This is a genomic window from Micromonospora sp. NPDC050187 (genome assembly GCF_044459745.1).
Lineage (GTDB): Bacteria > Actinomycetota > Actinomycetes > Mycobacteriales > Micromonosporaceae > Micromonospora.
Genome location: NZ_JBITJH010000008.1, coordinates 169,109 through 225,757, shown reverse-complemented (window position 1 = coordinate 225,757; position 56,649 = coordinate 169,109). Strand labels below are relative to the sequence as shown.

General features: G+C 72.3%; 51 protein-coding genes and 2 pseudogenes (2 of these 53 only partly in view). 21 read left to right on the top strand and 32 right to left on the bottom strand.

The window, feature by feature from the left end:
- Positions 1–322, bottom strand: the 5' end (the start) of a protein-coding gene (gene sucC, locus ACIBJE_RS15615) for an ADP-forming succinate--CoA ligase subunit beta (RefSeq protein WP_396748548.1). Its footprint begins 857 nt before the window's first position; the window shows 322 of its 1,179 coding nt (coding positions 1–322); the start codon lies at positions 320–322; the stop codon falls past the left edge of the window.
- A gap of 525 nt (positions 323–847) precedes the next feature.
- Positions 848–1,252, bottom strand: coding sequence for a cobalamin B12-binding domain-containing protein (locus tag ACIBJE_RS15610; RefSeq protein WP_396748546.1), 405 nt, complete (start codon positions 1,250–1,252; stop codon positions 848–850).
- Positions 1,253–1,657: 405 nt separating this feature from the next.
- Here ACIBJE_RS15610 and ACIBJE_RS15605 point away from each other — a divergent pair, with 405 nt between their 5' ends.
- Positions 1,658–2,374 (top strand): M23 family metallopeptidase, encoded by a 717-nt coding sequence (locus ACIBJE_RS15605; RefSeq protein WP_396748544.1) that lies wholly within the window; start codon positions 1,658–1,660, stop codon positions 2,372–2,374.
- Positions 2,375–2,635: 261 nt separating this feature from the next.
- Entirely contained in the window at positions 2,636–3,445 is an 810-nt protein-coding gene (locus ACIBJE_RS15600) for a M23 family metallopeptidase (RefSeq protein ID WP_396748542.1), read from the top strand.
- 371 nt (positions 3,446–3,816) lie between these two features.
- Here ACIBJE_RS15600 and pcrA read toward each other — a convergent pair whose 3' ends face one another.
- Positions 3,817–6,234: a DNA helicase PcrA gene (pcrA, locus tag ACIBJE_RS15595; protein WP_396748541.1), complete on the bottom strand. Its 2,418-nt coding sequence runs from the start codon at positions 6,232–6,234 to the stop codon at positions 3,817–3,819.
- 316 nt (positions 6,235–6,550) lie between these two features.
- On the opposite strand from pcrA, the gene ACIBJE_RS15590 reads away from it, so the two are divergent.
- Positions 6,551–6,898 (top strand): chorismate mutase, encoded by a 348-nt coding sequence (locus tag ACIBJE_RS15590; protein ID WP_396748539.1) that lies wholly within the window; start codon positions 6,551–6,553, stop codon positions 6,896–6,898.
- Positions 6,899–7,084: 186 nt separating this feature from the next.
- On the opposite strand, the gene ACIBJE_RS15585 is transcribed toward ACIBJE_RS15590, so the two are convergent.
- The 7 genes from ACIBJE_RS15585 to ACIBJE_RS15555 form a co-directional block, all read right to left on the bottom strand.
- Positions 7,085–8,095 carry an ABC transporter ATP-binding protein gene (locus ACIBJE_RS15585; RefSeq protein ID WP_396748537.1) on the bottom strand — a complete coding sequence of 337 codons (1,011 nt, stop codon included), beginning with the start codon at positions 8,093–8,095 and terminating at the stop codon, positions 7,085–7,087.
- Complete coding sequence (locus tag ACIBJE_RS15580; protein WP_396748535.1) at positions 8,088–9,125, bottom strand: ABC transporter ATP-binding protein; 1,038 nt, start codon at positions 9,123–9,125, stop codon at positions 8,088–8,090. Before ACIBJE_RS15580 ends, ACIBJE_RS15585 begins: the two co-directional genes overlap by 8 nt.
- Before the next feature lie 5 nt (positions 9,126–9,130).
- Positions 9,131–10,075, bottom strand: a complete 945-nt coding sequence (locus ACIBJE_RS15575; RefSeq protein ID WP_396748533.1) for an ABC transporter permease — start codon at positions 10,073–10,075, stop codon at positions 9,131–9,133.
- 71 nt (positions 10,076–10,146) lie between these two features.
- Complete coding sequence (locus tag ACIBJE_RS15570) at positions 10,147–11,157, bottom strand: ABC transporter permease (RefSeq protein WP_396748531.1); 1,011 nt, start codon at positions 11,155–11,157, stop codon at positions 10,147–10,149.
- A gap of 100 nt (positions 11,158–11,257) precedes the next feature.
- Positions 11,258–12,892, bottom strand: coding sequence for an ABC transporter substrate-binding protein (locus ACIBJE_RS15565; RefSeq protein ID WP_396748529.1), 1,635 nt, complete (start codon positions 12,890–12,892; stop codon positions 11,258–11,260).
- A gap of 458 nt (positions 12,893–13,350) precedes the next feature.
- Positions 13,351–14,025, bottom strand: coding sequence for a response regulator (locus ACIBJE_RS15560; protein ID WP_396748527.1), 675 nt, complete (start codon positions 14,023–14,025; stop codon positions 13,351–13,353).
- A 2-nt stretch (positions 14,026–14,027) separates the two neighbouring features.
- Positions 14,028–15,269 carry a PspC domain-containing protein gene (locus tag ACIBJE_RS15555; RefSeq protein WP_396748525.1) on the bottom strand — a complete coding sequence of 414 codons (1,242 nt, stop codon included), beginning with the start codon at positions 15,267–15,269 and terminating at the stop codon, positions 14,028–14,030.
- A gap of 196 nt (positions 15,270–15,465) precedes the next feature.
- Between ACIBJE_RS15555 and ACIBJE_RS15550 the strand changes: the two genes are divergently transcribed.
- From ACIBJE_RS15550 to ACIBJE_RS15540, 3 genes are all read left to right on the top strand, one after another.
- Complete coding sequence (locus tag ACIBJE_RS15550; protein WP_396748523.1) at positions 15,466–17,001, top strand: PspC domain-containing protein; 1,536 nt, start codon at positions 15,466–15,468, stop codon at positions 16,999–17,001.
- Entirely contained in the window at positions 16,998–17,306 is a 309-nt protein-coding gene (locus ACIBJE_RS15545) for a hypothetical protein (RefSeq protein WP_396748521.1), read from the top strand. The genes ACIBJE_RS15550 and ACIBJE_RS15545 overlap by 4 nt, the downstream gene beginning before the upstream one ends.
- Before the next feature lie 166 nt (positions 17,307–17,472).
- Entirely contained in the window at positions 17,473–18,726 is a 1,254-nt protein-coding gene (locus ACIBJE_RS15540; protein WP_396748519.1) for a phosphatidylserine decarboxylase, read from the top strand.
- A 53-nt stretch (positions 18,727–18,779) separates the two neighbouring features.
- On the opposite strand, the gene ACIBJE_RS15535 is transcribed toward ACIBJE_RS15540, so the two are convergent.
- The 3 genes from ACIBJE_RS15535 to ACIBJE_RS15525 all read right to left on the bottom strand — a co-directional run bounded on the left by ACIBJE_RS15535 (position 18,780) and on the right by ACIBJE_RS15525 (position 22,025).
- The gene (locus ACIBJE_RS15535; protein ID WP_396748517.1) at positions 18,780–19,700 is read right to left on the bottom strand and encodes a CDP-alcohol phosphatidyltransferase family protein; all 921 of its coding nucleotides are present in this window, start codon (positions 19,698–19,700) and stop codon (positions 18,780–18,782) included.
- 345 nt (positions 19,701–20,045) lie between these two features.
- Complete coding sequence (locus ACIBJE_RS15530) at positions 20,046–20,957, bottom strand: NUDIX hydrolase (RefSeq protein WP_396748692.1); 912 nt, start codon at positions 20,955–20,957, stop codon at positions 20,046–20,048.
- Between the two features lie 120 nt (positions 20,958–21,077).
- Entirely contained in the window at positions 21,078–22,025 is a 948-nt protein-coding gene (locus ACIBJE_RS15525; RefSeq protein ID WP_396748515.1) for an NUDIX hydrolase, read from the bottom strand.
- 144 nt (positions 22,026–22,169) lie between these two features.
- On the opposite strand from ACIBJE_RS15525, the gene ACIBJE_RS15520 reads away from it, so the two are divergent.
- A complete protein-coding gene (locus tag ACIBJE_RS15520) occupies positions 22,170–22,436 on the top strand; it encodes a PspC domain-containing protein (protein WP_396748513.1) in 267 nt (88 codons plus the stop codon).
- Between the two features lie 55 nt (positions 22,437–22,491).
- On the opposite strand, the gene guaA is transcribed toward ACIBJE_RS15520, so the two are convergent.
- Positions 22,492–24,045 (bottom strand): glutamine-hydrolyzing GMP synthase, encoded by a 1,554-nt coding sequence (guaA, locus tag ACIBJE_RS15515; protein ID WP_396748511.1) that lies wholly within the window; start codon positions 24,043–24,045, stop codon positions 22,492–22,494.
- Between the two features lie 285 nt (positions 24,046–24,330).
- On the opposite strand from guaA, the gene ACIBJE_RS15510 reads away from it, so the two are divergent.
- A complete protein-coding gene (locus tag ACIBJE_RS15510; protein ID WP_396748509.1) occupies positions 24,331–25,029 on the top strand; it encodes a bacteriorhodopsin in 699 nt (232 codons plus the stop codon).
- Positions 25,007–26,107: a Brp/Blh family beta-carotene 15,15'-dioxygenase gene (locus ACIBJE_RS15505; RefSeq protein ID WP_396748507.1), complete on the top strand. Its 1,101-nt coding sequence runs from the start codon at positions 25,007–25,009 to the stop codon at positions 26,105–26,107. The genes ACIBJE_RS15510 and ACIBJE_RS15505 overlap by 23 nt, the downstream gene beginning before the upstream one ends.
- Positions 26,108–26,134: 27 nt before the next feature.
- Here the strand turns inward: ACIBJE_RS15505 and ACIBJE_RS15500 are convergent, their stop codons facing one another.
- The 6 genes from ACIBJE_RS15500 to guaB all read right to left on the bottom strand — a co-directional run bounded on the left by ACIBJE_RS15500 (position 26,135) and on the right by guaB (position 34,014).
- The gene (locus tag ACIBJE_RS15500; protein WP_396748505.1) at positions 26,135–27,832 is read right to left on the bottom strand and encodes an FAD-dependent oxidoreductase; all 1,698 of its coding nucleotides are present in this window, start codon (positions 27,830–27,832) and stop codon (positions 26,135–26,137) included.
- Positions 27,833–27,919: 87 nt separating this feature from the next.
- On the bottom strand, positions 27,920–29,377 hold the full coding sequence (locus ACIBJE_RS15495) for a M1 family metallopeptidase (protein ID WP_396748503.1): 1,458 nt from the start codon (positions 29,375–29,377) through the stop codon (positions 27,920–27,922).
- A 114-nt stretch (positions 29,378–29,491) separates the two neighbouring features.
- Complete coding sequence (locus ACIBJE_RS15490; protein WP_396748501.1) at positions 29,492–30,913, bottom strand: M1 family metallopeptidase; 1,422 nt, start codon at positions 30,911–30,913, stop codon at positions 29,492–29,494.
- 14 nt (positions 30,914–30,927) lie between these two features.
- Positions 30,928–31,266: a hypothetical protein gene (locus ACIBJE_RS15485; protein ID WP_396748708.1), complete on the bottom strand. Its 339-nt coding sequence runs from the start codon at positions 31,264–31,266 to the stop codon at positions 30,928–30,930.
- A 38-nt stretch (positions 31,267–31,304) separates the two neighbouring features.
- Positions 31,305–32,423: a GuaB3 family IMP dehydrogenase-related protein gene (locus tag ACIBJE_RS15480; RefSeq protein WP_396748499.1), complete on the bottom strand. Its 1,119-nt coding sequence runs from the start codon at positions 32,421–32,423 to the stop codon at positions 31,305–31,307.
- A gap of 28 nt (positions 32,424–32,451) precedes the next feature.
- A complete protein-coding gene (gene guaB / locus ACIBJE_RS15475) occupies positions 32,452–34,014 on the bottom strand; it encodes an IMP dehydrogenase (RefSeq protein WP_396748497.1) in 1,563 nt (520 codons plus the stop codon).
- Positions 34,015–34,197: 183 nt separating this feature from the next.
- Between guaB and ACIBJE_RS15470 the strand changes: the two genes are divergently transcribed.
- Positions 34,198–34,611 carry a DUF5319 domain-containing protein gene (locus ACIBJE_RS15470; protein WP_396748495.1) on the top strand — a complete coding sequence of 138 codons (414 nt, stop codon included), beginning with the start codon at positions 34,198–34,200 and terminating at the stop codon, positions 34,609–34,611.
- A 25-nt stretch (positions 34,612–34,636) separates the two neighbouring features.
- On the opposite strand, the pseudogene ACIBJE_RS15465 reads toward ACIBJE_RS15470, so the two are convergent.
- Positions 34,637–34,831 (bottom strand): annotated as a pseudogene (locus ACIBJE_RS15465) (response regulator transcription factor); the annotation flags it as partial.
- Positions 34,832–34,908: 77 nt separating this feature from the next.
- Positions 34,909–35,452: pseudogene (locus ACIBJE_RS15460) on the bottom strand (helix-turn-helix transcriptional regulator); the annotation flags it as partial.
- A gap of 256 nt (positions 35,453–35,708) precedes the next feature.
- Here ACIBJE_RS15460 and ACIBJE_RS15455 point away from each other — a divergent pair.
- Together ACIBJE_RS15455 and ACIBJE_RS15450 are read left to right on the top strand one after the other, a co-directional pair.
- Positions 35,709–36,092, top strand: a complete 384-nt coding sequence (locus ACIBJE_RS15455; RefSeq protein ID WP_396748493.1) for a WhiB family transcriptional regulator — start codon at positions 35,709–35,711, stop codon at positions 36,090–36,092.
- A 73-nt stretch (positions 36,093–36,165) separates the two neighbouring features.
- Positions 36,166–37,389, top strand: a complete 1,224-nt coding sequence (locus ACIBJE_RS15450; protein ID WP_396748491.1) for a hypothetical protein — start codon at positions 36,166–36,168, stop codon at positions 37,387–37,389.
- Positions 37,390–37,503: 114 nt separating this feature from the next.
- On the opposite strand, the gene groL is transcribed toward ACIBJE_RS15450, so the two are convergent.
- Together groL and groES are read right to left on the bottom strand one after the other, a co-directional pair.
- Complete coding sequence (gene groL / locus ACIBJE_RS15445) at positions 37,504–39,153, bottom strand: chaperonin GroEL (RefSeq protein ID WP_396748489.1); 1,650 nt, start codon at positions 39,151–39,153, stop codon at positions 37,504–37,506.
- A 70-nt stretch (positions 39,154–39,223) separates the two neighbouring features.
- Positions 39,224–39,538: a co-chaperone GroES gene (gene groES, locus ACIBJE_RS15440; protein ID WP_088976050.1), complete on the bottom strand. Its 315-nt coding sequence runs from the start codon at positions 39,536–39,538 to the stop codon at positions 39,224–39,226.
- Between the two features lie 392 nt (positions 39,539–39,930).
- Between groES and ACIBJE_RS15435 the strand changes: the two genes are divergently transcribed.
- From ACIBJE_RS15435 to ACIBJE_RS15400, 8 genes are all read left to right on the top strand, one after another.
- Positions 39,931–41,493, top strand: a complete 1,563-nt coding sequence (locus ACIBJE_RS15435) for a chitinase (protein ID WP_396748487.1) — start codon at positions 39,931–39,933, stop codon at positions 41,491–41,493.
- 156 nt (positions 41,494–41,649) lie between these two features.
- Positions 41,650–42,834, top strand: a complete 1,185-nt coding sequence (locus ACIBJE_RS15430) for a methyltransferase domain-containing protein (RefSeq protein WP_396748485.1) — start codon at positions 41,650–41,652, stop codon at positions 42,832–42,834.
- Positions 42,835–42,843: 9 nt separating this feature from the next.
- Entirely contained in the window at positions 42,844–43,323 is a 480-nt protein-coding gene (ybaK, locus tag ACIBJE_RS15425) for a Cys-tRNA(Pro) deacylase (protein ID WP_396748483.1), read from the top strand.
- A gap of 254 nt (positions 43,324–43,577) precedes the next feature.
- On the top strand, positions 43,578–44,675 hold the full coding sequence (locus ACIBJE_RS15420; RefSeq protein ID WP_396748481.1) for a sugar ABC transporter substrate-binding protein: 1,098 nt from the start codon (positions 43,578–43,580) through the stop codon (positions 44,673–44,675).
- Positions 44,676–44,776: 101 nt separating this feature from the next.
- Positions 44,777–45,598, top strand: coding sequence for an ATP-binding cassette domain-containing protein (locus tag ACIBJE_RS15415; protein WP_396748479.1), 822 nt, complete (start codon positions 44,777–44,779; stop codon positions 45,596–45,598).
- Complete coding sequence (locus tag ACIBJE_RS15410; protein ID WP_396748477.1) at positions 45,595–46,854, top strand: sugar ABC transporter permease; 1,260 nt, start codon at positions 45,595–45,597, stop codon at positions 46,852–46,854. Before ACIBJE_RS15415 ends, ACIBJE_RS15410 begins: the two co-directional genes overlap by 4 nt.
- A gap of 29 nt (positions 46,855–46,883) precedes the next feature.
- Positions 46,884–48,062, top strand: a complete 1,179-nt coding sequence (locus ACIBJE_RS15405; RefSeq protein ID WP_396748475.1) for an ROK family protein — start codon at positions 46,884–46,886, stop codon at positions 48,060–48,062.
- 226 nt (positions 48,063–48,288) lie between these two features.
- Positions 48,289–48,666, top strand: a complete 378-nt coding sequence (locus tag ACIBJE_RS15400; protein WP_396748473.1) for a hypothetical protein — start codon at positions 48,289–48,291, stop codon at positions 48,664–48,666.
- A gap of 157 nt (positions 48,667–48,823) precedes the next feature.
- Here ACIBJE_RS15400 and ACIBJE_RS15395 read toward each other — a convergent pair whose 3' ends face one another.
- Complete coding sequence (locus tag ACIBJE_RS15395) at positions 48,824–49,444, bottom strand: CGNR zinc finger domain-containing protein (protein ID WP_396748471.1); 621 nt, start codon at positions 49,442–49,444, stop codon at positions 48,824–48,826.
- Between the two features lie 89 nt (positions 49,445–49,533).
- Between ACIBJE_RS15395 and ACIBJE_RS15390 the strand changes: the two genes are divergently transcribed.
- Positions 49,534–50,088, top strand: a complete 555-nt coding sequence (locus ACIBJE_RS15390; protein WP_396748469.1) for a hypothetical protein — start codon at positions 49,534–49,536, stop codon at positions 50,086–50,088.
- Between the two features lie 53 nt (positions 50,089–50,141).
- On the opposite strand, the gene ACIBJE_RS15385 is transcribed toward ACIBJE_RS15390, so the two are convergent.
- The 7 genes from ACIBJE_RS15385 to ung all read right to left on the bottom strand — a co-directional run.
- Positions 50,142–51,989 (bottom strand): ABC transporter ATP-binding protein, encoded by a 1,848-nt coding sequence (locus ACIBJE_RS15385; protein ID WP_396748467.1) that lies wholly within the window; start codon positions 51,987–51,989, stop codon positions 50,142–50,144.
- Positions 51,989–53,692, bottom strand: coding sequence for an ABC transporter transmembrane domain-containing protein (locus ACIBJE_RS15380; protein WP_396748465.1), 1,704 nt, complete (start codon positions 53,690–53,692; stop codon positions 51,989–51,991). The genes ACIBJE_RS15385 and ACIBJE_RS15380 overlap by 1 nt, the downstream gene beginning before the upstream one ends.
- A gap of 67 nt (positions 53,693–53,759) precedes the next feature.
- The gene (locus ACIBJE_RS15375; RefSeq protein ID WP_396748463.1) at positions 53,760–54,014 is read right to left on the bottom strand and encodes a hypothetical protein; all 255 of its coding nucleotides are present in this window, start codon (positions 54,012–54,014) and stop codon (positions 53,760–53,762) included.
- 66 nt (positions 54,015–54,080) lie between these two features.
- Positions 54,081–55,127, bottom strand: a complete 1,047-nt coding sequence (tsaD, locus tag ACIBJE_RS15370) for a tRNA (adenosine(37)-N6)-threonylcarbamoyltransferase complex transferase subunit TsaD (protein WP_396748461.1) — start codon at positions 55,125–55,127, stop codon at positions 54,081–54,083.
- Between the two features lie 26 nt (positions 55,128–55,153).
- Positions 55,154–55,687, bottom strand: coding sequence for a GNAT family N-acetyltransferase (locus ACIBJE_RS15365; protein ID WP_396748459.1), 534 nt, complete (start codon positions 55,685–55,687; stop codon positions 55,154–55,156).
- The gene (gene tsaB / locus ACIBJE_RS15360) at positions 55,684–56,361 is read right to left on the bottom strand and encodes a tRNA (adenosine(37)-N6)-threonylcarbamoyltransferase complex dimerization subunit type 1 TsaB (RefSeq protein ID WP_396748457.1); all 678 of its coding nucleotides are present in this window, start codon (positions 56,359–56,361) and stop codon (positions 55,684–55,686) included. The genes ACIBJE_RS15365 and tsaB overlap by 4 nt, the downstream gene beginning before the upstream one ends.
- A gap of 119 nt (positions 56,362–56,480) precedes the next feature.
- Positions 56,481–56,649 carry the final stretch of a uracil-DNA glycosylase gene (gene ung / locus ACIBJE_RS15355; RefSeq protein ID WP_396748455.1) on the bottom strand. Its footprint extends 533 nt past the window's final position, so only the last 169 of its 702 coding nucleotides appear in the window; the start codon falls outside the window, past its right edge — the gene reads right to left on this strand; its stop codon occupies positions 56,481–56,483.

Sequence of the window (56,649 nt, the reverse complement as noted above, 5' to 3'; positions counted from 1 at the left end):
GGTCGAGCAGGTACGAGAAGTAGTACTCCTCGGCGATGTCCGCGGTCACCGTGATCATGACCTTGTGGACCGTGTGACCCTTGATGTCCATGCCGAGGATGTCGGTGGCCCGGGCCACTGTCTCGTCCGTGCCCTCGGCCAGCTTGACGCCGCCGGCCTTGCCTCGGCCACCGACCTTCACCTGGGCCTTGACGACCACCCGGCCGCCAAGGCGCTCGGCGATCGCGCGTGCCTCCTCCGGGGTCGTGGCGACGCCGCCGGCGAGCACGGGCAGTCCGTGCCGCTCGAACAGGTCCCGCCCCTGGTACTCGTACAGGTCCACGATTGCGCGTCCCGTCCCGTCTCCGCGGCGCGCCGTCGCGCCGCCACCAGCGTTGGAAAAAGCTTGACGCCTGCCGTCACAGATGACAGGCCGTTTGCGGCAGCCTAACGAGAAGGCCACCGCCGGCAACCGAGCGGGTGCGTGGTGTGCGGAAACGCACAGCGACGTACAGAACGCGGGGCTCCGCCGGTGGGGACGCGGAGTCGGCGAAAAGTTGTCGGGACGGGGCGTAACCCCTGGTGCGGAGGGGTCGTTGAGAGAAGTGTCGGAGCGCTGGTCAGCGCGATGACGGGAGACGGCCGATGCCCTGTCGGTCGAGGGGTGGCGGCGGGGCATCGTGCATAGAGGGGCCGGACGTGTGAGGGGTGCGTCCGGTCCCTCCCCCCGTTTCCGACCGTTCGCCCCGGTGCGTTCACCGCCCGGGGCGCTCACCGGTGGGGTTCTCCCACCGGTCCGGCCTTTGCCTGGCCTTTGTCCGGTCTCCCGCCGGTGTTCCGCGCGGGCCGCCTGTCCTCGCCCGGGTGGTCAGCCGACCGGCTGGGCGACGTTGTCCCGGACCCACTCGACGATCGCCTGGGTGGTGGCTCCCGGAGTGAAGATCTTCGCCACGCCGAGCTTCTCCAGTTCGGGAAGGTCGGCCTCGGGGATGATCCCCCCGCCGAAGACGACGATGTCCCGGGCGTCCCGTTCGGCGAGCAGTTCCAGCACCCGACGGAAGAGCGTCATGTGCGCGCCGGAGAGTACGGAGAGCCCGACCGCGTCGGCGTCCTCCTGGATCGCCGTCTCCACGATCTGCTCGGGCGTCTGGTGCAGCCCGGTGTAGATGACCTCCATGCCGGCGTCGCGCAGGGCCCGCGCGACCACCTTGGCGCCCCGGTCGTGCCCGTCCAGGCCCGGCTTGGCGACGACGACCCGAATACGAGAGCTCATCAGCGCACACCTCTCACAGGCTCAGCGGTTCCACCGGCTCGACGGCAGATCACCTGAACGAACGGTAACCGACGCGCCCCGGCCGGGAAATCCGGCCGACGATCCATCGATGGGTGGCATGCCTCACGTCAGTCGGACATGCGCAGCGTAGTGATGACGCAGAGCTACGAAAAGGCGGTAACGAGGGCGAATAGCAAAGGTAACGAATCCGTTCAACTCACCACTCAACCGGACAAAATAAAACCCCAACTTGGCGCTCCGGCTTGTGGGGTGTCCGGGCGTTGGCTACCGTGTCCACGGTTGTCATCAGGTCCACGGACGGGTGACGACGCGGCCAGTCGGAGTTCGTCTGAGCGTCACGAACCCGACGAAGCCGCATCGGAAACCCGACAACGGAGGGTGTGCGTGCGCCAGCAGCTGTTGGATGAGCCCGATAGATATCGCGGCCGCCGCCGTGTGCCGACCCCGCCCCGCAGCCGCTACGCCGCCGTCGTCACCACCGCCTTCGTCGGCGCGGGCGTCGTCGCCCTCGGCGCCAGCGCGATGCCCGACGCCAAGGGCGTCAGCCCCTCGGTCCTCGACGAGCTGCGGCAGGCGTCGGTCACCAGCCAGGAGCTCGCCGACCGGACCGTCGCCGACGAGCGCGCCAGCCGTGACACCACCCGCCTGGCCTCTGACGAGGCCGCCGAGCCCGAGGTCTGGCTGCTGCCCCTTCAGGGCTACGAGTTCACCGCCCCGTACGGCATGCGCTGGGGCGAGCTGCACACCGGCATCGACCTGGTCGCCCCGGAGGGCACCCCGTACGTCTCCATCCACGACGGCACGGTCACCAAGGCCGGCTGGTTCGGCGGGTACGGCTACACGGTGATCGTCCGGCACGCCGACGGCAGCGAGGCGATCTACGGCCACTCCTCCCAGCTCAGCGTCCAGGAGGGCCAGCAGGTCAAGGCGGGCGACCAGCTCGGCCTGGTCGGCAACACCGGCCACTCCTACGGCTCCCACCTGCATCTCGAGGTCCACGTCAAGGGCGAGCCGCTCGACCCGGTGCCGTGGCTCCAGGACCGCGGAGTGGACATCAAGCTACAAGTCGAGGCAATCTACAGCGACGTAACCGCGTCCTGACGTACCGCAACGACCGATCACCGCCCGGATCGAACGATCCGGGCGGTTTTCTGTGTCCTCGCGGCGGCGAAAGTGTGCTGCGTCACTCGACCAGCTGTGACCGTTCGCACTCTCCAGCATGATCATTTTTCTGGACGTAAGACGCCGTACCAGGGCATAGCCGGGCACCGACCCTGTTCGCTCCCCGGGTCGCGGTCGAACCCCGGACCACCTGCGTCGGCGGGCCGGCCGACGATTTCCGGGTCCCGTAGCCCCTCGACTGTGAAGGTCACCGTGCAGGAAGACAGCTTCAGCCAGAACCAGAACACCCGCGACGAGGCCACGGAACCCGGTGCCGGACGCCCCTGGTGGCACCGGCTTCGGACCCGGTACCTCGTGGCGGGGGCGGCGGCCCTGGTCGGTCTCGGTCTGACCGGCGCCACCGTGATCGCCACCGGCTCCGACGACGCCCCCGCCCCCGCCCCGGTCGCCCTGGACGCCGAGGCCCGTGCCGAGGCCGCCGCCCGGGCCGACCGCGCCGACCGCCCGCCGGTCACCCCCTCGGCGACCGCGACGACCCCGACGCCCGCCCCGACCTCGGCCAGCCCCAGCCGCAGTACGACCCCGAAGCCCACCCGGAAGGCCACCAGCGCCCCCAAGCCCACCCGGAAGGCCACCGCCAAGCCGAAGGCCGCCTGGGTCAACCCGATGCCCGGCGCGGCGGTCACGTCCTGCTACGGGCCGCGCTGGGGCACCCTGCACGCCGGCATCGACCTGGCCCTCCCGGCCGGCACGCCGGTCCGGGCCGTCGCCGCCGGCACGGTGACCAAGGCCGGCGACGCCGGTGACGGGTACGGCATCTCGGTCTTCGTCGACCACGGCAACGGCTACCTGACCCACTACGCCCACCTGAACTCGACGGCGGTCTCCGTCGGAACGAAGGTCGGCGCCGGCACCACCATCGGCCGCGAGGGCTCCACCGGCGACTCCACCGGGCCGCACCTGCACTTCGAGGTGCACCAGGGTGGCATGTGGAACCAGATCGATCCGGCCCCGTTCATGCGGGCCCGCGGCGTCGACCTGGGCTGCTGACCCAGGGGCTGAGGCCCGCCGGAGCACCACTGCCCCTCGACGACGTGCCCGCGTCCCGCAGAGACGAGTCGCGGCCAGCAGCGCGGTGGTGGTGGGCGACCGACGGCGCGTACCCGGACCCCCGGATGCCGCCCGGCCCCGGCTCGGCACGAGAGTGTGCGGAGCCGGGGCCGGGACGCGCCGGGAGATCCCGGCCGGATGGTTCAGGCTGCCGGGACGGGCTTCGCCCGGCCCAGCGCCGGCGGGCTCACGCGGTACGCCGACGATCCGATCCGTTTCCGCAGGCCACGGGACCGGCCGACGGCGGTGACAACCTCGCTGGCGCGCGGTACGGGTACTCGATCAGCGCCGTGATCGGTGCCCCGCGCCGGTCAGAGCTTCTCGATCGGGGCGTGCCGGAGCACCAGCCACAGTTTCTGGTCGCCGAAGTCGATCTGCGCCCGCGCGCCCGGCCCGTGCCCCTCGACCGCCGTCACCCGGCCCAACCCGTAGCGCTGGTGGTTGATCCGGTCACCGACCGCCACCTTCGGAGCCTGGGGCAGCTCGCTGGCGGTGGCGAGGCGACTGCCGTCCACGCCGAGCCGCTTGGCGAGCTGCGCCGCCCGTGGCGTACCGCCGGTGAACCCGCCGCCCCGGCCAGTGCCGGGCCGGTCGCCGCCGCCCGCCCGACCGCCGACACCGCCGCCCCCGCCGGCCCAGGAGGTGTACGAGCCCTCGGTCCGCTCCCAGCGGACCAGTTCGGTCGGCAGCTCCTCCATGAACCGCGACGGCGGGTTGTAGGCCGGCTGCCCCCAGGCCGTGCGGGTAACCGCCCGGGAGAGGTAGAGGCGCTGCCGGGCCCGGGTGATGCCGACGTACGCGAGCCGCCGCTCCTCCTCCAGCTCACGGGTGTCGCCGAGCGAACGCAGGTGGGGGAAGACGCCGTCCTCCAGGCCGGTGAGGAAGACCACCGGGAACTCGAGGCCCTTGGCGGTGTGCAGGGTCATCAGGGTGACCACGCCCTGGTGGTCGGGGTCGTCGCTGGGGATCTGGTCGGCGTCGGCGACCAGCGCGACCTGCTCCAGGAAGCCGGCCACGGTGGCCCGCTCCCCGTCCGCGCCGAGCGCCTCGACCCGCTCGGTGTACTCCCGGGCGACGCTGACCAACTCCTGGAGGTTGTCCACCCGGCCGGCGTCCTGCGGGTCCAGGCTCTCCTCCAGCTCGGCCAGGTAGCCCGAGCGGGTCAGCAGCGCCTCCAGCACCTCCTCCGGGGTGCCGGTGTCGGCCAGCTCGCGGACCCCGTCGAGCAGGGCGACGAACTCGGTGATCGCGTTCGCCGCCCGGGTCGAGATCCCCGGGGCATCCTTCGCCTTCCGCAGCGCGGCCCCGAAGGAGATCCGGTCCCGGCCGGCCAACGCCTCCAGGCACGCCTCGGCCCGGTCGCCGATGCCCCGGCGCGGGGTGTTCAGGATCCGGCGGACGCTGACCGTGTCGTCGGCGTTCACCACCGCACGCAGGTAGGCCAGTGCGTCGCGGACCTCCTTGCGCTCGTAGAAGCGCACTCCGCCGACGACCTTGTACGGCAGGCCGACCCGGATGAAGACCTCCTCGAAGACCCGCGACTGGGCGTTGGTGCGGTAGAAGACCGCCACGTCACCGGGGCGGGTCTCCCCCGCGTCGACCAGCCGGTCGATCTCGCGGGCCACCCAGTCCGCTTCGGCGTGCTCGGTGTCGGCGACGTACCCGACGATCTGCTCACCGGCCCCGGCGTCGCTCCAGAGCCGCTTCGGCTTGCGGGAGGTGTTCCGGTCGATGACCGCGTTGGCCGCGCTCAGGATGGTCTGGGTGGAGCGGTAGTTCTGCTCCAGCAGGATCGTCCGGGCGTCGGTGAAGTCCCGCTCGAACTCCAGGATGTTACGGATCGTCGCGCCCCGGAACGCGTAGATCGACTGGTCGGCGTCGCCGACCACGCAGAGCTCGGCCGGCTCGATGCCCTCGGTGCCGGAGACCAGCTCCTTGATCAGCACGTACTGGGCGTGGTTGGTGTCCTGGTACTCGTCGACCAGCACGTGCCGGAACCGGCGGCGGTAGCTCTCCGCGACGTGCGGGTGCGACTGGAGCAGGTGCACCGTCGTCATGATCAGGTCGTCGAAGTCCAGCGCGTGCGCCTCCCGCAGCCGCCGCTGGTAGAGCGTGTACGCCTCGGCGAGCGCCCGCTCGTTGGGCCCCTTGGCCCGGTCGGCGAACGCCTCCGGGTCGACCAGTTCGTTCTTCAGGTTGGAGACCTGGGCGGCCAGCCCCCGGGCCGGGTAACGCTTCGGGTCGAGGTCGAGCTCGCGGGCGACGAGCTGCATCAACCGGCGGGAGTCGTCGGCGTCGTAGATGGAGAAGGTCGACTTCAGCCCGGCGTGCTCGTGCTCGGCGCGCAGGATCCGCACGCAGGCGGAGTGGAACGTCGACACCCACATCAGCCGCGCACGTGGGCCGACCAGGGCGGTCACCCGCTCCTTCATCTCGCCGGCGGCCTTGTTGGTGAAGGTGATCGCGATGATCTCGCCGGGGTGCACGTCCCGCGCGGCGAGCAGGTAGGCGATCCGGTTGGTCAGCACCCGGGTCTTGCCCGAGCCGGCGCCGGCCACGATCAGCAGCGGTGACCCGGCGTGGGTGACCGCCTCCCGCTGCGGGCCGTTCAACCCGGCGAGCAGGCTCTCCGGATCGGACCGGGCCGGTCCGGAGCCCGCGCGGGAGGGCACGGCGGACGGGGACTCCGGCGCGGACTGGGACGGCGGGATTTCGAAGAGAGCATGCATCGCACGGCGAGTCTATGCCGCCCGACCGACACTTCCGCCCGCGGTGCGTCCCCGGCCCGCCGCGCGCCTCCCCCGCGACGTCCCGGTCCTGGTGGCGGTACGGCCGAATTGCGGAACGCTTGCGCCCCGGGCCACCGGATGGGCATACTCGACGGCGTGTTCGGTCAGCGCTTCTCCTTTTACTACGGCTCCGGGAGTCCGGCAGCCGCAGGTCGCGCCTGATCGATCAGACCTACGAATGCCCCGGGCTCCTGGAGTCCGGGGCTTTTCCGTCCCGGGATCCGGGCACCGGGCACCACTGTGCGAGAGGTACCCGATGATGACAGACGTGGTGGAGCAGAACGGCGAGTCGGCCGGGACGACGCGTCCGGGCGGCCAGGAGGGCCCGGTCGAGGCGCAGACCGGTACGCAGGAGCCGGACGCGGCGGCCCGGATCGTCGCCATCCGGGAACGGATCGACGAGATCGACCAACGGTTGATCGAGCTCTGGCAGGAGCGGGCCGGTCTGTCCCAGCAGGTCGGCAGGACCCGGATCGCCTCCGGCGGAACCCGGCTGGTGCTCTCCCGGGAGCAGGCGATCCTGGAGCGGTTCCGGACGGCGCTGGGGGCCGACGGCGTCCAGCTCGCCCTCCTGCTGCTGCGCGCCGGCCGCGGACCGCTCTGACCTCCCGCGCGGCGTTTGCCGTCGGCACGCCGGTCGGCTTCGGCGCGGGTCGTCACGCCGCTGGCCGGCACGCCGGTCGACACAGATCCGGGGCGCCGGCCGGATGACCGACGCCCCGGATACTGAGGAGGCACTTCCTTTCACCACTGGCCCGGTACGGGTGGCCGGATCAGCGGCGTCTTTGTGCTACTCGACCGCGTGCACCACGTCGCGGGGCTCCGCGAAGTGGCAGGCGCTCGGGTGAGCGGAGTGTTCCCGTGCCTCCAGGGCCGGCACCTGCTCGGCGCAGATGTCCTGCGCCTTCCAGCACCGGGTGCGGAACCGGCAGCCCGACGGGGGGTTGGCCGGCGACGGCACGTCGCCGGTCAGGACGATCTGGTCCCGCAGCCCACGGAGCTTCGGGTCGGGGACCGGCACCGCCGAGAGCAGCGCCTGGGTGTACGGGTGGGTCGGGTTCTCGTAGATCTCGTCCTCGGTGCCGATCTCGACGATCTTGCCGAGGTACATCACCGCGACCCGGTCGGCGATGTGCCGGACCACCGACAGGTCGTGCGCGATGAAGATGTACGACAGCCCCAGTTCGTCCTGGAGCTTCTCCAGCAGGTTGACCACCTGGGCCTGGATCGAGACGTCCAGGGCCGAGACCGGCTCATCGCAGAGGATGATCTCCGGGTTGAGCGCCAGCGCCCGCGCGATGCCGATACGCTGCCGCTGGCCGCCGGAGAACTGGTGCGGGTACCGGTTGATGTGGTCGGGGTTGAGACCGACCAGGTCGATCAGCTCCTGGACCCGCGTCCGCCGCTTCGCCTTCGGCACCACGTCCGGGTGCACCTCGAACGGCTCCCCGACGATGTCCCCGACGGTCATCCGGGGGTTCAGCGAGGTGTACGGGTCCTGCATGACGAGCTGGATGTTCCGCCGGCCACGCCGCCGCTCCGACGCGCCCACCTTGGACATGTTCCGACCCTGGACGAACAGGTCGCCCGAGGTGGGCGTCTCCAGACCGACCAGGAGCCGGGCCAGCGTCGACTTGCCGCAGCCGGACTCGCCGACGATGCCCAGGGTCTCGCCCCGACGCAGCTCGATGTTGATCCCGTCGACCGCGCGGACCGCGCCGATCTGCTTCTTGAAGACGATGCCCTTGGTCAGCGGGAAGTGCTTCACCAGGTCGCGGGTCTCGAGCACGAGGTCACCCATCGCCCTTGACCTCCTTCCAGAAGTGGCAGGCCGCCGTCCGGTCCGACGACACCGTGTACAGCGGCGGCGCGGGATCCTTGCGGCAGACGTCCTGTGCGTACCGGCACCGCGGGTTGAACGAGCAGCCCGGCGGGATGTTCGTCAGGACCGGCGGAAGCCCCTTGATCGCGCTGAGCTCCTGGCCCTTGAGGTCGAGCCGGGGGATCGACTCCAGCAGACCCTTGGTGTACGGGTGGGCCGGGTTGGCGTAGATGTCGTCGACCCCGGCTTCCTCGATCACCCGGCCGGCGTACATGACCGAGATCCGGTCCGCCACGTCGGCCACCACGCCCATGTCGTGCGTGATGAGCACCAGGCCCATGTTCCGCTCCTGCTGGAGCTCGGCCAGCAGCGCCATGATCTGGGCCTGCACGGTCACGTCCAGCGCCGTGGTCGGCTCGTCGGCGATCAGCACCTCGGGGTCGAGGGCCAGCGCCATGGCGATCATGACCCGCTGCCGCATGCCGCCGGAGAACTGGTGCGGGTAGTCGTTCACCCGCTGGTTCGCCGCCGGGATCTTGACCAGGTCGAGCAGTTCCACCGCGCGCGCCTTGGCGTCCTTGCGGGACATGCCCCGGTGCTTGCGGTACAGCTCGCCGAGCTGGAACCCGACGGTGAAGACCGGGTTCAGCGCGGAGAGCGCGTCCTGGAAGATCATCGCGATTTTGTTGGCCCGGACCCTGCGGCGCTGCTCCTCCGGGAGCTTGAGCAGGTCCACGCCCCGGTAGAGGATCTCGCCGCCGGTGATGAACCCGGGCGGGCTGTCCAGGATGCCCATGATCGCCTGGGCGGTGACGCTCTTGCCGCAGCCGGACTCACCGAGGATCGCCCGGGTCTCGCCCGGGGCCACGTCGAAGCTGACCCCGTTGACCGCCTTGGCGATGCCGTTGCGGGTGCGGAACTCGACCTGGAGGTTCTTGACCTGCAATGGCAGCGCGTTCGGGTCGAGGCCGGGCAGAGCGTCCATCTTGACGTTGACGTCAGAACTCATGCTGCTCACCGGAACTTCGGGTCGAGGGCGTCACGCAGGGCGTCACCCATGAGGATGAAGGACAGCACCGTGCCGACCAGCAGCCCGCAGGGGAAGAGCAGCAACCACGGGTCCTCCAGGAAGTAGACCTGGTGGGCGCTGATCATGATGCCCCAGGACTGCGCGGGCGGCTGGAGGCCGACACCGAGGAAGGTCAGGGTGGCCTCGGCGGCGACGAACGAGCCGAGCACGATCGTGGCGTAGACCAGCATCGGCGCGATGGCGTTCGGCAGGATGTGCCGGAACATCAGTCGGCCGTTGTTGGCGCCCACCGCCTTCGCCGCGTGCACGTAGTCCAGGTCCTTGGAGGAGATCACGCTGCCCCGGATGATCCGGGCGATGGTGGGCCAGCCGAGCACCACCAACACCATGGTCAACGTCCACTCGTTCTGCCGCTTGATGACCGTGAGGAACACGATCGCGCCGAGCAGGAACGGCAGCGAGAAGAAGATGTCCATCACCCGGGAGATGATCGCGTCGGTCCAGCCGCCGTAGTAGCCGGCGAGCAGGCCGAAGAAACCACCGATCAGCACGATGCCGAGGGTGGCGAGCACCGCGATCAGCATCGAGGGCCGGGCCCCGTAGATGGCGTGCGAGTAGTAGTCGCAGCCGAGGATGTCGAAGCCGAACGGGTGGTCACCGCTCGGGGGGATCCGGGACCGGCCGGTGTTGCAGTCCCGCGGGTCCTGGCTCGTCCACAGCTTGGGGAAGAGTGCCATGGAGCCGACGACGAGAATGTAGATCGCCGCGATCACGAAGATCGGGTCGCGGACCAGTTGCCGGCCGGCGTCCGCCCAGAGACTCGCGCTACGCGCCTTGCCGCCCTTGTCCGGGCTGGGCGCGCCGGCCACCGCGGTGGCGGCTGAGGAGTCACCGCTCATTGCGGTGCCGGCGCTGCTCAAGTCACTCATGTCCCACCTCGTTTCGCTTCGACCTGCCGACCCGCGGAACCCCGACGGCCCGCTGTGTGAGCTGTCGTCGTTCACTCATAACGGATCCTCGGGTCGAGGACGGCGTAGAGAATGTCGACCAGCAGGTTGGCGACCAGGAAGACCAGGGCGAGCATGGTCACCACGCCGACCACCACCGACGACTCACCGGTCCGGGCGGCCTGGGTGACCAGCCGGCCGATGCCCGGCACGTTGAAGATGGTCTCGGTGACCACCGCACCGCCGAGCAGGCCGCCGATGTCGACACCGATCAGGGTGACCACGGGGATGAGCGAGTTACGCAGCGTGTGCACGCCGATGACCCGCTTGTTCTTCAGGCCCTTGGCCTTGGCGGTCCGGACGAAGTCGGCCCGGATGTTCTCCATGATGCTGGTCCGGGTCAGGCGGGCGGTGGTGGCCAGCGCGGTGGCACCGAGGACCAGGCCGGGGACGACCAGGCTGGCCCAGGGGTAGTCCGGCTTGAAGACCGGGCTGAACACGCCCTCCGCGATCACGTCGGGCACCCAGTCCTGGTCCCGCACGACGTTGCCGAACTTGACCCCGATGAACTCCCGAACCAGGACGCCGAGCACGAAGATCGGCACCGAGATCATGAAGACCGTGGAGATCTTGACGAGGTAGTCGGTGAAGCTGCCGCTGCGCAGACCGGCCAGCACACCGGCGATGATGCCGACGACGACCTCGAAGAGGATCGCGATGACGACGAGCTTCAGGGTGTACGGGATGGCATCGGCCACGAGGTCCGTCACCGAGCGGAAGCGGAGGTTAACGCCGAAGTCGAAGTGGAGGAAGATGTCCTCCAGCCGGTTGCCGAACATCTTGATGCACCAGTTGCCCCGTTGGTCCAGACACGGGTCGTCATAGCCAAGTCGTTCCTTCATGGCGTTCAGGACCGACTCCGGCGGCGTCCGGTCGCCGAAGAGCGCCCGGACCGGGTTCCCGCTGAACTGGACCGCCAGCGAGGTGAGGTAGTGCAGCAGGAACATGGTGCCCAGCACGGTGGGTATGAACTGGAGCAACCGTCGGAGGACGTAGCGCCCCATGTCTGTTTCTCCTCTCGGCGCTGACGTGGCGGCAACGCCCTCCCTCGTAGGGAGATCGTTGCCGCCACGTCGTCATACGGCTAGATCAGGGAAGTGAAGCTCAGTTCTGCTTCATCGTCATCTGGCCGTAGTCAGCGTCCGCGACGGCGTTCCAGACGAACTTTTCGACGTTCTCGCCGTAGACCGCGCCCACCTTGCCCCACCACATCGGGATGACCGGCAGGTCCTCCAGGATCAGGTCCTCCGCCTTCTGGTAGAAGGGGATCGCCTCCTGGATGGAGTTGGCAGCGTCACCCTGCTTCAGCAGGGCGTCGAACTCGGGGTTCGAGTAGGTGGAGTTGTTGCTGTCCGCGCCGGTGCTGTACAGCGGAGCGAGGTAGCTCTCCAGGAACGGGTAGTCCGCACTCCAGCCGAGACGGAACGGGCCGGTGAACTTCCGGTTGTCCGCAGTCTCCAGGTACTCGGCGAACTGCAGGTTGACCTTCAGCTCGTAGTCGATGCCGAGAGCAGCCTTGACCTGGTCACCAACGGCCTGGAGCCAGGCGTCGTGGCCGGCGCCGGCGTTGGCCCAGAGCTGGAGCTTGCCGCCCTTCCAGCCACCCGCCTCGGCGAGGAGCTGCTTGGCCTTCTCGATGTCCTTCTTGCAGTACTGGCAGGCGTTCTCACGAGCACCCTCGAAGGACGGCGCGACGTAGCCGCTGGCCGGGGTGAACCGGCCGTTGAAGACGGCGTCGATGATCGACTGGCGGTCGATGACCATCGAGATGGCCTGGCGGACCCGCTTGTCCTTGAAGTTCTCGTTGTAGATCGGCATGCCGACGTAGGTGAAGCTGTCGCTCGGCTGCTCGTAGAGGCGGTCGCCGTAGGTGGCCTTGGCCTCCTTGTACCGCGCCGGCGGCAGGGTGTACAGCACGTCCAGCTCACCGGCCTGGAAGGCGGCGTAGCCGGCGTCGACGTCGGCGAAGATCCGGTAGTTGATCTTGTCCGGCTTGCCCGGGTCGCCCTTCCAGCTGTCGCTGCGGACGACGGTGATGCCGACGTTGTGCTGCCAGCTGCCCTCGATCTTGTAAGGGCCGTTGCCGATCGGCGTCTCGTTGCACTTGTCCTTGTCCGCGATGCACGCCTCGGCCATCGGGGAGAAGCCCGGGTAGCCGATCGTGGTCGGGAAGCCGGAGAAGGGCTCGGTCAGCTCGACGGTGAAGGTCAGTTCGTCGACCTTCTTCAGGCCGGAGAGCTCCTTGGCCTTCGGCTCCGGGGCCTTCTTGGGGCCGTCGCCGTCCGGGTCCTCGGACGAGACGTCCTTGATCCCGGCGATCCGCTTCATGAAGTACGCGTTGTTCTGGGCGTTCGGCCCGTACGCCGCGAAGTTCCACGACCGGATGAAGGCGTCGGCGTTGACCTTCTCACCGTTGTCGAAGGTGTAGCCGTCCTTGATCTTGATCGTCCAGAGCTTCTGGTCCTGGGACTCGATCGACTCGGCCAGGTCGTTCTCCGGGGCACCGGTCTCGGCGTTGTACTTGACCAGACCACGGTAGATCTGACGGATCACGTACAGCGACGGCTCGTCGTCCGCAGCGGACGGCAGCAGGAACGCCGGCTCCGACGCGTAGACGCGGAGTTCGCCACCGCTCTTGCCCGAATCCGACGTATTTTCGTCGCCACCACCGCTGCATGCGGTGGCCAACATGGCGGTGGCGGTCGCAGCGACCGCCACCTTCAGGAATTTCCCGCGCATGGGAGTGCCTCCTCAGGGCGCTCGGCTCACGAGGGGGTTGTGAGGTGGTTGCCACTGTGACACCAGATGCGCCGCAGCGGAAAGCGGTGTTATCAAGCCGATACCCGGCCGGGACGGTGCCGACATCGGCCCACACCGAGCCGTGATCCGCACCGATCGTCGCTCGCTGACCGGTTCCGCAGCGCTGGTCAGCGGGCATCACCACAGACGGCACCGCCAGCAGGGAGCTTCGCCGCGTGAGCATCGTCACGCTCCGCAGCGCCACGGAAGCTCGCTGTTTTCCACCCGTCCAGATGATGGCGGATTCGGCTGTGCGGGCACTTTCCACCCCTGCTCGGACGAGGGTGCCGAGGTGACGTGACGTACCGGCACGCGCCGCGAATTGTCCGGCACGCCGACCCGTTCGTCACCCGATTATCGGCGTTCGCCCCGGTGACCGCACCGGGTGGCCGAGCCGGTCACACCAGCCGGCGGTCGGCCGCCCAGCGGGACAGCTCGTACCGGTTGGACATCTGGAGCTTGCGCAACACGTTCGATACGTGCGTCTCCACCGTCTTGATGGAGATGTACAGCTCCTTGGCGATCTCCTTGTACGCGTACCCCCGGGCCAGCAGCCGCAGCACCTCGCGTTCCCGGTTGGTCAGCTGGTCCAGCTCCGGGTCGGCGACCGGGGTGTCCGGCCGGGCCGCGAAGGCGTCCAGCACGAACCCGGCCAGCCGGGGGGAGAAGACCGCGTCGCCGTCGGCCACCCGGCGGATCGCCGCGGCCAGTTCGTCCGGGGAGATCGTCTTGGTCACGTAGCCCCGGGCCCCGGCCCGGATCAGGCCGATCACGTCCTCGGCGGCGTCCGACACGCTCAACGCGAGGAACCGCACCTGCGGGTGGGAACGTCGCACCGCCTCCAGCACGGCCCGGCCGCCGCCGTCCGGCATGTGCACGTCCAGCAGCACGACGTCGGGACGGGCCGCCGCGATCCGGGCGACCGCCTCGGCGACGGTGCTCGCCTCCCCCACGACCTCGACGTGCGCGCCCAGCTCGGCCCGGACGCCGGCGCGGAACATCGCGTGGTCGTCGACGAGAAACACCCGCAGCCGCTCGTCGCGACCGCCTACCTGTTCGACCTGCTCGGACATGGTCACCTGTCCCTTTCCGCCGTGGCACCGTTCCCGTTCCCGGAGACCGGCAGAATCAACCGGACCTCGGTCCCCTCTCCGGGTCCGGAACGGATCTCCGCCCGCCCGCCGTGCCGTTTCATCCGCCCGATGATGGAACCTCGTACCCCGTGTCGGTGATCATCCACCGTCTCCTGGTCGAACCCGACACCCCGGTCCCGGACGAAGACGCTGACCTGGTCCGGCTCCACCTCGGCGTAGAGCGAGACAGTCTGCACCCGGGCGTGCTTGGCCGCGTTCACCATCGCCTCGCGGGCGGCGGCGACCAGCGCGCCCACCCGCTCGTCGGTCTCCCGGTCGCCCACCACCACCGCCTCCACGGTGATCGCGAAGGTGTCCTCCACCTCGGCCGCCGCCTGTTCGAGCGCGGCGGCGAAGCGCTCGGTGGCTGAGGCGGCCGGCTTGTAGAGCCAGCTGCGCAGCGTCCGCTCCTGCCCCCGGGCGAGTCGCTGCACCGTCTTGACGTCGGCGGCGTTGCGCTGGATCAGGGCAAGGGTGTGCAGGACCTGGTCGTGGATCATGGCGGCCAGCTCGGCGCGTTCCTGTTCCCGGATCCGCCCCTCCCGTTCCGAGCGGAGCTGGTTGAACGTCCGCCAGAGCAGGGGCGCGGCCACCACCCCGACCCCGGCCAGCCCGACCAGCGCGAAGATCACCCCGTTGATCACGGCGTCGACGTTCTGCACCGGCGAGTAGACCGCCGCGACGCCGATGATGCCGACCGCGACCAACACCCCACCGCCGACGAATCGGAGCACGAAGGCCCGCCGGTCGGTCTCCTCGACCACCGCGCTCAGCCAGGGCAGCGGCAGGGAACCGTTGGCCTGGCCTCGGCGTTCCGGGGACTGGTGCCAGATCACGCCCGCGCCGACCGCGATGATGGCGACCAGCCAGCCGGCGGTGCCGGCGACACCGACCGAGTCGAAGAGCCGCATCTGCACCAGCAGCACGGCCAGACCGATCACCACGAACGGCAGCAGCTGGGCGATGTCCCGTCGGGGCGGGGTGGCGGTGTCCCCCGGCCGTACCGGGACCACCGCCCAGAACGCGGCGTAGAGGAGCAGACCGAGTCCGCTGAGGCCGAGCAGCACCATGAAGGCGATCCGCACCCGTACCACCGAGACACCGATGTGCTCGGCGATGCCGGCGGCCACGCCCACGGCCATCCGGTGCTCGCGGGCCCGGTAGAGCCGGGGCGGCTGGGTCACGGTACTGATCGCGGGCTCCCTGGTCGCGACGGCCGACGCCGAATCGGTTCACCATGGCGTCGTCACCGATCGTCACACGGGCCACGGTCGCGGGGCCACGGGGACGCCCCCGAGTTTCCCGAGCGTCGGATCTCAGGGTGCGCTCAGGGTGGGTCCCGACGACGACCCGTCCCGACACCTAGCAGGATCTACCGGTATGACCGAGGAATCCGCCCGGTCGCCCCGCCCGGAGGCGACCCAGCCGGGCGTACCACCGTCGCCACCGGCCGGGAGTGCGATCGCGACGTCCCCGACGTGGGACGCCGGGCCATCGCCCGCAGGGCCGGAAGCCGTCCCCGGCGGAGTCGGCTTCACCTCACGGTACGGCCTGGTCCGCCCCCGGGAGGGGCGTTACCTGGCCGGGGTCTGCGCGGCGGTCGGGCGGGCCACCAACACCGACCCGGTGCTGTGGCGGGTGCTCCTCGCCGTGCTCGGTTTCTTCGGTGGCGTCGGGATCCTGATCTACGTGTCGGCGTGGCTGATCATCCCCGGCGAGGGGGACAGCGCCTCCCCGGTCGAGTCGATGCTGGGCCGGGGTCGGTCGAGCATGTCGCCGATCACGGTGATCGTGCTGAGCATCCTGGTCGCGGTGAGCTTCGGCTACATCGTGACGGACGCCTTCCGGGCCGTACTGCTCGGTGCGGCGATCCTGATCGGCGGGGCGCTGCTGCTCAACCGGGACCACCCCGCCTGGGACCGCTCCGGCCGCACCCCGTCGCCCGCCGGGCCGCCGACCACGCCACTGCCGGGTCCGGTGCCCCCGGTGGCCTACCCCGCCCCGGGTCCGGTACCGCCCACGGCAACGCGGCCGGAGGTACCGGTGTCCGCGTCGGCCCCCGCCACGCCATGGTCGCCGGCCCCCGGAGCGGTGTTCCCCGAGGTGCCCCGTTGGCCGGCCCAGGAGCCGGTGGCCGCCCCGACCCCACCGGTGCCACTGCCCCCGGCCGGGTCGCTGCCACCGGTCGCCCTCGTGTCCACCCCGCCCGGCTACCGCCCGCCCTTCGCCCCGCACGGCCCGTACGCCCGCTCCAGTCCCCCATCGCCCGCACCGCCCCCGCCCCGGCCGGCACCGAAGCGTCCCCGGGAGCGCTCACCGCTCGGTCCGGCGACGTTCTCGCTGGTCTTCCTCGCCTGCGGGGTGGTCGCCGTCCTCAACCTGGTCGGGGTGGTCCGGGTCAGCGCGTCGGCGTACTTCGCGGCGGCGCTGGCCACCATCGGTCTCGGGCTGCTGGTGGGTGCCTGGTTCGGCCGGGCCCGCTGGTTGATCGCGCTGGGGCTGGTCACCTCGGCGGCGCTCGGCTTCGTCACCGCGGTCGAGTCGTTCGAGGAGTGGCGCAGGGATAACGGGAACCTGACCTGGGCCCCGGCGAGCTACGAGGACATCGCCCCCCGGTACGAGAACACCTTCGGCGACGCGGTGCTGGATCTGCGGGCGATGGACTTCGACCAGCGGGACACCCAGACCACCATCGTCGTCTCCTTCGGGCACAGCACCGTGCTGCTGCCGCCGAACGTCGACGTGATCACCCACGCCGAGGTGAACGCCAGTGACGCCGTCATCTTCGGGGTTCGCACCGGCGGCCCGGGCCGCCAGGTGCGCCAGTCCACCGACCTGGGCGCCGACGGTACGGGCGGCGGCACACTGCGGCTGTTCATCCAGGTCAACGCCGGAGCGTTGGAGGTGACCCGGTGAGAGCGCACCGCACCGACCTGCTGTCCCTGACCTTCGGGCTGCTCTTCCTAGCTGCCGCGGCCTGGTGGCTGCTGGCGCAACTGCTCGGCCTGGTGGTGCCGATCGGCTGGTTCCTGGCCGGCGCGCTCGTCGTGGTCGGCACGCTGGGTCTGCTGGGCGCACTGCGCGCGGCCCGCACGCCGGCGGTCGAGGACCGGACGGCCGGCACGCGCGACGAGCCCGGCACGCGCGACAACCCGGACCGGACGCCGGACGGCCGGGCAGACCGCGATGACCGTGCCCGCCGGGAAGACGGGGACGGTTGACCGTGCGCGGAAGACCGGAGCTCTGCCCGCGCCGGTGCGGCCGCTGGCTCGTGCCGCCTATGCTGGCTGGTGGAGACTTCGCTCCCGCCGCCGGCACGCCTCGTCCGCGCCGTCGCGGCCCCTCCGCTGCGATTTCCGTCCCGATGCTGCTAGGAGCCCGTCCGACATGACTCAGTCCCCCGCCGTGCGCAGCCTTGGCCGGTTCGGTGAGGTTCGCATCGGCGAGCGCGCCGCGCGTACCCTCGCCGCCGAGCTCGCCCGGTGCGACGACCGCAAGGCCGCCCTGCTGGTCGGCGTGACCCCGGACGCCCCGGTCCTCGCCGTGGCGATCGAGGCGCTGCTGCCCGGGGACCGCCTCACCGTGGTGCCGGCCGGGTCGACCAGCGCCGCCGAGCTGCGCCGGCACGTCGCGACGCTGGGCAGCTGGGTCGCCGACCGGGTCCGGGTCGTCGACACCCTGGCCGAGGCCGACGCCGCCGATGTCATGATCGTCGCTGAGGCGCTCGCCGGCACCGCCGAGGAGGCCCGTGCGACGCTGGACGGCCTCACCAAGTACCTGACCGAGGGCGGTGTGCTGAGCGTGGCGACGCCGGCCGGACCGGGCCGGACCGCAGGCGCGGCGGCCGAACTCGACCGGCAGGGTGCGCTGCACGGCGTCGGGGTGGACCTGGTACTGCGCAACCAGCCGCCGGTCCGGGTGCACCGGCTCCGGTTCACCCCGGTCAGCGCGGCGACGGCGGCCCGACTCGCTCCGGCGTACCGGCCGTCGAGCGTGCCGCTGACCCGCGACATGCACATCGACTCCAACGGCGTGGCTGCCGCCGGCATCGCCCTCGGGCTGGCCGCGCTGGCCCGGGTGGCCCGGCCGAAGTCGAAGCTGTGGCTGGTGCCGGCGCTCGCCGCCGCCCCGGTGGCGGCATTCTTCCGCGACCCCGAGCGGGACGTCCCGGAGGACCCGTCGGCGGTGGTCGCCGCCGCCGACGGCCGGGTGCTCTCCGTCCAGCGGCTGCACGACGAGCGGTTCGGCGCGGGCGAGTGGCTGCGGGTCGCGGTCTTCCTATCGGTACTCGACGTGCACGTCAACCGGTCCCCGGTGGCCGGCAAGGTGGTCGACTACTTCGTCGCCGACGGCGGTTTCGCCAACGCGATGAAGCCGGAGGCCGAGCACAACGTCGCGGCGTACACGGTGCTGGACACCGAGCACGGCCCGGTGGTGGTCGCGCAGCGTACCGGCCTGATCGCCCGGCGCATCGTGCAGCGTGCCCCGGTCGGTTCGCTGCTCGCCCGGGGTGAGCGCTTCGGCCTGATCCGGTTCGGTTCGCGGACCGACGTCTACCTGCCGGCCGACGCGGCGGACCCGCTGGTGGGGCCGGGCGACAAGGTGATCGGCGGTTCCTCGGTCATCGCCCGCTGGCGCTGAGGACGCGAGAGGGGGTGCCGCGACGTCGCGGCACCCCCTCGTCGTCGGTGACGTCAGGCGGTCCGGCGCTGGTGCAGCCAGAGCAGTGGTCCGCTGGCCAGGTAGGCGACCACGACCAGGGCAAAGGTGAGTCGTGGGTCGACCAGGGCGCCGACCACCGGAGCCAGCCACAGCCACGCCGGCAGCCTGATCAGCCGGGCCAGCTTGGCGTACGGGAAGCTGGAGACCATGGCGAAGGCGAGCAGGGCGACCCCGGCGACCTGGACCACCGGAGGCACCGGAAGGTCGATGACCACGGCGAGCGCCAGCACCATCGCGGCCATGGTGGTCGGCACCCCGCAGAAGAACCGGCCGTCCTTCGGCGAGACGTTGAACCGGGCCAGCCGGATCGCGGCGCAGGCGGCGACGAGTGCGCAGGCCAGCGCGGCGGCGGCGGTCGGCAGGGTGCCGGCCAGCGAGGCGTAGACCACCACCGGGGCGGCGAGGCCGAACGAGCACATGTCGGCCAGCGAGTCCATCTGCGCGCCGAACGGGCTGGCCACGTTGAGCTTGCGGGCCAGCGCGCCGTCGAGCCCGTCGAAGGCGACGCAGGCGATCAGGAGCACCCCCGCGAGGCGCACCTCGCCCTGCATGGCCAGGAAGATCGCGGTGACGCCGAGCATCAGGCTGGCCAGTGTGCACCCGTTGACCAGGGCGAACTTCGCCCGCCGAGCGACCGTACGCTCACCGGGGAGCAGCGGGATCGACCGTGCCGGGGCGTCCTCCACCGGTGTCGTCGGGGCGATCGCGGGGCTCACCGGCATGACGGCCTCGATCTCGGCCCGGTTCAACCGGTCCGAGGCGTACCGCCGGCGCAGCCGGTCGGCGTAGCGGCGCTCGGGCAGGGCCACGTCGGTCGTGTGGCGGGGATCGCCGTCCCGGCGTCCCACCCGGACCAGCAGCACCTGGCGGGCGAACGTACTGCTGCGTCGCAACGGCCCCGCCCAGCGGCGGCCCGCGGGGCGTGGACTGTCAGACGTACGACGCCGGCGCCATGGGGCTCTCGGCACGTTTCCTCCATCACCGAATCGACTCACCGCCTCGCAGGCGGGCGTCCGGCTCTCTCGTGCCGGGCCGCTTCTGGCCCGGCAGCCGTCAAAGCGGAGTACACCATTGCACAGTGGTACGGGACTTGGCGATAGCTGCCGGCGGCACTTATCTCCTACAAACCGCGTTAATCGCCCGGTTGTTCCCGATCGCGGGCTGAGCGCCCTTTTCTCCGCCAATCTCAACTGCCGACTCTACCGGAGCGGGTCGATACCGGCTCGGCGAGCAATCGGCTATCCGATCAGGCGGAGAGCCCGCGCGGCGATGTCGGTCAATGGCAGGCCGGCGGCGTCACGCCGGCTGAACCAGGCGGCCCGTGCGGTGGAACCCCCGGCCAGTTCGGTCACCTCGGGCACGGTCGGCGCCTCCACCACCACCCGGTAGAGCACCCGGACGCCGTGCCAGTCCAGCGGCCGACCCTCCGGTCCCAGGGCCGCGGGGTTGTGCAGACTGCTCGCGTCGAGCAACGCGGTCACCCGACCGAGCTGGCCGGACTCCTCGACGATCTCCCGCAGCAGCGCGGTCACCGGCTGCTCACCGTGGTCGGTCCCGCCACCCGGCAGGTGCCACCGGCCGGCTCCCGGGTAGCCGTCGGCGATCAGGGTGAGCAGTACCCGCTCCGTCGGGTCGGTGACCAGCCCGTACGCTCCGAAACGCTGCCGCCGGTCGAGCGGCGGCGGGTCGTACGGGATGCGCGGGACGGCTCGCGGCGCGCTCTCGGGGAGCGGGGTGACCGGCAGTCCGAGCAGGTCGGCGGTGAACGGCATCAGCGGCAGACCGGCCGCCTCCGCCGGTGCGATCCACGCCACCAGGTCGGTCGTTCCGTCCGGTTCGTGGCGGAGCGTGCCGGACACGCCGTTGACGCGGTAGATGATGCGATCGGTGTGCAGAGCGACCCCGATGTCGGGAAGCCGGACCACGTCGGCCACCACCGCCTCCAGCCCGGCGACCGCGACCGCGAGCCCCGTCTCCTCGGCGAACTCGCGGACCACCGCGTCCGCGGGGTGCTCGGCGTGCTCCAGCCCGCCACCGGGCAGCTGCCAGACGCCGGGGAAGTCGGCCAGGGCGGAGGCCCGGGTCAACAGCACCCGCCCGTCCGCTCCGGTCGACAGCCCGTACGCCCCGACCCGCCGCCGCTCCACCAGCTCTCCCACGACCCCTCCCCCGCTCACCCTTTCCCGCTGATCATGAGGTTAGCCGCGCCCGCGCCGGCGTGGTCGCGCCGCCGACGGTCGTGATCGACGTGCGGAGGTGAGGATGGGGGGTCAGGCGAGGTCGGCGGCCTGGACGGCTTCGGCGGTCACCTCGGTGAGCCGGTCGGCGGGGAGGGTCTCCAGCTCCTCGCGGGCGAACCAGCGGGCCTCGCAGGTGGAGCCGCCGACGTCGGCCACGGTGGGTGGGGCCGGCTGGTCGACCACCACCCGGTAGAAGGCACGGACACCGTGCCAGTCGATCGGATAGCCCTCGGGGCCGAGCGAGGCGGCGTCCCGGTGGCTGGCCACCCCGAGCAGCCCGACCAGGCGACCGGTCTGACCGGTCTCCTCGACGAGTTCCCGGATCAGCGCGGCGCCCGGTTGCTCGCCGTAGTCGGTGCCCCCACCGGGCAGGTGCCAGCAGCCCGCGCCCGGATAGCCGTCGGCCACCCGGGTGAGCAGCACCCGACCCTCCGGGTCGGTGGCCACCGCGTACGCGGCGAAGCGCTGCGCCCGGTGCAGCCCGTCCGGGCCGGGCACCGCGTAGAAGGAGGGGAACTCGGGAGCCTCGTCCGGCACCACGTCGGCAGCACCGGACGGCAGGCCCAGGGCCCGCGCGGTGAACGCGCGCAGCGGCAGCCCGCGCGCCTCGTCCAGGGTGAACCAGCGGGCCAGGTCGGTCGGGCGGTCGACCCGGTCGGTGAGCGTCCCACCCCGGACCGAGACCCGGTAGATGAGGCGGTCGGTGTGGATGGTGATGCCCCGGTCGGGCAGGGCCCGCATGTCGGCGAGGACGTCCGCCAGGCCGGAGACGGCGACGGAGAGCCCGGTCTCGGCGGCGGTCTCCCGGACGACCGTGTGATTCGGGTCCTCACCGTGGTCCACCGCCCCGCCGGGCAGGGACCACGTGCCGGGGGTGCCGGAGCGCTCCGATGCGCGGACCAGCAACACCCGGCCGACCGAGTCGGCACAGACTGCGTATGCCGCGATCCTGCGGAGCGGCTCCAGCATGGTGGTCACGGGGCTGAATTCTCCCCCTGACCAGGTACGACATCGAAAAACAGTCAGATTCCTGACGGAAGGCTTCCCCCTCAGGGATCGATCAGGGTATAGATCCGGGCCCTCACTGAGGGCAACCGGGCGGCGACCGGAGAGGGTGGAGCCATGACATGGACGAGCCCCTCATCCCAGGCCCCGTACAAACAGCTCCGCAGGCCCACCACGGACCGGATGGTCGCCGGGGTCGCCAGCGGCCTCGGCCGCTACTTCGACGTCGACCCCACCCTGGTCCGGGTGGTCTTCGCGGTGTCCACCCTGTTCACCGCCGGCGTGGCGCTGCTGGCGTACCCGGTCATGTGGTTCCTCATGCCCGAGGAGCCGCCGGACGCCCCGGCCTGGCCGCACCCGACGCAGGTCGCGCCACCCGGGTGAGGCGGGTGGCGCGCTCCGGCCACCCGCCCGAAGGCTCCTCGTCGGCCCGCTCGGGTCACTCCCACTCGATGGTGCCCGGGGGCTTGCTGGTCACGTCCAGCACCACCCGGTTGACCTCGGCCACCTCGTTGGTGATCCGGGTGGAGATCCGGGCGACCACGTCGTACGGCAGGCGGGACCAGTCGGCGGTCATCGCGTCCTCGCTGGAGACCGGGCGGAGCACCACCGGGTGGCCGTAGGTGCGCCCGTCACCCTGCACCCCGACGCTGCGCACGTCGGCCAGGAGGACCACCGGGAACTGCCACACGTCCCGGTCCAGGCCGGCGGCGGACAGCTCCTCCCGGGCGATCAGGTCGGCCTGACGGAGCAGGTCCAGCCGCTCCCGGTCGACCGCGCCGATGATCCGGATGGCCAGGCCCGGCCCCGGGAACGGGTGCCGCCAGACCATCGCCTCGGGCAGCCCCAGCTCCAGCCCGAGCGTCCGGACCTCGTCCTTGAAGAGCGTGCGCAGCGGCTCCACCAGGGCGAACTTCAGATCCTCCGGCAGCCCGCCGACGTTGTGGTGGCTCTTGATGTTGGCGGTGCCGCTGCCGCCGCCGGACTCCACCACGTCCGGGTAGAGGGTGCCCTGCACCAGGAACTCGACGTCGCCGTGGGCGGCGATCTCCCGGGCGGCGGCCTCGAAGACCCGGATGAACTCCCGGCCGATGATCTTGCGCTTCTGCTCCGGGTCGGTCACCCCGGCCAGCGCGCCGAGGAACCGCTCCTGCGCGTCCACCACCTTCAGCTTGATGCCGGTGGCGGCCACGTAGTCCTTCTCGACCTGCTCCGCCTCACCGGCGCGCAGCAGACCGTGGTCGACGAAGACGCAGGTGAGCTGGTCACCGACCGCCCGGTGCACCAGGGCGGCGGCGACCGCCGAGTCGACCCCGCCGCTGAGGCCGCAGATGACCTCCTTGTCGCCGACCTGGGCGCGGATCCGCTCGACCTGCTCCTCGATGATGTTGGCCGGGGTCCAGGTCGGCTCGATGCCGGCGATGTCGTAGAGGAAGCGCTGGAGCATCTCCTGCCCGTGCGCGGTGTGCCCGACCTCCGGGTGGAACTGCACGCCGGCCCGGCGGCCGACCACGTCCTCGAAGGCGGCGACCGGGGCGCCCGCCGACTCGGCGGTCACCGTGAAGCCGTCCGGGGCCTCGGTCACGCAGTCGCCGTGGCTCATCCATACCGGCAGCTCGGCCGGCAGCTGCCGCAGCAGCACCCCGGCGTCCACCCGGGGACGCAGCGGCGTACCGCCGTACTCCCGGCTGCCGGTGCGGGCGACGGTGCCGCCGAGGGCCCGCGCCATCGCCTGGAAGCCGTAGCAGATGCCGAAGACCGGCACGTCGGCGGTGAACAGCCCGGCGTCGACCTGCGGCGCACCCGGTTCGTAGACGCTCGACGGGCCGCCGGACAGGATGATCGCCGCCGGGTTCTTCGCCAGCATCTCGGCGACCGGCATCGAGTGCGGCACGATCTCGGAGTAGACCCGCGCCTCACGCACCCGGCGGGCGATGAGCTGGGCGTACTGGGCTCCGAAGTCCACCACGAGGACAGGGCGAGGCGTGCTCATGGCAGCAAAGCCTACCGGCGACGCCAGCGCGGACCGCTCCGGTCCGTCACCGCGCGGCCGTGGTGATCCCCGGCGTGGCGGCGACATGTCGGCCAGGACGCTTGGGGTGCTCCCTTCCGACAGAATCGGAGCCATTGTCAGGCTTTAGGGCTTTCAGCTTAGATATGGTGTTTGTACCATCCGTCCCCAGGTTCTGGAACGACATGACGCCCCGGCTCCGCCCAGGTCGTGCGCAGCGGGCAGCCGGGCGGGCGCGGTGTTTTCGGAGCCGGCCGAGGAGTGCGCATGACCGAGTGGTGGCTGTGGATGTACATCGCCGCCATGGCGGGTGGGGTCGTGCTCTTCACCCGATGGCGGGCGGACCCGTGCGGAGTCCCGCTCAGCGAGTACCGGGTGGCGATCGCGATCCCACTCTGGTCCGGCTTCTGGTACCTGGTCATGGCCTTGGGCGGCGGGCGGGCGGAGGTGGCCGGCCACACGCTCTACTGGGCGCGGTACGTCGACTGGGCGGTCACCTCCCCCCTGTTGCTGGTGGCCCTGATGCTGACCGCGACGCACTCCCTGCCCGGCCGCCGCTGGGGACTGACCGGCGCCATCGTCGGGACGAACTTGGTGATCTTCCTCTGCGGGCTGGCCGCCGAGCTCACGGCGAACACCACGGCCCGCTACACCCTCTACGCGATCGGGGTGCTGGCCTTCCTCGCGGTCTACGGCCTGATCTGGGGACCGATGCACGCCCATGCGCACCGTCAACCGAAGGAGATCGCGGCGGTGTACCGGGAGGCCGCCCTGCTGCTCAGCGTGCTCTGGGTGGGCTACCCCGTGTTCTGGATCATCGGCCCGACCGGTGTCGGTCTGATCAGCTCCGCCACCACCAGCCTGCTCTTCGTCGTGCTGTCCATCCTGACGAAGGTGGGCTGGAGCATCATCGATCTCGGCCGGCTGCGTTCCCTGTCCGGCCGTGGTCAACTCACCGTCGTCTGACCCGGCCACGGAGGCCGGCCCTGCACTGCCGGCGGCAGACGACGGCGGTGCACCGACCCGGCTCCGACGGCCGGAGTCGCGCCCGACCGGCGCGGCGGACGGCCCGGGGAGGCCGGACCGGCTGCTGCTGCGCACCGGGACCACCTCGCAACTCGCCCTCGGCGGGCTGCTGGCGCTGTCGCCGCTGATCGGCGCCTCCGGGCTGGGCGACTCGTCCGCCTTCCTGATCGCGGGACTGCTCCTCGGACTCCCGCACGGCGCGGTCGACCACCTGGTGCCCGCCTGGAAGTCGGCACGCGCCCGGCAACTGCCGGCACGCGTGGCGCTGCTGGTGGTCTACGCGGCCGTCGCCGGGGCCGGACTGGCGGCCTTCCGGGCCGCGCCGCACCTGGCGCTGGTCGGATTCCTCGTCGTGTCGGTCGTCCACTTCGGCACCGCCGACGTGGCGTTCCATGCCGAGCGGGACCGTCGGCCGATCCGACCGGGGGTGTCCGGCGTGCTCGCGTACGGAGGACCGCCGGTGGTCATTCCGTTGGCGCTGTGGCGGGAGCAGGTCGACCCGTTGCTGGCGGCAGTGGCCCCGCAGACGCCGGCGCTGCTCGCCGTCGAGGTGCGGATGCTGGCGCTGGCCACCGTGCTGTGTGCGGTCGCGGTCACCGCGATCCGGCACGTCCGCGCCGGATGCGCCCGCGACGCCGGCCAACCCCTTCTCCTCGTCGGACTGTTCAGTACCGTGCCACCGCCCCTGGCCATCGGGGCGTACTTCGCAGCCTGGCACTCCTACCGCCATGTCGTTCGGTTGCTGCGGCACGATCCGCGGAACACGGCCGATCTGGGGGCCGGACGGCTCGGACCGCCGCTGCGTCGCTTCGCCCGCCAGGCCGCAGCCCCCACGGTGGTCGCCGTCGTCGCCCTGCTCGCCCTGGTCATCTGGCCCGGCCACCGGGCGGACCCGCTGCCCGCGACGGTCGCCGTGCTGGCCGCGCTGACCCTCCCGCACGCGGCGCTGGTCGCCTGGACGGACCGACGCGAACCCGGGCCACCACGCCTGACGGGGCAACCCGGGCAGCGGACCTGAGCACAGTCACCCGGGCAGCGGGCCTGATCACATCCGCAGGGCCCCGGGGGCGCCGGCCGGAACCGCCGGGAGCCGGGGCGGCACCGGCTCCAGCCGACGGTACGGCTCACCGAGCGGCGGCCTCGGGTCCTCGTCGCCCCGGTTCGGCCAGAACGCCATCGCCCGTTCCGCCTGCGCGGTGATCGTCAATGACGGGTTGACGCCCAGGTTCGCCGAGACCGCCGCGCCGTCCAGCACGTGCAGGCCCGGGTGCCCGAAGACCCGGTGGTACGGGTCGATCACCCCGCCGGCCGGGTCGGCACCGATCACCGCGCCGCCCAGGAGGTGCGCGGTCATCGGGATGTCGAACGGCTCGGTCAACGATCCGCCCGGCACCCCGCCGATCTCCTCGGCGAGCAGCCGGGCCGCCTGGTTGCCGGCCGGAATCCAGGTCGGGTTCGGCGTGCCGTGCCCCGGGCCGGAGACCAGCCGGCGGCCGAGCGGACCGCGCCGCAGCCGGGTGGTCAGCGAGTTGTCCGCCGACTGCATCACCAGCGCGATCACCGTCCGCTCCGACCAGCCGCGCACGGACAGCATCCGGGCCGCGAGGCCTGGCTGCCGGAGCAGGATGCCCAGCCAGCGACGGAGCCGGCGTGGGCCACCGTCGACCAGTAGCGACTGGAACAGCCCCATCGCGTTGGAGCCGCGCCCGTAGCGGACCGGCTCGATGTGGGTCTGCGCGTCCGGGTGGAACGAGCTGGTGATCGCCACCCCCTCGGTGAAGTCCAGTCCCTCGGCGCGGGCCCGCCGGCGGGGCACCGCCGCGCCGAGGATCGCCTCGGAGTTGGTCCGGGTCAGCTCGCCGAGGCGGGGCGAGATCCCGGGCAGCGCCCCGGTCGCCCGCATCTCGTGCAGCAGCCGCTGGGTGCCGAGCGCACCGGCCGCGAGGACCACCTGGTCGGCCTCGATCACCTGGCGTCGTTTCCGCAGCCAGGCCCCGGTGCGGACGGTCTCCACCCGGTACCCGCCACCCGGAGCGGGCCGGATCGCGGTCACCGTGGTCAGCGGGTGCACCCGCGCACCGAGCCGCTCGGCGAGCCAGAGATAGTTCTTGACCAGGGTGTTCTTGGCCCCGTGCCGGCAACCGGTCATGCAGGAGCCGCAGTGGGTGCAGCCGGTGCGCTCCGGACCTGCCCCGCCGAAGTACGGGTCGGTCACCCGCTCGCCGGGTCGGCCGATGTGCACCCCGACCGGTGTCGGGTGCACGGTGTGCCCGACTCCCATCCGCGCGGCCACCGCCCGCATCACCCGGTCCGCGCCGGTCTCCACCGGGTACGTGGTGACACCGAGCATCCGCTTCGCCTGGTCGTAGTGACCCGCCAGCTCGGTCCGCCAGTCGGTGATGTCCCGCCACTGCGGGTCGTCGTAGAAGGCGTCCAGAGGTTCGTAGAGGGTGTTCGCGTAGACCAGGGAACCGCCACCCACCCCGGCCCCGGAGAGCACCAGCACTCCCCCGCCGGCCTTCCGATCGGCCGGCCGGAGCAGGCTGATCCGCTGGATGCCGTAGCAGCCCAGCCGGGGGGCCCAGAGGAAACGCCGCAGCCGCCAGGAGGTCTCGGGGAACTCGTGGTCGGCGAACCGGCGGCCCGCCTCCAGCACGCCGACGGACCAGCCCTTCTCGGCCAGTCGCAGGGCCGCGACGCTGCCCCCGAAACCGGATCCGACGACCAGTACGTCGTACCGCATGGACGCCATCATCTACCGATCGGTAACCAGACGCCAGGGGCACTTTTCGCACCCTCCAGCACAGACGACGTGCCCGGCGGGTGGGACCTAGCGCGGGCGGTCCGGACGCTGCGAGCCGAACAGCCACGCGTCGAAGAGCGCGTCGAGCTGCCGGCCGGAGACCTGTTCGGCCAGGGCCACGAAGTCCTCGGTGGTGGCGTTGCCGTCGCGCTTCTCGGCGGCCCAGGTCCGCAGCAGACGGAAGAACGCGGCGTCGCCGACGGTCACCCGCAACGCGTGCACGGTCATCGCACCGCGCTGGTAGACCGACTCGCTGAACAGCTCGTCCGCGCCCGGGTCGCCGGGCGGGGTACGCCAGAGCGCCGACGAGGAGCCGGTGTACGCGGCGTCGAACGCCTGTTGGGCGGTTCCGTCACCCTGGTGCTCCGCCCAGAGCCACTCGGCGTAGGTGGCGAGGCCCTCGTTGAGCCAGATGTCCTGCCAGCGCTGGAGCGACACGCTGTTGCCGAACCACTGGTGCGCGATCTCGTGCACGACGATCCCGGTGTTCTCGCCGGAGTCGAAGAACCCGGCGGAGTAGACCGGCCGGCTCTGCGTCTCCAGCGCGTAGCGGATCCGGCTGTCCGAGATGACCACCCCGCCGTACGCCCCGACCGGGTACGGCCCGAAGACGCTCTCCAGGTAGTCGGCGACCTGGAGCGTCTGCGCCATCGACGCGTCGGCCGCGCCCCGGGGGACCCGGGTGCTCACCGCCGTGACCACCGGCCGGCCCTTGTGCTCGCCGGTCTCCATCCGGTACTCCCCGATCACCAGGGTGCTCAGGTAGCTCGCCATCGGGGTCCGCTCGGCCCACTTCCAGGTGGTCCAGCCACCCGCACTGGTCCGGCCGGACGGCACGCCGTTGCTCAACGCGGCCAGGCCGTCCGGGACGGTGACCTCGATGTCGTACGTCGCCTTGTCCGACGGGTGGTCGTTGACCGGGAACCAGGTGCTCGCCGACTCCGGCTGGCCGAGCGCGATCGCCCCGTCGGAGGTGTGCAGGAAGCCGCCCTCGCCGAGCGCCTCGTTCTCCAGCGGCTGCGGCTTCCCGTCGTAGCGGACCTCGACCTCGAAGCCGTTGCCGGCGGGGAGGCCGGCGGCGGGCACCACGGTCAGCTCCGCCCCCTGGTGGGTGTGCGCGGCGGGTGCCCCGTCCACGCTGACCGCCCGGACGGTGAGCCCGGCCAGGTCCAGGTTGAGGCGGGACAGGTCGACGGTGGCGGTCGCCCGTACGGTGACGACACCGGCGAGCCGGTCCTGCGCCGGGTCGTAGCGGACCTTCACCGCGTACTCGCGGACGTCGTAGCCGCCGTTGCCGTAGCTCGGGAAGTAGGCGTCCCCCGCGCCGGGCGCCCCGGGGACGAACTTGCGGACACTCGGCGACGAGGCGGACGGCTCCGGGACGTCGTCCGGCTCGGGTGGGGACGACTCGCAACCGGCCGCCAGCAGTCCCGCCGCCAGCAGCAGTGCGGCGCGGCGTGTGGTCGTACGCCGTACCTGTGTCATCACAACCTCCCGGGGGACGGCGCGGCCTGCCCGCGCGGTGGGCCGGAACGCCCACACCCGGCACCGCCGACCCACGGCCGGCCCGACCAGGCGCTCCGATGATCACACACCGGGTCAGGGCATCGCCGGGGCGGTGTCACCGACCAGCCAGGCGTCGAGGAGCGGACGCAGCGACCGACCGGAGAGGCGTTCGGCCAGCAGCACGAGGTCGCCGGTGGTCGCGTTGCCGTCGCGCCGTTCCAGGGTCCAGGTCCGCAGGATCCGGAAGAAGGCGTCGTCACCGACCGTCCGACGCAGGGCGTGCACGGTGAGCGCACCGCGCTGGTAGACCGCGGCGGAGAACAACCGGGCCGGGCCCGGGTCCAGGGTGGGCATCGACCAGTCGGTGACGGCGTACTGCCGCTCGAAGCTCTGCTGGGCCGTCGGGCCACCGGTGCGTTCCGCCCAGAGCCACTCGGCGTAGGTGGCGAAGCCCTCGTTGAGCCAGATGTCGCTCCACCGGGCGACCGAGACGCTGTTGCCGAACCACTGGTGGGCCAGCTCGTGCGCGACCACGGCGGGGTTCGGTTGCCCGTCCCGGAAGAACCCCGGCCCGTACACCGGGCGGGACTGGGTCTCCAGGGCGTACCCGACGCGCGGGTCGGCGACCGCGATCCCGCCGTACGACTCGAACGGGTACGGCCCGAAGAGGGTCTCCAGGTGGTCGGCGATCTCGGTGGTGCGGTCGAGGGACCGGGCGGCGGGGCCGTCGGCGGGCAGCCCGGCGGCGACCGCCGTGACCACCGGACGTCCCCGGTGCACGCCGGTCCGCACCCGGTACTCCCCGATCACCAGGGTGCTCAGGTAGCTCGCCATCGGGGTCCGCTCGGCCCACTTCCAGGTGGTCCAGCCACCCGCACTGGTCCGGCCCGTCGGCACGCCGTTGCTCAACGCGGCCAGGCCGTCCGGGACGGTGACCTCGATGTCGTACGTCGCCTTGTCCGACGGGTGGTCGTTGACCGGGAACCAGGTGCTCGCCGACTCCGGCTGGCCGAGCGCGATCGCCCCGTCGGAGGTGTGCAGGAAGCCGCCCTCGCCCAGGCCGGAGTTGGTGACGGTGCCGGGCACCCCGGCGTACTCGACCACCACGGCGAACCGGCGGCCCGGTGCGATCCGCTCGGCCGGGGTGACCACCAGTTCGGCGCCGGCCCGCCGGTGCGTGGCCGGACGACCGTCCACGGTGACCGCCGAGACGGTCAGCCCGACCAGGTCGAGGTTGAACCGGCTCAGCGCCTGGCGGCTGGTGGCGGTGACCGTGGTGGTGCCGTCGAGCCGGTCGGTGGCCGGGTCGTAGCGCACCCGCAGGTCGTACCCGGCGACGTCGTAGCCGCCGTTGCCGTACTGCGGGAAGTAACGGTCGCCGATGCCGGCGGCCCCCGCGTCACCGGCGGGGTCAGCCTTGGGGGTGCAGCCGACCAGGGCCGGCACCACGATCAGGGCGAGCACTCCGGCGGCGAACCGACGTGCCGGGCGGCCAGCCCGTCCCGCTCGCCCCATCGGCGCTCCCCCGTTCACGTACGACGTCCCGTGGGCCGGAGTGGGCACCCGTCGGTGACGTGATCGCCCGGCCGAACCCGTTCGGCGAGTGCGACGAAGTCGTCGGTGCTGGCGTTGCCGTTCTGGTACTCGGTCAGGAAGGTCCGCAGGACGGTGAAGAAGGCGTCGTCACCGACCGTACGGCGCGACGCGCCGTTGCCCAGATCCGGGAAGTAGGTGTCCCCGCTGGTGGCCGCACCCGGCCGGTAGCGCTCGTCGCCCTCCCCGTCGGCGCAGCCGACGACGGCCAGCGTCAGCACCAGCCCGAGTACGCCGATTCTCCTCAGGCGGCCGGCACCCGCCCCGTGCTCCATGATCACGGCGAGCGTACGGGGCGGGACCGACGCCGTCGTCAGCGGTCGAGGACCAGGCCGACCTTCTGGAACTCCTTCAGGTCGCGGTAGCCGCACTTGGCCATCGCCCGACGCAGGCCGCCGAAGAGGTTGAGCTGGCCGTCCGGCTCGTCGGCCGGGCCGAAGAGCAGCCGCTCCATCGGGCCGAGCGGCTCGCCGGCCACCTCGAACGCGCCCCGTGGCAGGGACGGGTGGCTCGCCGCCGAGTGCCACCAGGCACCGCCGGCCGGGGCCTCCGCGCAGAGCGAGAGCGGCTCGCCGAGCATCACCGCGTCCGCGCCGCAGCCGAGCGCCTTGGCGATGTCGCCGGAGGTCTGCACGTCGCCGTCGGCGATCAGGTGCACGTACCGACCGCCGGTCTCGTCGAGGTAGTCCCGGCGGGCCGCCGCCGCGTCCGCGATGGCGGTCGCCATCGGCACCCGGATGCCGAGCACCGACTCGGTGGTCGACCAGCCGTCGCCGCCGATACCGACGATCACACCCGCCGCGCCGGTGCGCATGAGGTGCAGCGCGGTCTTGTAGTCGGTGCAGCCACCGACGATCACCGGCAGGTCGAGGTCGGCGATGAACTCCTTGAGGTTCAGCGGCTCGTCGGTGGTGGAGACGTGCTCGGCGGAGACGATGGTGCCCTGGATGACCAGGATGTCGACCCCGGCGTCCAGGATCACCGGAGCCAGCGCCAGGGTGTGCTGCGGCGAGACCCGGACGGCCACCGTGCCGCCCCCGGCCCGCAGCTCCCGGACCCGCTCGGCGATCAGGTCGGGGCGGATCGGCTCGGCGTACACCTCCTGGAGGCGCTTGGTGGCGCGGGCATCCTCGCCGAGCCCGGCCAGCTCCTCCAGCACCTTCGTCGGGTTCTCGTACCGGGTCCAGAGCCCCTCGACGTTGAGCACGCCCAGGCCGCCGAGCTGGCCGAGCCGGACCGCCGAGGCCGGGCTCATCGTCGCGTCGGACGGGTGCGCGACGCAGGGGATGCCGAACTGGTACGCGTCGAGCTGCCAACCGGTCGAGACGTCGTCGACGTCACGGGTCCGCCGACTCGGCACGATGGCGATGTCGTCCAGGTGGTAGCCGCGCTGCGCGGTCTTGCCCAGCCCGATCTCGACCACGTCACGCATGGGGGTCTCCAGTTGTCGCAGGGGATGGTCAGCGGGTGTGGTAGTTCGGCGCCTCGACGGTCATCTGGATGTCGTGCGGGTGGCTCTCCTTGAGGCCGGCCGCCGTGATCCGGATGAGCTGCCCACGGCGGTGCAGCTCGGGGATGCTCTCCGCGCCGACGTACCCCATCGCGGCCCGCAGCCCGCCGATGAGCTGGTGGGCCACCGCGGAGAGGTGGCCACGGTACGGCACCTGGCCCTCGACGCCCTCGGGGACCAGCTTGTCCTCGGCGAGGACGTCCTGCTGGAAGTAGCGGTCCTTGGAGTAGGAACGCGCCTGGCCCCGCGACTGCATCGCGCCGAGCGAGCCCATCCCCCGGTACGACTTGAACTGCTTGCCGTTGATGAAGAGCAACTCGCCGGGGCTCTCCTCGCAGCCGGCCAGCAGGCTGCCGAGCATCACCGTGTCGGCCCCGGCGACCAGCGCCTTGGCGATGTCGCCGGAGTACTGGATGCCGCCGTCGCCGATCACCGGGACGCCGGCCGGGCGGGCGGCGCGGGCCGCCTCCATGATCGCGGTGATCTGCGGTACGCCCACCCCGGCGACGATGCGGGTGGTGCAGATCGCCCCCGGCCCGACACCGACCTTGACGCCGTCGGCACCCGCGTCGACCAGCGCCTTCGCCCCGGCGTAGGTGGCCACGTTGCCGCCGACGACGTCGACGCCGGTGTCCTTCTTGAGCTGGCGGACCATGTCCAGCACGGCCCGCTGGTGCCCGTGCGCGGTGTCCACGATCAGCACGTCCACGCCCGCGTCGACCAGCGCCCGGGCCCGCTTGTACGAGTCCTCGCCGACCCCGACGGCGGCGGCGACCCGGAGCCGTCCGGCGCCGTCCTTGGTGGCGTTCGGGTACTGCTCGCTCTTGGTGAAGTCCTTGACGGTGATCAGCCCGCGCAGCCGGCCCGCGTCGTCGACGATCGGCAGCTTCTCGACCTTGTGCTGACGCAGCAGGGCCAGCGCCTCGTCCTTGCTGACCCCGACCGGGGCGGTGACCAGCGGGGTCCGGGTCATGATCTCGCGGACCGGGGTGCTCGGCTCGGTGACGAAGCGCATGTCCCGGTTGGTGACGATGCCGACGAGCTGACCGTCGGCGTCCACCACGGGGACGCCGGAGATGCGGTACCGCCCGCAGAGCGCGTCGACGTCGCGGAGGGTGTCGTCCGGGCTGGCCGTCACCGGGTTGGTGATCATGCCGGACTCGGAGCGCTTGACCAGGTCGACCTGGAGCGCCTGGTCCTCCACCGAGAGGTTGCGGTGCAGCACGCCGATGCCGCCCTGCCGGGCCATGGCGATGGCCATCCGCGCCTCGGTCACCGTGTCCATCGCGCTGGAGAGCAGCGGCACGGAGAGGGTGACGTTGCGGGTCAGCCGGGTGACCGTGTTGACCCGGCTCGGCACCACGTCCGACTCGCCCGGCTGGAGCAGCACGTCGTCGAAGGTCAGGCCGAGGGGCACCACCCGCGCCGAGCCGGCGGGCAGTTCCGGCAGGTGGCCACCCAGCTCGCCGGGCTCGGCACCCGTCGGACGATCGGTGCTGGGCGAAATATCCACGATTGCTCCCCTGAGCTGCTCGTACGGGCTTCGTGAGGTGGTGCGCGGCACCGGAACGCGCCACCGAACGCGGGCGCGTCACCCCATCGTACCCATTGAGCTGGGCGGCCCCGGGCGGCGGCGCGGCCGGCGACGGACGGGCTGGGGCAGGCGGGCGGACGACGTTGGGTCTACGGTGAGAGGGTGCACGACGAGCCCATCGACCCGTTCAACGGCGACCCGGCCGACCCGGCCGCCGGTCTGCACGACCCCGGTGACGACGCCCCGCTGGAACCGCTGACCGACGTCGAGCGGCAGGACGTCCTGGAGGACCTGGCCGATCTCGAGATCTACCAGGCACTGCTGGCGCCGATCGGGGTCCGCGGGTTGGTGATCGAGTGCGAGGACTGCCACGAACCGCACTACTTCGACTGGGACCTGCTCCGGGGCAATCTGCGCCACCTGCTCAGCTCCGGCCGGCCCCGGGTGCACGAGCCGGCCTACGACCCGGATCCCGACCACTACGTCACCTGGGACTACGCCCGGGGCTACGCCGACGGGGTGCACGACACCCTGACCGAGTCCGGCGAGGACGACGCGGACTCTCCCGGAGCCTGACCCGCCGGCCGCGCCCCGGGTCGGCTCAGGCCACCAGGCCGGCGCGGAAGCCGGCGGCGACGGCGTGCGCCCGGTCCCGGGCACCGAGCTTGCGGAAGAGCCGGCGGGCGTGCGTCTTGACGGTGTCCTCCGAGACGAACAGCTCCCGGCCGATCTCGGCGTTGCTCTTCCCCTCCGCCATGCCGAGCAGCACCTGGAGTTCCCGCTCGGTCAGCCCGATCCCGCCCCGGCCGCGCCCGGCCGGTTCGGGTCGGCGACGCTCCTGCGCCGTCCGGGTGGTCTCCGGCTCCGTGTCGTCGTCCGGCTCGTCGTCACCGCGCTGGACCGGAACCACCGCCGGGCCGCCCGGCACCTCCTGTCCCGGCCACTCGGCCGGCGTCGCGGCCGGGGCCCGGCCGCCCGGCCGTCCGGTCGCGCCGACGGCGGCGGCGGTGTCGAGGGCCGGATCGGCGATCCGGCGGCGGGACGACCGCCCCGGGGCGGTGAGCAGCAGCAGGGCCTTGGCGACGGCGCTGGTGAGGTCCTGGTCGACGCCCTGGATCAGCCCACGGGCCCCGGCGCTGATGGTCGCCGCCGCAGCGCCGGACTCCTCCGCACCGAGCAGCAGCACCGCCGCCTGGGGGGCCCGGGCCAGGACACGCCGGACGAATCCGGCGCTGTCCGGGCGGGTCAGCGCGGTGTCGGCGAGCACCACGTCGGGCGGTTGCTCGGCGAGGCGCAGCATCACCTCGGGATCGGAGACGGCGGTACGGACGACGGCGGACAGGCCCAGCCTGGCCGCTGCGGAAGACAGGTGCTGCGCCGCCAGCGGGGTCCGGACGCAGACGAGAACCGTACGCACAGTGGGGTCTCCTCTCCGTCAGGAAGCAGACCACGGGCGGCGCTGATCATGAGGGCGTTCCGGGCAATTCTCCGAACTTTTCCGACATATGGGGTCTTTGACGCGAGTTGCCGGAGCTTTTCGATCACACACGTGTGAGCGGGCGGACGGCAGGGTATCGGAGGGTCCAGGCCGGACACGGCGTGCTCGCGCGAACCGCCGCCCGGGACGGCCTGACGGACCATCGCGGCGGTGCCGCGCGGGAGGAGGGGTGCTGATGTCGAACGTACGTAGACTGCCCGGACCCATCGTCGACCTCTGGGACTGGCAACGGCTCGGTGCCTGCCGGGGCCGCGACAGCGCCCAGTTCTTCCACCCGGACGGCGAACGCGGTTCCTCCCGGCTGCGCCGCGAGTCGGGAGCCAAGGCGGTCTGCCGGGCCTGCCCGGTGCGCGCCGAGTGCGCGGCGCACGCCCTCGCCGTCCGCGAGCCGTACGGGGTGTGGGGCGGCTTCAGCGAGTCCGAGCGCCTCCGCCTGCTCGCCATCGGCTGGGAGGACCTGGCCGACCGGCGGCGCAGCCGGGTGGACGTCGCCCGGCTGGAGGCCCGCCTCGGCCGCCCGCACAAGTCGACCGTGCCCGCCCAGCGCAAGATCGCCTGAGGCGCCGACCAGGACCACCGCTGCCGTGCCCCTGCCGGGGGCGCGGCAGCGTGCTGTCGGGCAGCATGGCCGGATGTCATCCGATCTCCCCGTACCTGACCTGCTCTGGAACCGGTGGGCCCTGTTCGCCGGTGCCCTCACCGCGCTCGGCGTCGACGACGTCTACTGGTGCGCCGCCGACGGCGCCCACCACGACGACCACGGCGGGAACCGGTCCCGCCTGGTGCTGGTCGACGGCGGACGGGCGGTGCTCTTCGGGTACGACCACGAGTACAGCGAGACGGTGACCGCCACGCCCCCGATCGACCTGCTCGCCGGGGCTCCCGCCTGGCTGCCCTGGCCGGAGCTGCTCCGCTGGCAGGCCGACGACCAGCTCGGCTACGTCTACTGGTACGACGACGGGGTCTGGTCCCGGGTGCCGTACCCGGACGACGTGTCGGACGGCCTGGTCGCCACCGCCCGGGCGGTGCTCGACGAGGAACGGGCCCGACTCGAACTCGTAAACGTGGTCTTCGAGTGGGGTGAACACGAGCGGGACGACCCGGCCGAGCGGGACGACGTGGCCGGGGCCGCCGCCCGCCTGCTCGCCGCCGCCGAGGCGTGCGCCCTCGACGCGGAGGCCCTTTCCGGGCTGCTCGGCCGGTTCCCGGCCGACGCCGTCGACCTGACCGCCGCCCTGGCCGTCGCGGACGCCGCCGGGATCACCCCCGGCGGCCGGACCCCGCCGGCCGTTCCGGCCGGCACCGCCGTCCCGGCCCGGCGGGTACGGACGCTCAGCGACGACGGGCACGAGGACCTGGTCCGGGCCGCGATGCGCGAGGAGCCGGAGCGGCAGCGGCCCGAGCCGGCGCACTCCCCGGAACTGGCCGCGCTGGTGGATTGGGTCCGCGCGCAGGCACCGGCCGGCGACGGGCGCTGCACCCTGGTCGTGGTGGCCACCGACACCAGCCTCGGCACGCAGCCGGGGCCGCAGCCCCCACGTGCCCTCACCGGGGAGACCGACTGGCAGGGGTTCAAGGAGCTGTCCGGCCTGACCCGTGAGCTACGGACGGCGGAGAGCCACCCCGAGTGCGGACGCTGGTTCTTCCTCCGCCTGGCGACCACGCCGGAGGGGTACGCCGTCGAGCGACGTCACGACTCCTGGCCGGACTGGTACCCGTCCTCCCGCTACAACAGCCTGCACCTCGGCGACCTCCGGACGGAACTGGACCGCCGCGCGCCGGGGTACCACCCCTCCTGGGCATCCCTGCTCGACCCCGGGACCGCCTGGCGGGACGTGCCCGGCGACGCCGGCTGAGCCCCGTGGTACGACGCAGGGCACGCCGTCACGGGGACGGCGTGCCCTGCGGTCCGAGGTGCCGGCGGATGCCCCGGGGGAGCGGCGCACCCGCCGTACCGTGTCGCGGACGGCTCAGAAGCCGGGGCCGTGCTGGTGGCCGTGGCCGTGGCCGTGGGAGTGCCCGTGGCCACCGGCGGCCGGCTCGGCCTTCTCCGGCTTCTCCACCACCAGGCTCTCGGTGGTGAGCAGCAGGCCGGCGATGGACGCGGCGTTGGTGACCGCGTTGCGGGTCACCTTCACCGGGTCGATGATGCCGTTGCCGACCAGGTCGACGTACTGCCCGGTGGCGGCGTCGAGGCCGTGGCCCCACTCCTGGCCGATGACCTTCTGCACGACGACGTAGCCGTCGTGGCCGGCGTTCTGGGCGATCCAGCGCAGCGGCTCGACCAGCGCCTTGCGCACGATCGAGACGCCGACCTTCTCCTCGCCGGTGAAGCCGAGGTCGTCGTCGAGCGTCGGGAGGATCTGCGCGAGGGCGGCACCGCCGCCGGGCACCGTGCCCTCCTCGACCGCGGCCTTGGTCGCCGCGATGGCGTCCTCGATGCGGTGCTTGCGCTCCTTCATCTCGACCTCGGTCGCCGCGCCCACCTTGATGACGGCGACGCCACCGGAGAGCTTCGCCAGCCGCTCGGCCAGCTTCTCCCGGTCCCACTCGGAGTCCGACGCCTCGATCTCCTTGCGGATCTGCGCGACCCGGTCGGCGACCTCGGTGTCCTGACCGCCACCGTCGACGATGGTGGTGTTCTCCTTGTCGACGACCACGCGGCGGGCGGTGCCGAGCGCCTCCAGCCCGATCTGGTCGAGCTTGTAACCCAGCTCCGGCGCGACCAGCTCGGCGCCGGTCTGGATCGCCATGTCCTGGAGCATCGCCTTGCGACGGTCACCGAAGCCCGGGGCCTTGACCGCGCAGACCTTGATGGTCTTGCGCAGCGCGTTGACCACCAGCGTGGAGAGCGCCTGGCCCTCGACGTCCTCGGCGACGATCAGCAGCGGCTTGCTGTCGGCGAGGACCTTCTCCAGCAGCGGCAGCAGCTCCTCGATCGCCGAGATCTTCTGCGTGGTGATCAGGATGTACGGGTTCTCCAGGACCGCTTCCTGCGACTCCAGGTCGGTCACGAAGTTCGGCGAGATGAAGCCCTTGTCGAACTGGAGGCCCTCGGTCACCTCCAGCTCGGTGTGCAGGGCGGAGCCCTCCTCGACGGTGATGACACCGTCCCGGCCGACCTTCTCCATCGCCTCGGCGATCAGCTCGCCGATGGTGGCGTCCTGCGCCGAGATCGTCGCCACGTGGGCGATCGACGTCTTGTCGGCCACCTCGACGGCCCGGTCGAGCAGGGCCTCGGAGACCTTGGCCGCCGCCGCGTCGATGCCGCGCTTGAGGCCGGCCGGGTTGGTCCCGGCGGTCACGTTGCGCAGGCCCTCGCGGACCATGGCCTGGGCGAGCACGGTGGCGGTGGTGGTCCCGTCGCCGGCGACGTCGTTGGTCTTGGTCGCCACCTCCTTGACCAGCTGCGCGCCGAGGTTCTCGTACGGGTTGGTGAGCTCGATCTCCTTGGCGATGGTGACCCCATCGTTGGTGATCGTCGGCGCACCGAATTTCTTGTCCAGGACGACGTTGCGCCCGCGCGGGCCGAGAGTGACCTTGACCGCGTCCGCGAGGGCGTTGACACCGTGCTCGAGCAGGTGCCGGGCGTCATCCGAGAAGCTCAGGATCTTCGCCATCAATATCCCTTCGAAGCGTTGCTGCCCCGGCCCGGCGAGCCGGACCGGGGCAGCGACACTGATCGGTTGGTTACTTCTCGATGACCGCGAGGACGTCGCGGGCGGAGAGCACCAGGTACTCCTCGCCGGCGTACTTGACCTCGGTGCCGCCGTACTTCGAGTAGATGACGGTGTCGCCGACCTGCACGTCAACCGGGATCCGGTTGCCCTTGTCGTCGACGCGGCCCGGGCCGACAGCGAGGACGGTGCCCTCCTGCGGCTTCTCCTTGGCGGTGTCGGGGATCACGATGCCCGACGCCGTGGTGGTCTCAGCCTCGTTCGCCTGGACCAGGATCCGGTCCTCGAGCGGCTTGATCGCAACCTTGGTCGCGGTAGTCACGGGCATACCCTCCTGGGGTACTTGGTTTCGTTACCGGTCGGCGGGGCCGACCAGCGTCAATCTGCCACATGCCACCGGGCGGGGCCGTCGTCGCGGGTGCCGGTCCGCCTGGCGTTCAACCCCCGGGCGAGGCCCGGAAGCTGGCACCCTCGATGGGAGAGTGCTAATCGCAGATTAGGCCGCCGCTAGCACTCCGTCAAGGAGAGTGCCAACGACGGCGGGGCGCGTCGCCCCGACCGGAACCCTTCGCCACCCCGGCGGGCGACCACCCACGCCGCCACCACTCCCGGTCCACCGCCGGGACCGAGCCGATCACCGGCACACCTGGACAATTACAGTTAACAATCCTAATAATTAGGCATCCGTCGATCCGACGGCTCTCCTACCGGGAGGTCCGGATGCGTCGCCCTGTCCCGAGACCGCTGCTGGCCGCCGTCGCGGCCCTCGCCGCCATCACCGCCACCACCCTCGTCGTCGCCGCACCGGCCCAGGCCGCCGGTCCGACCGCCACCTTCGTCAAGACCGCCGACTGGGGCACCGGATGGGAGGGGCGCTACACCGTCACCAACGGCGGCCCGACCAGCATCACCAGCTGGCAGGTCGCCTTCACCCTGCCGACCGGCACCACCCTCGGCTCCTACTGGGACGCCACGCTGACCAGCGCCGGCGGGCGGCACACCTTCACCAACCGTTCGTGGAACGGCACCGTCGCACCCGGCGCCTCGGTGTCGTTCGGCTTCCTGGCCACCGGCTCCGGCTCCCCCACCAACTGCACGATCAACGGCGCGCCCTGCACCGGCGGCCCGCCGACCACCCCGCCGCCCACGACCCCGCCCCCCACCACCCCACCGCCCACGACCCCGCCCCCCACCACCCCACCGCCCACGACCCCGCCGCCGACCACTCCGCCGCCGACCACCCCGCCGCCCGGCGGGCTGCCCCGGCACGCGCTGATCGGCTACCTGCACGCCAGCTTCGCCAACGGCTCGGGCTACCTGCGGATGGCCGACGTGCCGGCGGACTGGGACATCATCAACCTGGCCTTCGGTGAGCCGACCACGGTCACTTCGGGCGACATCCGTTTCCAGCTCTGCCCGGCGACCGAGTGCCCGGGAGTGGAGACGGAGGCCCAGTTCGTCTCGGCGATCCGTGCCAAGCAGGCGCAGGGCAAGAAGGTGCTGCTCTCCATCGGCGGACAGAACGGTCAGGTCCAGCTCACCACCACCGCCGCCCGGGACACCTTCGTCCGGTCGGTGTCGGCCATCATCGACCGGTACGGCCTGAACGGCCTCGACATCGACTTCGAGGGTCACTCGCTCTACCTGGACGCCGGGGACACTGACTTCCGCAACCCGACCACGCCGGTGATCGTCAACCTGATCTCGGCGATCCGCACCCTCAAGCAGCGGTACGGGGCCAACTTCGTGCTCACCATGGCGCCGGAGACGTTCTTCGTCCAGCTCGGCTACCAGTACTACGGGCAGGGCCCGTGGGGCGGGCAGGACCCGCGCTCCGGGTCGTACCTGCCGGTGATCCACGCACTGCGCAACGACCTCACCGTACTGCACGTCCAGGACTACAACTCGGGACCGATCATGGGACTGGACAACCAGTACCACACGATGGGCAGCGCGGACTTCCACATCGCGATGACGGACATGCTGCTGGCCGGCTTCCCGGTCGCCGGCAACCCCGACCGGATCTTCCCGGCGCTGCGTGAGGACCAGGTGGCCTTCGGGGCACCCTCCTCCCCCAGCGCCGGCAACGGCTACCTCGCCCCGGCCGGGGTACAGGCCGCAGTGAATTGCCTGGTGAAGGGGCAGAGCTGCGGGTCGTACGCGCCGCGCAGCGGGACCAACCCGGCCTTCCGGGGGCTGATGACCTGGTCGATCAACTGGGACCGGTTCTACGCGTGGGAGTTCCGCCTGCACCACGGCCCGTTCCTCAGGGCGCTGCCCTGACCGGGCGGGGTCCGGGTGCCTGCAGGGGTCCCCTGTTCGACAAGAAGCGGTAACAAGGGACCCCTGCTACCTTCCGAACCCGGCCCCGCCACACGTCCAGGACCGGCGGGCGAGGTGGTCGACGGGCGGCGGCGCCGGCCGTCCAGAATGGGTCGGGTGGATCTCGACCAGTTCGCCGCCCTGCGTACCCCCGAGGGGTCGGCCGCGCTCGACGCGGCGACGCGGGTGGCCGGCGGTGACCCGCTGACCGCGGCGGCCGCGCTCCGCTCGGCCGGCGTGCCGGCCGGCCTGGCCGCCGCCGCGCTCACCCAGGCCGAGCTGCGGCGACGCGCGACCGGCAAGTTCGGCCCGGAGGCGGCCGGGATGTTCCTCACCCGCGCCGGCCTGGAGCAGGCGACCCGGCGCGTGGTGGCCGACCGGCGCGCCGCGCGGTTGCGGGACGCCGGGGTACGCACCCTCGCCGACCTGGGCTGCGGTCTCGGGGCGGACGCGCTCGCCGCCGCCCGCGCCGGCATCCGGGTGTACGGGGTGGAGGCCGATCCACTGACCGCCGCGATGGCTACCGCGAACGCCGGGGCGGCCGGGCTGGCCGACTCGTTCACCGTGGCGTGCGGCGACGCGACCGCGTTCGACGTGTCCCGGATGGACGGGGTCTTCTGCGATCCGGCACGCCGCAGCACCGGCACCGGCCGGCGGATCTTCGATCCGAGGTCGTACTCACCCCCGTGGGACTTCGTGACCGCCCTCGCCGCGCGGGTGCCGCACACGGTGGTGAAGGTGGCCCCGGGGCTGGACCACGCGCTGATCCCGGCCGGCGCGGAGGCCGAGTGGGTCAGCGTCGACGGCGATCTGGTGGAGGCGGCGCTCTGGTGCGGCCGGCTGGCCGATCTCCCGCGCCGGGCGACCGTGCTGCGCGACGGGCGGGTGCACCAGCTCACCGGCTCGGGCACCGAGGAGGCTCCGGTCGGCCCGGTCCGGCGCTACCTGTACGACCCGGATCCGGCGGTGGTCCGCGCGCACCTGGTCGCCGAACTCGCCGCCACGCTGGACGCGACGATCGCCGACCCGAGCATCGCCTACCTGTACGCGGACACCCCCGCCGTGACCCCCTTCGCGCGCTGTCTGGAGGTCACCGACGTGCTGCCGTTCTCGCTGAAGCGGCTCCGTGCCCTGCTGCGCGACCGCCGGGTGGGGCGGGTGGAGATCCTCAAGCGCGGCTCGGCGCTGGAGCCGGAGCGGCTCCGGCGCGACCTGCGGCTCGCCGGCGACCAGGCGGCGAGCGTGGTGCTCACCCGGGTCGCCGGGGCACCGACCGCGTTGGTCTGCCGTCCGGCCGGTTAGATTGGGCACGTGGCGGGACGGGGAACACCGGCGACGGCGCTGCTGGTCAAGCGCGGGGTCGGGCACAGCGTCCACCCGTACGACGTCCCGCCGGACACCCCGAACTACGGCGCCGAGGTCGCCGCGGCGCTCGGCGTGCCGGCCGACCGCGTGTTCAAGACCCTGGTGACCGAGGTGGACGGCGCGCTGACCGTGGCGGTCGTCCCGGTCACCGGTGAGCTGGACCTCAAGGCGCTCGCGGGGGCGGCCGGCGGGAAGCGGGCCGTCCTCGCCGACCGGTCCCTCGCCGAACGCGCCACCGGTTACGTGCGGGGCGGCATCAGTCCGCTGGGCCAGCGCCGACGGCTGCCGACGGTGCTGGACGCCTCGGCCCTGGACTTCCCGACCGTCTACGTCTCGGCCGGGCGGCGTGGGCTCCAGGTCCAGCTCGCCCCGTCGGACCTGGTCGCGCTGACCGGGGCGGGCACCGCGCCGATCGCCACCCGCTGAGCGGCGGTCCGCCACCGCTCGTCCGGCCCCTCACCGTCCCCGCGCCGCCCGACCGGCCGGCGAGGCGTTGATCATCTTCGTTCGACCCGGTGCCCGCGACGGCCGTCCGACCTGCGCGTTTCGTTGGCGTTGCTGAATTGTTACCGCAGCCAACAAATCCATGACCTCGGCAGTCTTGCGCTCGGAGTGTGACGCGGAATACGTTGCCGGACACAACAAAACAACACACCCCCACCCCGAAAGGAACCCCGCACATGCGCAGAGGGATCCTCACCATCGCGACCGTGGGCCTGCTCGTCACCGGCGGCGTGGCCGCCTGCGGCGACGACTCGGGCAGCGACAACGACGCCGGCTCCGACAAGAAGCCCAAGATCGGCGTGATCCTGCCGGACAGCAAGTCCTCCGGCCGCTGGGAGAACGCCGACCGCAAGTTCCTGGAGGCGGCCTTCAAGGCAGCCGGTGTCGAGGCGGTCATCCAGAACGCCCAGGACGACAAGAACCAGTTCCAGACCATCGCCGACCAGATGATCACCGGCGGGGTGACCGCTCTGATGATCGTCAACCTGGACTCCGGAACCGGCAAGGCCGTGCTGGAAAGGGCGAAGTCGCAGGGTGTGGCGACCATCGACTACGACCGGCTCACGCTGGGCGGCAGCGCCGAGTACTACGTCAGCTTCGACAACGAGGTGGTCGGCAAGCTCCAGGGCGAGGGCCTGACGAAGTGCCTGACCGACAAGGGCGTGCAGAAGCCGGTGGTGGCTTACCTCAACGGCTCCCCCACCGACAACAACGCCACCCTGTTCAAGAACGGCTACGACTCGGTGCTCAAGCCGAAGTTCGACTCCGGCGAGTACGTCAAGGGGCCGGAGCAGTCCGTCCCGGCCTGGGACAACGCCCAGGGCGCCACGCTGTTCGAGCAGATGCTGACCCAGACCGGCGGCAAGATCGACGGCGTGCTCGCGGCGAACGACGGCCTCGGCAACGCCGCCATCTCGGTGCTCAAGAAGAACAAGCTCAACGGCAAGGTCCCGGTGACCGGGCAGGACGCCGACGTGCAGGGCCTGCAGAACATCCTCGCCGGTGACCAGTGCATGACCGTCTACAAGGCGATCAAGCAGGAGGCCGACGCCGCCGCCGAGCTGGCCATCGGGCTGGCCAAGGGCGAGCGCAAGGAGACCGGGCAGACGGTGAAGGACCCGGAGAGCGGCCGTGACGTGCCCTCCGTCCTGCTCACCCCGAAGCTGATCTTCAAGGAGAACGTCAAGGACGTGGTGGCGGACGGCTTCGTCACCAAGGAGGCGCTCTGCACCGCCGAGTACGCCAAGCTCTGCGCCGAGGCCGGGATCAGCTGACCCGTACCGGTTTCCGGTGCCCACCGGAACGCGGGCGTCACGCAGGGACCGCAACCCCGGTGACGCCCGCCCCGGCGGCTCGACAGACGTGAAGGAGACCCGTGTCCACCACCCCCCTGCTGGAACTACGTGGGATCGACAAGAGCTTCGGTCCGGTCCAGGTCCTGCGTGACGTGGCCTTCTCCGCCCACCCGGGGGAGGTGACCGCCCTGGTCGGCGACAACGGCGCCGGCAAGTCGACGCTGGTCAAGTGCATCAGCGGCATCTACCCCACCGACGCCGGCCAGTTCCTCTTCGACGGCCGGCCGGTCACCATCAACAGCCCCCGGGACGCCGCCGCCCTCGGCATCGAGGTCGTCTACCAGGATCTCGCGCTCTGCGACAACCTCGACATCGTGCAGAACATGTTCCTCGGCCGGGAGAAGCACAGCGGCATCGTGCTCGACGAGCCGACCATGGAACAGATGGCCGCCGAGACCCTGGCCGGGCTGAACGTCCGGACGGTGAAGTCGCTGCGCCAGCACGTCTCCAGCCTCTCCGGCGGCCAACGCCAGACCGTGGCGATCGCCAAGGCGGTGCTCTGGAACAGCAGGCTGGTGGTCCTGGACGAGCCGACCGCCGCACTCGGCGTCGCACAGACCGCCCAGGTGCTCGAACTGGTCCGGCGGCTCGCCGACAACGGCCTGGCCGTCGTGCTCATCTCGCACAACATGAACGACGTCTTCGCGGTCTCCGACCGGATCGCCGCGCTCTACCTCGGGCAGATGGTCGCCCAGGTGAAGACCACCGACATCACCCACGCCCAGGTGGTCGAACTGATCACCGCCGGCCGGTCCGGCGCGCTCGGCCTCGCGACCGGCAACGGCGGGCAGCACCCCGACACCGGCGCATCCGCCGGCAGCACCCCAGGAGCCCTCCGATGACCAGCACCGCCGTGCGCAAGGTCGGTCCGATGGCGGTCACCGACACGCCGACCGTGGGCGGCCACGTCCGCAACTACATCAGCCGGGTACGCGGCGGCGACATCGGCGCGCTGCCGGCCGTCCTGGGACTGGTCGTGCTCTGCACGGTCTTCTCGATCATGCGACCGTCGTTCCTGTCGGCGCAGAACTTCGCCAACCTCTTCACCCAGGGCGCGGCGGTCACGCTGATCGCGATGGGGCTGGTCTTCGTCCTGCTGCTCGGCGAGATCGACCTCTCCGCCGGCTTCGCCAGCGGGGTCTGCGCCGCCGTACTGGCCAACATCGTCACCAAGGCGGGCTGGCCGTGGTACGTCGCGGTGCTCGCGGCCATCGCCACCGGCCTGGTCATCGGGCTCGTCCTCGGCTCCCTGGTCGCGAAGATCGGCATTCCGTCCTTCGTGGTCACCCTCGCCGCCTTCCTCGCCTTCCAGGGCGTCGTGCTGCTGTTGATCAGCGGCGGCAGTAACATCTCCGTCCGCGACGAGGTGCTGGTGGCGATCGCCAACCGTAACCTGACGCCGACGCTCGGCTGGCTGTTCTTCGCCGTCGTGGTCGGCGGGTACGCGGCGGTGCAGCTCCTGCGCCACCGCAAGCGGACCGCCCGGGGCCTGCTCGCCGACCCGTTCCCGGTGGTGCTGGCCCGGATCGGCGGGCTGGCGGTCATCCTCGGCCTGGCGGTCTACATCCTCAACCTGGAGCGCAGCCGTAACGTCCTGATCAGCTCGCTCAAGGGCGTGCCGATCGTGGTGCCCATCATCGCGGTCCTGCTGATCTTCTGGACCTTCGTGCTCCAGCGCACCAGCTACGGCCGGCACGTCTACGCGGTCGGCGGCAACCGGGAGGCGGCCCGCCGGGCCGGCATCAACGTCGACCGGATCCGGATCTCGGTCTTCGTGATCTGCTCGACGATGGCCGCCGTCGGGGGCATCGTGGCCGCCAGCCGGGCCAACTCCGTCGACCCGAACACCGGGGGCAGTAACGTACTGCTCTACGCCGTCGGCGCGGCGGTGATCGGCGGGACCAGCCTCTTCGGTGGCAAGGGGCGGGTGCTCGACGCGGTGCTCGGCGGCGCGGTGGTCGCGGTGATCGACAACGGCATGGGTCTGATGGGCTACGAGGCCGGGGTCAAGTACGTGGTCACCGGGGTCGTGCTGCTGCTCGCCGCGAGCGTCGACGCGTTCTCCCGACGACGCGCCGCCGCCACCGGCAACCGCTGACCACGTCCCTCGACCGGAGTACCAGGAGCATGCGCACAGGACCCAGCCAGGACGAGATCCGCCGGCAGAACCTCGGCGCGCTGCTCCGCTTCGTCCACGTGCACGGGGCGACCTCGCGGGCGGAACTCACCACCGCCCTGGGACTGAACCGCAGCACGATCGGCGCGCTCACCGCCGACCTGGCCGGCGCGGGCCTGGTCAGCGAGGGAGCGCCGAAGGAGACCGGCCGGGCCGGACGACCCTCGCTGGTCGTCCGGCCCGAGTCGGAACGGGTCTTCGCGTACGCCTTCAGTGTCGAGGTGGACCGGCTGCGGGCCGCCCGGGTCGGGCTCGGCGGTGAACTGCTCGACCGCCGGGAACTGCCCCGGCCGCACGGCCCGGCGGTGGCGGAGGCCGCGCCGCTGCTCACCGCCATGGTCAAGGAGATGGATCAGGACAGCCCGGCCGGTGCGGTCTGCGTCGGCGCGGGCGTGGCGGTGGTCGGCATGGTCCGCCGGGACGACGGTCTGGTCCGCTCCAACCCCACCACCGGCTGGGTCGACGAGCCCTTCGGCGAACTGCTCCGCGCCGGGTTGGGCACCGGACACCCGGTCGCCGTCGGCAACGTCGCCGACCTGGCGGTCCTCGCCGAACACGTCCGTGGCGTGGCGGTGGGCTGCGACAACGTCATCTACCTGCATGGCGACGCGGGCGTCGGGGCGGGCATCATCGCCGGTGGGCGGCGGGTCACCGGGCACGCCGGCTACGGCGGCGAGGTCGGCCACATGGTGGTCAACCCCGGCGGGCACCCGTGCGGCTGCGGTTCCCGGGGCTGCTGGGAGACCGAGATCGGCGGACCCGCGCTGCTGCGGGCCGCCGGCCGCGACGGCGTGGAGGGCCAGGACGCCGTCCTGTCCGTGGTGGACCCGGCGGCGCGCGGCGACGCCAGCGCCCAGGCCGCGGTCCGCCAGGCCGGTGACTGGCTCGGCTTCGGCGTCGCCAACCTGGTCAACATCCTCAACCCGGAGATGGTCGTCTTCGGCGGCACCATGCGGGACCTCTACCTCGCCGCAGCGGCGCAGGTACGCAGCCGGCTCAACTCGATGGCGCTGGCCGCCTGCCGGGAACACGTCCGGTTACGCACCCCGAAGCTGGGCGACGAAGCGCCCCTGATCGGCGCGGCCGAGCTGGCCTTCGAGCGGCTCCTCGCCGATCCGCTCGACGTCTGACGCCGTCTGAGGCAGCCGGCCCCGCCCAGACCCACCGGATCGGGTCGCCCCGTTGCCGAGCAGGTCGTGCCGGCCAGCAGAGTTGCCGCGCAGGTGTGGGGCCGAGTGGGGAAGTTCCGTGAACCAATCCACCCGGGGCATCCGTGTCCCCGGTAGACGAACACGTTACGCGCTCGTCTGGACTGGTCCACGGCAAACATCCCACTACAAAGCCCTAGGAGCCCAAATGGCAGCTTTGACTCGCATGCGCAAGACGTGGCGACCGGTCGTGGTCGGCGCCCTGGTCCTGGCCGGGCTGACCACCGCCGCGACGCCGGCAGCGGCAGCGACCAACCGGACCGGGCTCTGCAACAAGGGAACCGGCTTCTCGTCGACCCTGGAGTTCCCCTGGCGGGGCGGGTTCACCAGCCATGTGGTGGGGCCGGGCAAGTGTTGGAGCATCACGCTCGCCGCCGGCAGCACCGAGCCGGTGAACGTGTTTGTCCACGGCAACGGCGCGAAGGTCTTCCTCGGTTCGAAGACGATCAAGACGGGCGAGCACAACGTGTTCCGGACCAAGGGCACCTCGGTCTGGTCGGCCCAGTACTGGTTCTCGCACAGCTGACGGAAGCTCTCGCACAGCTGACGGCTGTGGAAGCCCCCGCGCGGGCCTCTGGTCGCGCGGGGGCCGAGCAGGCCCCGGAGGCCCGCGACATGCTCGCCGCCTCGGTGGCTCTCCGGCGTCGAGCGGGGCTCGGGGCTGAGAGTGAAGGGCCTTCAGCTCAATGATGGCCGGGCCGGCGGTGGCGGGTGGCGTAGGCACGGACCTTCGCGCGGTTGCCGCAGACCGCCATGCTGCACCAGCGCCGCCGGCCACGCGGGTCGAGGAAGAGCCAGCCGCAGTCGTCGCCGGGGCAGGCCCGCACCCGGTGCCGGTCCGCCGTGGTGAGCAGGTCGGCGGCGGCCCGGCCGCAGGCGAGCAGGGGCAGGGCCAGCCCCGCCTTCCCGTCGAGGGTCCACCGCGCGGTCCCCTCCGCGTCGGCGCGGAGCCGGGAATCGGCGGCGGCGCGCTCGGCGACGACCGCGACGACGTCGAACGCGGCGGTGTCGCCGGGCGTCAGCAGGACGGCGCGCAGGGCGGCCCGCAGCGTCCTCGTCTCCGCCAGCACCCGGTCGGCCGCGTCCGGCTGCTCGTGGGCCGCCGCCCGGAGCCGGCGCACCGTGACGGCGTCGAGCAGGTGCGCGTGCCCGGCCCAGACGGCGAGCCGGTCGTAGTCGCGCAGCCATTCCCGGTGCGGCGCGGGCGACTCGTCCCACCCACCCCAGGTGTTGCAGAGCTCCAGTCCACGGTGGCCGGCGAGCAGCACCGGCATGGGGTGACCGTCGACGTCGATCCAGTGCACCCGGCCAGTATGCCTTGACGGGACGCCAGCTAACCAGTCAACCTTTGCACACCGGTTACTCAGCCTCTCGCGGTTAGGCGGTGGTGGTGATGCGCAGGCTCGTCCGGACGGCGCTGGTGGGCACGGTCGCGCTCGGTTCCCTCCTGGCGGGGGCACCCGCGTCCGCAGTCGACGGACCGGTCGACGGGGCACGGCCCGGCGGTTACCGGCCGGAGCCCTGGCGCACCTGGGTGCAGGAGGAGTGGAGCGCCCCGGCCGGCCGGTACTGCTCCTTCCCGCTCCAGGTGCGGGTGGTCAGCCAGGACGTCCGGGTCCGGGTGGTAGCCCGGTACCCCGACGGCGCGGTCCGCCGGGAGGAGTTCGCCGGCCCGCTGGTCGTCGACTTCGTCAACGGCGACACCGGACGGACCGCACGGCGGGACGCGGGCGGCTCCGGTGCCGCCGACCACCGGCCGGACGGCACCTGGTCCCGCTACACCATCGTCGGCCCCGCCGGCTTCGGCTTCCGGCCCGGGGACCACCACGCCCGGGGCTACTACCTCCTCGACGGGCTGCACGTGATCACGTTCGACGCCGACGGCACCCGTCGACTGACCGTCGCCGTCGGCGAGCAGGAGAACGTCTGCCTGGCCCTCGGGGACTGACCTGCCCGGCCCGGACGGCTGACGGTCCGCGCGCGGCGTGACCGGGCGGCGGGTCAGGGGCGGGGGCCGTGCCAGGAACGCCAGAGGTCCGCGTACGAGCCGCCCCGGGCGAGCAGGTCGGCGTGCGACCCGAGTTCGGTGATCCGGCCGTCCTCCACCACCGCCACCCGGTCGGCGTCGTGCGCGGAGAATAGCCGGTGCGCGATCGCGATCACCGTACGGCCCTCCAGCACGGCCGCGAGCGACCGTTCCAGGTGCCGCGCCGCGCGTGGGTCGATCAGCGAGGTCGCCTCGTCCAGCACCAGGGTGTGCGGGTCGGCCAGCACCAGTCGGGCCAGGGCGAGCTGCTGCGCCTGCGCGGCGCTGAGCGGGTGCCCGCCCGCGCCGACCGGGGTCGCCAGGCCTTCGGGCAGGGCGTCGGCCCAGTCCAGCGCGTCCACGGCGGCCAGCGCCGCGCGGACGTCCGCGTCGGTGGCGGCCGGACGGACCATCGCCACGTTCTCCCGCAGCGTGCCGATGAAGACGTGGTGTTCCTGGGTGACCAGGGCGACGTGTCGGCGCAGCTCGGCCAGGGGAAGTTCGGTCAGGGGTCGCCCGTCCACGGTGACCGACCCGGTGCCCGGGGCGTGCACGCCGGCCAGGAGCCGACCCAGCGTCGACTTGCCCGCCCCGGACGGACCGACCATGGCCAGCCGTTCCCCCGGCTCCGGGACCAGGGTCACGCCGTGCAGCACGTCCCGCCCCTGGCGGTAGGCGAACGTGACGTCCCGGACGGCGAGTCGACCGTCCCCCGGACGACCGACCGCCCCGCCGGCCGGGGACGTGCCAACCAGGGAGGCGCCGACCGGAGACGCGCCGGCGGGACTCACCCCGGTTTCACTCGACGCGGACCGGTTCGCGGCCGGTTCGTCGCCGGTGGGCCCGTCCGGGGCGGCCACGCCGAGCAGCCGGGCCAGCGACGCGCCGCCGACCTGGAGCTCGTCCAGCCACGCGAGCAGCCGGTCGACCGGCTCGATGAGCTGCTGCGTGTAGAGGGTGGCCGCGGTGACCTGGCCGAGGGTCACCCAACCCTCCAGGTAGAACCAGCCGCCGACGACCAGGGTCGCCACCACCGGCACCAGGTACCCGATCTCGGTGACCGGGAAGAAGATCGTCCGCAGCCACAGGGTGTACCGCTCGGCCGCGTACGACCGGCGGATGTCGGCGTCGGTGCGGGCCCGTCGGCGCGCCTCCTGCCGCAACGCCTCGGTGGTCCGCGAGCCCTCGACGGCCTCGCTGATCCCGTCGGTGATGTCCGCGTAGGCGGCGTTCTCCCGCAGGTAGCCGGCGGTGGCCCGGCGCAGGTACCAGCGGGTGCCGACGACCAGCATCGGCACCGCGACCAGGCAGGGCAGCACCAGCAGCGGGCCGATCAGCAGCAGCGCCCCGAGGACGAACCCGGCGGTGACCACCGCGATCAGGGTCTCGGGCACCGCCAGCCGGACCGTCCGGGACAGCGCGGCGACGTCCCGCGAGGTCCGGGTGAGCAGGTCACCGGTGCCGGCCCGCTCCACCGTGGCCAGCGGCAGGGCCAGGATCCGGTCGACGAACTCCTCCCGCAGCGCGGCGAGCACCCGCTCCCCCAGCCGCGCGGAGGCGACGTGCGCGAGGCGCAGCAGCACCGACTGGGCCACCACGAACCCGGCGATGGCCAGCACGATCGTGTCGACCGGGGTGCTCCGATCGCCCTGGGAGACCCCCTCGACCAGGTCGCCGAGCAGGCGCGGCCCGGCCAGTCCGGCCGCTGCGGCCAACGCGTGCAGGGCGAGAGCGCCGGCCAGCGCGGCCGGATGACGGCGGGCCAGCGTGCGGGCGTACCGGCGGACCTGTGCCGCGTCCGCGACCGGCAGGGCGGTGGCCATCAGCTCTCCCCCCGGCTGACCGTCGCGGCGTACCGGGGCTCGGTGCCGAGCAGGTCCTCGTGCCGGCCCTCGGCGACCACCTTGCCGTCCTCCACCACGATCACGTGGTCGGCCCGCCCGAGCACCAGCGGGCTGGTGGTACAGACCAGTGTGGTCCGGCCGGCCCGAGCTGACCCGAGACGGGACGCGATCCGCGCCTCGGTGTGCGCGTCCACCGCGCTGGTCGGCTCGACCAGCAGCAGGATCTCCGGGTCGGCGGCCAGCGCCCGGGCCAGCCGCAGGCGCTGCTGCTGGCCGCCGGAGAACTCCCGGCCCCGCTCGGCCACCGGGCTGTCCAGCCCGTCCGGCAGAGCCTCGACGATGTCGGTCGCACTCGCCGCCGCCAGTGCCCTGGCGATCGTGGCGTCGTCGGCGACGCCGTGCGGGTCCAGCTCCGCGCGGAGCACGCCGGTGAAGAGATGCGCGTCGTTGTCGGCCACCAGGATCCGCTCCCGCACCGTCGCCAGCGCCACGTCCCGCAGCGGTACGCCGTCCAGCGTCGCGTCCGAGTCCACGTACCGGCCGAGCCGGTCGGTGATCGCGACGGCGTCGGCCGGCTCGGCGGCGACCAGCGCGGTGAGCCGGCCGGGGCGGACCACCACCCCGGACTCGGGATCGACCAGTTCCCCCGGTCCGTCGGGCAGTGGCACCGGGCGGGCCGGGTCGGTCAGCTCCGGGGCCAGCCGGAGCAGGTCGACCACCCGACGGGCCGCCACGTGTCCCCGGGTCAGTTGGTCGATCGTCTCGGTGATCGTGCGCAGCGGGGTGACCAGGAACGCGGTGTAGCCGTAGAAGGCGACGAGTTGGCCCGCGCTGATCTCGCCGCGCAGCGCGAACCGGGCGCCGAGCCAGGTGACCAGGGCGAGGAAGAGACCGGGCAGCAGGATCTGCACCGCCGCCAGCAGCGAGTCGACCCGGGCCACCCGTACCCCCTCGGCGCGCAGCGCCTGGGACTCGGTCCGGTAGCGGTCCGCGACCACCTGCTCGCCACCCACGCCCCGCAGCACCCGCAACCCGCGCACGATGTCCCCGACCCGGGTGGTCAGCCGGCCCTCCTGGTCACGGTAGGTGCGCTGCCGGCGGTGCAGCGGCCGGATGAGCAGCCCGACCGTCGCCATCAGCACCGGCACGCCGAGCACCACCACCAGGCCGAGCGGCAGCGAGGCGGTCAGCAGGATCACCGTGATGGTGACGAGGGCGACCACCGCGCCGCTGCCCCGGGCCAGGATCTCCATCGCGGAGCCGATCTGCCCGATGTCCGACGTGCCGATGCTGACCACCTCACCGGCGGCGACCCGCCGGGGCAGGGTGGCGCCGAGCCGGTTCGCCGCCTCGACGGTGAGCTGCACGGTGCGGTACGCGGCGGCGAGCCAGTTGTACACCGCGCAGCGGTGCCGCAGGACGCCGGCGACGGCCTGGAGCACCCCGAGCCCGAGCAGCACCAGCCCCCAGGCGACCAGCGCGTCGGGGTCACGGGCGGTCAGGCCGGCGTCGATCGCCTGGCCGATGGCCGCCGGGGCGAGCGCCTGGGCCACCATCCAGACGATGCCGAGGCCGATCCCGGCGACCAGGGTGGGGCGGCTCTGGATGGCCAGCCAGACCAGGAAGCGGGCGGCCGACCGGGAGTCGGGGATGCCGGGATCGCCGGCCGGTAGGGAACGCATGACAGAACGAACGTATGCGACGGACACGGAGCGCGCCCGTCACGTCACCCACCGGAGGGTCGGCGTGTCAGCGGTCGACCTGCGTGAAGTCCCAGGAGTGGGCGGGTCGGGCGAGCAGCGTCGGCGGCGGCTCGGGCATCGAGCGGGGCGTGTTGCGCCACTTCGAGATGACCACCACCCGGTGGTCGGTGGAGGTGAAGACCTCGCTGGACAGGTGCAGCGGATCGTGCCCGAACTCCGGCAGCGCGATGTCGCAGACCCAGTCCAGCAGGTCGTCGAAGCCGTACGGCTCGGCGCGGGCCTCCCACATCCGTACGATCACGTCGTCCGCCCCCTGCCTCCGCCTCGCCCCTGCCTCCGGTGCCCTGTCCCGCCTCGTTCGCGAACGTTACCCGCTGACCCTGGTCAGCGGCATGGCCGAATCGGCGGGCAGGTCGAGCCGGCTCGGCGCGACCCCGGCGGCGACCAGGTGCGAGCCGAGCGCGGCGACCATCGCGCCGTTGTCCGTGCACAGCTGCGGCCGGGGCACCCGGACCCGGACACCGCGCTTGGCCGCGCGGTGCTCGGCCATCGCCCGCAACCGGGAGTTGGCCGCCACTCCCCCACCGATGACCAGCGTGTCCACGCCGTGCGACCGGCAGGCGTCCAGCGCCTTGGTCACCAGCACGTCGCAGACCGCCTCCTGGAACGACGCCGCCACGTCGGCGACCGGCACGGGCTCGCCGGCCCGCTGCCGGGCCTCCACCCAGCGGGCCACCGCCGTCTTCAACCCGGAGAAGGAGAAGTCGTACCGATGGGCGGCGAGGTCCTTGGCGGCGGTGAGGCCACGCGGGAAGGTGATCGCCGCCGGATCGCCGGCACGGGCCTCCCGGTCGACGTACGGGCCGCCGGGGAAGGGCAGGCCGAGCAGGCGGGCCACCTTGTCGAACGCCTCACCGGCCGCGTCGTCGATGGTCGCGCCGAGCGGTGTGACGCCCCGGGCCAGGTCGTCGACGAGCAGCAGGGAGGAGTGCCCGCCGGAGACCAGCAGGGCGACCGCCGGTTCGGGCAGCGGGCCGTGCTCCAGGGTGTCCACGGCGACGTGCGCGGCGAGGTGGTTCACCCCGTACACCGGCTTCTCGGCGGCCAGCGCGTAACCCTTGGCGGCGGCCACGCCGACCAGCAACGCGCCGGCCAGCCCGGGACCGGAGGTGACCGCGATCGCGTCGATGTCGGCGATGGTCACCCCGGCCTCGGCGAGCGCCCGGTCCATGGTGGGCACGATCGCCTCCAGGTGGGCGCGACTGGCCACCTCGGGCACCACGCCACCGAACCGGGCATGCTGCTCCACGCTGGAGGCGAGCGCGTCGGCCAGCAGGGTGTGGCCCCGGACGATGCCCACACCGGTCTCGTCGCAGGAGGTCTCGATGCCGAGGATCAGCGGTTCGTCAGCCATCGCGTGTCGTCAGTCCCTGCTGTTCGTCAGTTGCTGGTGCGCCGCATGACCAGCGCGTCGGTGTTGGTCGGTTGGTAGTAGCCGCGCCGGATGCCGACCGGCTCGAAGTCGTACCCGGCGTAGAGCTTCTGGGCCGGGGCGTTGTCCACCGCGACCTCCAGCAGCACGTCGCGGGCGCTCCGGGCGTCCGCCTCGGCGAGCAGCGCCTCCAGCAGGGCCCGGCCGACCCCGCGCCGCTGGGCGTCCCGCCGGACCGCGATGTTCTGCACCCACGCCTCGTCCGGGCCCGCCACGGCGAGCCCGGCGTAGCCGAGCACGTCACCGCTCCCGGGGCCGGAGCCGGGCTCGGAATCGGAGCCGGTGGCGTTGGCGGGATCGGCATCGGTGGCGACCAGGTAGTGGTGCCGGTTGGCCAGCTCGTTCCAGAACATCGCCGCCGACCACTGCTCGACGCCGAAGAGGTCGGCCTCGATCGGCAGTACCGCGTCGATGTGCCACCAGCGGAACCGGTCGACGCGGACCGGTCCGGGCCGCCCACCCGGCGGACCGCCTGCGGTCACGGCAGTACCGACTTGCGGGCGGTGGCCGCCACCGCGTCCGGTCGACGCAGGTAGAGGGGGGTGAGGCGTTCGCCGGGGGCGGCGGCCCGGATCCGTTCGGCGGCCAGCTCGGCCAGCGCGGCAGCCGACGGGTAGCGGGGTTCGGCCCGCAGCGGCAGGCCGAACACGTCGGCGTAGCGGTGCGCGCCGTCGCCGACCATGGCAGTGGCGCCGAGGTCACGGGCCCGCTCGGCGACGAGGGCCGGCACGTCGACGTTCGGCCCGGCGATCCGCTCGCCCGCCCCGTCGTACACCGCCCAGTAGACCTCCCGGCGGCGCGCGTCGCTGGCGGCCAGCACCGGTTCACCGGCGGCGGCCGGGTGCCCGAGGGCGTCCAGCGAGCAGACGCCGTACGTCGGCACACCGAGCACCTGCCCCATGGTGGCGGCGGTGACCAGCCCGACCCGCAGCCCGGTGAACGGCCCCGGACCGAGCCCCGCGACGATCGCGCCCAGGTCGGTGGGACGGACGCCCACCTCGGCGAGCGCGTCCGCGACCTGCGGCGCGAGCAGCTCCCCGTGGGCGCGGGCGTCGACCGTGCGACGCTCCACCCGGAGCGTGACGCCGTCCGCCGCGATCTCCACCAGCGCGGCGGTCACCGCCGGGGTCGAGGAGTCCACCACCAGTACGAGCACGTGCCCACCCTAGCCGGGCGCACCGCCGGCCCTCCGCCGAGTCGGGCGCACCCCGGCCCGCCTCGGGCAGCCACCGGCCGGGCGACGACGAGCGCGTCCGGTCGGGGAACGGTGGCGGCTCAGCCGGCCGACCGCTCCCACTCGACGGTGGGCAGGCCGGCGTCGGCGAGGGCCTTGTTCGCCGCGCTGAACGGGCGGCTGCCCAGGAAGCCGCGCGGGTTCATCGGGCTCGGGTGCCCGGCCTCCAGCACCACGTGCTGGGGGTTGGTGACCAGCGCCGCCTTCTTG

Bases quoted from the DNA above. Each gene is read 5' to 3' on its own strand.
- ACIBJE_RS15610 (WP_396748546.1), bottom strand. From the start codon at position 1,252: ATGAGCTCTCGTATTCGGGTCGTCGTCGCCAAGCCGGGCCTGGACGGG.
- pcrA (WP_396748541.1), bottom strand. From the start codon at position 6,234: ATGCATGCTCTCTTCGAAATCCCGCCGTCCCAGTCCGCGCCGGAGTCC.
- ACIBJE_RS15590 (WP_396748539.1), top strand. From the start codon at position 6,551: ATGATGACAGACGTGGTGGAGCAGAACGGCGAGTCGGCCGGGACGACG.
- ACIBJE_RS15585 (WP_396748537.1), bottom strand. From the start codon at position 8,095: ATGGGTGACCTCGTGCTCGAGACCCGCGACCTGGTGAAGCACTTCCCG.
- ACIBJE_RS15580 (WP_396748535.1), bottom strand. From the start codon at position 9,125: ATGAGTTCTGACGTCAACGTCAAGATGGACGCTCTGCCCGGCCTCGAC.
- ACIBJE_RS15575 (WP_396748533.1), bottom strand. From the start codon at position 10,075: ATGAGTGACTTGAGCAGCGCCGGCACCGCAATGAGCGGTGACTCCTCA.
- ACIBJE_RS15570 (WP_396748531.1), bottom strand. From the start codon at position 11,157: ATGGGGCGCTACGTCCTCCGACGGTTGCTCCAGTTCATACCCACCGTG.
- ACIBJE_RS15565 (WP_396748529.1), bottom strand. From the start codon at position 12,892: ATGCGCGGGAAATTCCTGAAGGTGGCGGTCGCTGCGACCGCCACCGCC.
- ACIBJE_RS15560 (WP_396748527.1), bottom strand. From the start codon at position 14,025: ATGTCCGAGCAGGTCGAACAGGTAGGCGGTCGCGACGAGCGGCTGCGG.
- ACIBJE_RS15550 (WP_396748523.1), top strand. From the start codon at position 15,466: ATGACCGAGGAATCCGCCCGGTCGCCCCGCCCGGAGGCGACCCAGCCG.
- ACIBJE_RS15540 (WP_396748519.1), top strand. From the start codon at position 17,473: ATGACTCAGTCCCCCGCCGTGCGCAGCCTTGGCCGGTTCGGTGAGGTT.
- ACIBJE_RS15520 (WP_396748513.1), top strand. From the start codon at position 22,170: ATGACATGGACGAGCCCCTCATCCCAGGCCCCGTACAAACAGCTCCGC.
- guaA (WP_396748511.1), bottom strand. From the start codon at position 24,045: ATGAGCACGCCTCGCCCTGTCCTCGTGGTGGACTTCGGAGCCCAGTAC.
- ACIBJE_RS15510 (WP_396748509.1), top strand. From the start codon at position 24,331: ATGACCGAGTGGTGGCTGTGGATGTACATCGCCGCCATGGCGGGTGGG.
- ACIBJE_RS15500 (WP_396748505.1), bottom strand. From the start codon at position 27,832: ATGCGGTACGACGTACTGGTCGTCGGATCCGGTTTCGGGGGCAGCGTC.
- ACIBJE_RS15495 (WP_396748503.1), bottom strand. From the start codon at position 29,377: ATGACACAGGTACGGCGTACGACCACACGCCGCGCCGCACTGCTGCTG.
- ACIBJE_RS15490 (WP_396748501.1), bottom strand. From the start codon at position 30,913: ATGGGGCGAGCGGGACGGGCTGGCCGCCCGGCACGTCGGTTCGCCGCC.
- ACIBJE_RS15485 (WP_396748708.1), bottom strand. From the start codon at position 31,266: ATGGAGCACGGGGCGGGTGCCGGCCGCCTGAGGAGAATCGGCGTACTC.
- ACIBJE_RS15480 (WP_396748499.1), bottom strand. From the start codon at position 32,423: ATGCGTGACGTGGTCGAGATCGGGCTGGGCAAGACCGCGCAGCGCGGC.
- ACIBJE_RS15455 (WP_396748493.1), top strand. From the start codon at position 35,709: ATGTCGAACGTACGTAGACTGCCCGGACCCATCGTCGACCTCTGGGAC.
- ACIBJE_RS15450 (WP_396748491.1), top strand. From the start codon at position 36,166: ATGTCATCCGATCTCCCCGTACCTGACCTGCTCTGGAACCGGTGGGCC.
- groL (WP_396748489.1), bottom strand. From the start codon at position 39,153: ATGGCGAAGATCCTGAGCTTCTCGGATGACGCCCGGCACCTGCTCGAG.
- groES (WP_088976050.1), bottom strand. From the start codon at position 39,538: ATGCCCGTGACTACCGCGACCAAGGTTGCGATCAAGCCGCTCGAGGAC.
- ACIBJE_RS15435 (WP_396748487.1), top strand. From the start codon at position 39,931: ATGCGTCGCCCTGTCCCGAGACCGCTGCTGGCCGCCGTCGCGGCCCTC.
- ACIBJE_RS15420 (WP_396748481.1), top strand. From the start codon at position 43,578: ATGCGCAGAGGGATCCTCACCATCGCGACCGTGGGCCTGCTCGTCACC.
- ACIBJE_RS15410 (WP_396748477.1), top strand. From the start codon at position 45,595: ATGACCAGCACCGCCGTGCGCAAGGTCGGTCCGATGGCGGTCACCGAC.
- ACIBJE_RS15405 (WP_396748475.1), top strand. From the start codon at position 46,884: ATGCGCACAGGACCCAGCCAGGACGAGATCCGCCGGCAGAACCTCGGC.
- ACIBJE_RS15400 (WP_396748473.1), top strand. From the start codon at position 48,289: ATGGCAGCTTTGACTCGCATGCGCAAGACGTGGCGACCGGTCGTGGTC.
- ACIBJE_RS15390 (WP_396748469.1), top strand. From the start codon at position 49,534: ATGCGCAGGCTCGTCCGGACGGCGCTGGTGGGCACGGTCGCGCTCGGT.
- ACIBJE_RS15385 (WP_396748467.1), bottom strand. From the start codon at position 51,989: ATGGCCACCGCCCTGCCGGTCGCGGACGCGGCACAGGTCCGCCGGTAC.
- ACIBJE_RS15380 (WP_396748465.1), bottom strand. From the start codon at position 53,692: ATGCGTTCCCTACCGGCCGGCGATCCCGGCATCCCCGACTCCCGGTCG.
- tsaD (WP_396748461.1), bottom strand. From the start codon at position 55,127: ATGGCTGACGAACCGCTGATCCTCGGCATCGAGACCTCCTGCGACGAG.